Raw genomic sequence first — 57,671 nt, 5'->3', positions numbered from 1 at the left:
CATCAGCAATGGACGCAGATTCGTTTTTAACTGATAATACAAATATTGAAGGAAGTGTTCGAATTTGGATGCATGGAACTTTGCCAGCCGCAAGTCCAAGCCCATTTTATCAAAATTTCACTTACAATTATACGGAAGATGATTATATTGTGTACAATGGAACGGCAACTTCAATACCAGCTACTTTTAACGGCAAAATTGCTTCTGGACAAGGTTTCTTTGTCAGAATGTTAGAAGATGGAGAAACAGACATTACACCACCAACTAATACTACAACTGCTGCTACTTCAAGTGTTTTGTTTAAGAATGCTTATAGAAGAGCTTCTGATGGAAGTGTATATGATAATTCAGAATTCTTTAAGAATAGCTCATCAACAAATGAAAAAAGTAGAATTTGGTTGGATTTAATTTCGCCAAATAATGCGGTTACTAGAACAGTTGTGGGTTATGTGCCTGGAGCAACTTTAGCGAAAGACAGAATTTATGATGCATTAATTGATGTTGACGCTTTTAAACTTTATACGTTAATTAATACTCAAAAACAAGCTATTCAAGGAAGACCAGTGCCTTTTGATGCTAACGACTTAGTGCCAATGGGAATGTTTATTGAAACGGCTGGAAATTATACTGTAGCCATTGCTGCTGTTGATGGTTTGTTTTTAGATGCTTCACAAAATATATATTTGGAAGATAAATTGTTGAATATCATTCACAATTTAAAACTAGCTCCTTATACTTTTTCAACTATTGCAGGTGAATTTAACGATCGATTTGTTTTGAGATATACCAATGCAGTTTTAAGTAATCAGCATTTTGAAATAACGAATGGTTTAGTAATTGCTTCTAATCATAAGGTTTCGCTTTTAGCCTATGAAAACATACAATCAGTTGTAATTTTTGATGTTTTAGGAAGAAAGATTTATGACAAAAACAATATCAATTCAACTGAAGTTGTATTAGATCATTTGACACCAACTAAAGAAGCATTAATTGTTAAAACTATTTTTGAAGACGGAAAAGTTGTTACAAAGAAAATTATATACTAATTGAAATTTAGTTTAAATAAAAAAAGGATTGCGTTTAGCAATCCTTTTTTATTGTAGGGCTTTTTTGTTTTTGTAATCAATCCAACTTTGACCTTTTAAATTACGCATCATAACATCGAAATATCGCATTATAAAAACATTGTAAAAAGCTTTGGCTAGATTTTTTGGTTTGCTTGGAAATGCTCTCAAACTCATTGAAAAACCTGGAGTAATATATTTCATATAATGCCAATAACCTTCTGGCATGTATAAAGTTTCACCGTGTTTTAAATCACAAACAAAACCTTTAGCGTTGTTTAATTTTGGAAATACCTCATAATTGGGATTATCAAAATCAATGTCTTCTCTTGCAATTAATGCATAAGGAACTTTATACAAATGTTCAGTTTGATCTGGTGCAAACAACATACATCTTTTTTTTCCATGAAAATGAATGTGTAAAATATTGGAGTAATCAATATCATAATGCATAAAAACTTTAGCGTTTTCACCACCAAAAAAAAGCATAGGTAATTGTTTAACTAATCGAAGACCAATTTTAGGCCATTTAAAATCTCCATGTAAAACAGGAACTTCTTTCATTAAATTGTATAAAAAGATACGGTAATTTGTCGGTTTAGATTCAAGTAAATCAATATAATCACTCATTTTCATGGTGGCATGAGCTTCATTAAAACCTTCTTTGTGAGAAACAGGTCTGTCATCATACAAAGGCACAACTTTTTCTCCGGCAATATCCTTTATATAAGACAAATTCCATTTTGAATAAGCAGGCCAATCATCGATTAAATGTTCAATGACAACAGGTGTTTGAGTTTTGAAATACTTATTGTAAAAATCAGTTTTAGCTATGGTTTTTACACGTTCAATTTCTTGTAGTTGAATCGACATAAATAGTTTTGTTATTTACATATAACAAATTTATTAAAGTGTTTTCAAGTTTATGAAAAATTAAGAAAAATTTATTTATTCATTTTAGGTTTTAGCACAACATCTTTCCAATATTGCATTAAGGTAAAAGAGCCTATTAAACTTGAAGCAATTCCTTCAAAGAAAAGAATACTACAATATTTAATGATGTTATTGTCTTCGCCAAAGAAAAAAGTGTCAGAAAGCTTATCTAGATATGTTTCACCACCTTTTATGTAAATAAAAATGATAAGACCTACAATTCCTAAAAAAACTCCAATTACACCTGTTTTAAAACCAGAAACTAAATTATATAAATATTCCGATTTGTCTGTTCTGATGTTGTATTTTATTGTTTCGTTTATTCCAAAAAGAACAATAAAAGCATTTAAAATTCTCAAATAATTTTTGTCAGCAAGGCCTAAAAAATCCATTAAAAGGAAAAATATTCCGATGCCAAGAAAAATTACAATACCGTTTTTTAATTCAATATTATTTTTCATAATCTTCTATTTTTATGTTAAAGTTATGAAAAATAATTATAAAAAACTGAGTTACATTGTTTAAAGTTTAGTTAAATTAATCGATTAGTACCCAATCGTTATGAGAAAAATAATTCCATTTAGCTTTGGCAAAGTCTAGTTTAGGATCTATTAAAGTTCGATAAGGCTTTCGATTTATACTATTTTTACAATCAATAAAAATGGAAATGTTTTTACCTTCATATTCTTTTTTTATTCGCTGACAATATTGCCAGATAAAATCGGGTTTAGTTGCCAAAGCATTGACTTGTTTATAACTTAAATTTTTATTGTAATAGTATGAGGTTGTTTTTTTAGTGTCGATATCTAAAATCTTAAATTGAATATAGCCACTTTTTTGTCTTAGCATCATTCGCCAACTTAGACGGTGACCTTCTTCAGTTATGAGCACATCTCCTTTTATAAAATGATGTCTTAATGGCAATAGTAACTGTATGATTAAAAAGGGTATTAAAATGTATTGAACTATACTTTTATGGCTTTTGTCAAATGATTCAATAAAAACTGGTTTCTTCTTTTTAAAAAATAACCTTCGAATTGCTTCGGGTTCATAAAAAAACAAAATAAAACCAAGAGCAAAAAACGGGAAAATACCAATTTGTAATACAATGGCATTAAAAATGTGAAATATAAAAGAAGCAATAAATGCAATAGTTCTAGTTCTCTTAAATAATAAAAAAGGAACGATTAGCAAGTCAAATAAAATTCCAGAATAAGCGATAAATAAATAAAACCACTTTTTGGAGAATATGTTTTTTATAAACTCTATATCAGTTGAGCCCAATAACAAATTTTTAGTAAAAGTTCCATCTAGCCAATCTGGATAAAATTTTGCAATAGCGGCAAAAAAATAGACAATACTGATTTGTATGATGAATAGAAGTGAAACCCAATATGGCATTACCTCTGATTTAATTTTTGGATTCCATTTAGCATCAAAAGATTTGTATTTATTAGCGGGCAAAAAACACATATAAAAACTAATTACAAGTAATAAATAATAGTGATTATTATAAGCTGTTTTTTGAGCTAAATAAACACCAGCCCAAAGAAATGTAAATGAAATTATTGCAAATCTATATTTGGCTCCAAGCATAATTAAGATGCCACATAAACCCATGATTATAAAATACAAATACATGATATCTCCATGTAAAATTTCTAACCATTCAAAACCAATAAATGTAAAGGTGAAATGTGTTTCTATAAAAACTCTTTTTACCCAACCGGTAAGAATTGCACCAAAACTTTCAGCTGCAACTAAAAAACCAAATAATATTCGAAACAATATTAATGGTGAGTTTTCTATGTTTTTATAAATATTGGAAATTATCATTTTTGGAAATATAATTTTTAGAATAAATTTCGTCTAAATGTAATTGTTTTTTTAATTTATCCAATGATTCAAATTTTTGTTCATCTCTGATTCTTGAAAGTAAGTTGATACAAATTTCTTTACTATAAATCTCACCGTTAAAATCAAAAAAATGTATTTCTATGCTATTAGACTCACCATTTACAGTTGGGTTTTTACCAATATTCATCATTCCGAAAACGGTTTTCTCATCAATAATGCTAGAAACAATATAAACACCATTTTTAGGAATTAGCTTGTAATCTTCTTTAATTTTGAGATTAGCAGTTGGATAACCTATAGTTCTTCCAATTTTTTTTCCTTCAATAACTTTACCACACAAGCTGTAATTATTTCCTAAATACGTATTTGCTAGTTCAATATTTCCTTCTAACAATGCATTTCTAATCTTGGTTGAACTGATTGAGATATCATCTATTTCTTTTGCCGAAATTTGTTCAACCTCAAAGTCATATTTTTTACCTAAACTAATTAAATCATTAATGTCGGCAGATCTGTTTTTTCCAAATTTATGATCATAGCCAATTATAATTTTGGCTAAATTTAATTGATCAACTAGAATTTTCTTTACAAAGTCTTCAGCAGAAAGTTCAGAAAAAGTGGTGTCAAATGGATGAATGATTAAATTATCAACTCCAATTTCCTGTATCAATTTTGTTTTTTCAGTGATAGTATTTAGCAGTTGAATTTTAGAATCTTGCTTTAAAACCATTCTTGGATGAGGAAAAAAAGTAAGTAATACACTCTCGTAATCATCGCTTATTGCTTCTTTTACAAGTTTTTTTAGGATTTTTTGATGTCCAATATGAACACCATCAAAGGTTCCTAAGGTTAAGACACTTTTCTTTTTTCTGTTGTAATTAAAAAGGGAATTGAATGTTTTCAAAATTGATAAATAAATACAAAAGTATTGATAATAGGGCTTATATTCCTAATATTATAAAATAAAAAAAATAAATTTAACAATGGTTTTGATTATAAATCATTAAATTTGTAGACTAACTATTATCTGAAATTATTATGAAAAAATTTTCACTTTTCACTTTGTTTTGGTTAATTTCTTTTTCAATGTTTGCCCAAAATGGGAAGATGTGGAAAGAAGTTTCTAAAGATGAAGTAATCCGAACAAATAAAAATGTGGAAAGATTATCCTTTCCCGAAGAATTTAAATTATTCAAAATTGACGTATCATCTATAAAACAAGCACTTGTAGCTTCACCAGATAGATTTTCAAAAAGTAAATCGAATACAATTATTTCTTTGCCAAATATTAATGGTGTAATGGAAAAATTTGAGGTTTATGAAGCATCTAATTTTGAAGCAGATTTACAAGCTCAATATCCAGAAATTAGATCTTATGTTGGAGTTGGTATTGATGATAAATTTGCACAAATACGTTTTAGTGTTGATCCAAAAGGAATTCAAACTATGGTTTTCAGAGCTGGAAAACAAAATGAATTTATGGAGCCATACTCTGCAGACGGTTCGGTTTATGCAGTATATAATTCTTCAAGAACGAAAGGAAAATTACCATTTACTTGTTCTACAGAAGACCACGCTATTGTAGAAAATATTAATCCAGAGCTTTTGAAGGCAAACAATAATGTTTTAAAAACATTTAGATTAGCTATGTCTTGTAATGGAGAGTATACAATTTATCACGGAGGAACTGTTGCTGGAGCATTAGCTGCCATAAATGCTACAATTACTAGAGTAAACGGTGTTTTTGAAAAAGATTTAGCTGTTCGTATGAATATAATTGCAAATACAACTACAGTAATTTATACAGATCCAAATACAGATCCATACACAGGAATAAACAATTGGAATGCACAATTGCAGTCAACCTTAACTACGAATATTGGTGAAGCAAATTATGACATTGGACACATGTTCGGTTCTACTGGTGGTGGTGGAAGTGCTGGATGTATTGGATGTGTTTGTGTAAACGGACAAAAAGGAAGTGCTAAAACATCTCCTTCTGATGGTGTTCCAATGGGAGACACATTTGATATTGATTATGTAGCTCATGAAATGGGTCATCAATTTGGAGCAAATCATACTTTTTCTCATGCGTTAGAAGGATCAGGTGTAAATGTTGAGCCAGGTTCTGGTTCGTCAATTATGGGTTATGCTGGTATTACAAGTTATAATGTACAATCGCATTCTGACGATTACTTTACTTATAGAAGTATACTTCAAATTCAGAACAACCTTCTTTTTAAGACTTGTCCTGTTAACACTGCAATTACTCATGGTGCACCAATAATAAATGCTGGTCCTGATTGGACAATACCAAGAAGTACACCATTTATATTAACAGGAACTGGAACAGATCCTAACAACGATCCTTTAACCTATTCGTGGGAACAAAATAATACAGCAACAGCTGCATTTACGGGAGTTTCTCCAACTAACACAACAAGTCCTAACTGGAGATCAAGAGTACCTGAAACGGTTCCTGTTAGATACATGCCTAAATTAAGTAGTGTTTTAGCTAATACTTTAACTGCAGATTATGAATCAGTTTCTTCTGTTGCTAGAACATTAAACTTTACTTTAACTGGAAGAGATAATGTTATTGGTGGAGGACAAACAGGTTCAGATGAAATGATTGTAAATGTTTCGGGAACGGCTGGACCTTTTGACGTTACATCTCAAAATACAGATCAACTAGTTTGGGCTCAAGGATCTTCTCAAACGATTACTTGGACTGTAAATAATACTACTTCATTAGTTGGTTCTACTAATGTAGATATATTATTGTCAACCGATGGAGGACAAACTTTTAATATTACACTTGCTTCAAACACACCTAATGATGGAAGTGAAGTTATTACTGCTCCAAGTATAAATTTCCCTAATTGTAGAGTAATGGTAAAACCTACAGGAAACATTTACTATGATATAAATACTAAGTCATTTGCAGTAGGAAATTATGTTTATCAAACACAAAATGTTTGTACAGATTATACTTTTCAATTAAACCAAGCTATTAATTATGATGCTACTAATGTGTATACGGTAGGACCTTTACAAATAAATGACAGCTTTACATTAACAGATGCAAATGTTCGTATACAAGCAACTCATCCTAATATAGGAGATTTAGTGATAGCTATATTGGCTCCTTTCCAAACAACTTTAAATACTGCATTAGTATTGAATAATTGTAATGGTTCTGCAAACATGGATTTAATTTTTGATTCTCAAGGATTTGCCTTAAATTGTACTAATACTACTAATATGGCAGCAACAATTCCTTATTCTTCAACTGCATTTTCTTCTTATGTTGGAAACAATTCTGCAGGTGCTTGGAGAATTTATATTGCTGATAATGTTAATGATAATAATAATACATCAGCTGTATTAAGTAGCGTTACGTTTAATTTATGTCGTTCTGCATTGGTTCCTGTTTTAGAAACAGAAACATTTGGTTTGACCGATTTTTCTTTATATCCAAATCCAAATAACGGTAATTTTACAGTTCAGTTTTCATCTGAAACTAGTAACGATGTAAATATTATGGTTCATGATTTAAGAGGAAGACAAGTTTATACTAAATCTTTCCAAAACAACGGATTGTTCAGTCAAGAATTACAATTAAACAATACAGCTTCAGGAATTTATCTTGTAACAGTTCAAGATGGAAATAGAAAAGAAGTTAAGAAAATTGTTGTTGAATAAATTTCAGTAATTTATTTAAAACACAAAAAAGGGATGCTAATTAGCATCCCTTTTTTATTTTCCGTTATATTGATTCATGGTTTCATTTAAACCAGCTAAAGCAAAGGAATTTATTATTTCTGCAGAAATATTTAATCGTTCTTCAAGTTTTGCTTTTTCTTCTTCAGACCATTCTCCTAACACATAATTAACTTGTTGTCCTTTTTTAAATTCATCACTTATTCCGAATCTAAATCTTGGATATTCTGAAGAATTTAATAGAAGTTGAGTGTTTTTTAGGCCATTGTGTCCACCATCTGTTCCTTTTCCTTTTATTCTTATAGTTCCAAAGGAAAGGTTTAAATCATCTGTAATGACTAATAAATTCTCTTTAGGGATGTTTTCTTTTTCTAACCAATACTTAATAGCTTTTCCGCTAAGATTCATGTAAGTATTTGGTTTTAGCAGAAAAAGAGTTCTTCCTTTTATTTTATGTTGTGCTATTTCTCCAAGTTTTGCAGTTTGAAAATCTATATTTTCTTTTTTGGCATAATGATTTAATATTTTGAAACCTATGTTGTGTCTGGTATTTACATATTCTGAACCTATGTTTCCTAGTCCAACAATTAAAAATTTTTTCATTGGGTCAATTGTTTCTATTTGTTTTTGTTTGAAAATATTGAATATCCATTTCATTTTGTAAAAATACTATTTTTTAAATTTTATAGATAGAAAAAGCAATTCAAAAAAAAAGCACCAGAATAAACTGATGCTTTTTGCTATAATTTTGAAAAAAATTATTTTTTCTTTCCAGCTGTTTTTTCTGCTTTTGCAGCTTCTTGAGCAGCTTTCATAGCAGCACGAGAAATTCTTACTTGACAAACAACAGTGTTGTCAGGGTGCATGAATTTAAAATCAGCAGTTGGTAATTTTGTAATATAAAGTTTGTTACCCATTTCTAATGGAGTAATGTCTGCTTCAATAAAATCAGGTAAATTTTTTGGTAAAGCTTTTACTTTTAATCTTCTTTGAGCTAAACGTAAAACCCCACCAGCCATAACACCTGGAGATTTTCCTGTTACTTTTACAGGAACTTCCATGATAACTTCTCTATCATCTTGTAATTGGAAGAAATCGATGTGTAAAATTTTGTCAGTAACTGGGTGAAATTGGATATCTTGTAAGATAGCATCAATTTTTTTACCACTTTCTAATTCAACAACAACAGTATGTGCATTTGGAGTGTAAACCAATCCTTTGAATGCTCTTTCGTCTGCTGCAAAATGCACTGGTTGGTCTCCACCGTATATAACACACGGAACCATTCCAGCATCACGTACGGCTTTAGTTGCCTTTTTACCTACGTTTTCTCTTTCTTGTCCTTTAATTGTAATTGACTTCATTTTAAATATATATAATTAATTAATATTTTACATTAAAAATTTTCCACTGATGGAATTGTTGTTTTGTACCATATGCATTACTTCTGCAAAAAGAGGTGCACAACTTACTACTCTTATTTTCTTAGATTCTTTTTTCAAAGGAATAGAATCGGTAACTATTAATTCTAATAATTTAGAATTTTCTATTTTTTCATATGCATCTCCTGAAAGAATTGCATGTGTACAAATTGCTCTTACGCTAATTGCTCCTTTTTCTATCATTAAATCTGCAGCTTTGGCTAAAGTTCCACCTGTATCAATCATATCATCTACAAGTACAACATTTTTTCCTTGAACATCACCAATAAGTTCCATTGTGTCTATTACATTGGCAACTTTTCTCTGCTTATAACAAATAACCACATCCGATTCTAAAAATTTAGAATAAGCATATGCTCTTTTTGAACCACCCATATCAGGAGATGCAATTGTAAGGTTTTCTAGATTCAAACTTTTCAAGTAAGGTAAAAAGATTGTAGAAGCAAACAAATGATCTACTGGTTTCTCAAAAAAACCTTGAATTTGATCAGCATGCAAATCCATCGTCATAATACGAGTTGCTCCCGCAGTTTCTAACAATTTTGCTACTAACTTTGCTCCAATTGGTACTCTTGGCTTATCTTTTCTATCTTGTCTTGCCCAACCAAAATATGGTATTACTGCAGTAATATGTCGTGCTGAAGCTCTTTTAGCTGCATCAATCATTAGTAATAATTCCATTAAATTGTCTGAACTTGGAAAAGTAGAACAAACAAGAAAAACCCTCAATCCTCTTATTGATTCCTCAAAAGAAGGTTGGAATTCACCATCACTATATTTAGAGAACGTTACTTTTCCTAGCGTTGTGCCGTAATTCTCGGCAATTTTTTCCGCTAAGTACACGCTCTGAGAACAGGCAAATACTTTTGCTTCTGGTTCTTGATGTGGCATGTTAATTTGTTGTTTAGTAGTTAGTTAGTTGTGTGTCGCATTAGCGAGGTGCAAATTTAGAAATAAATTTTAACTCTGAAAGGATATTTTGAAGTATTTTTCTTTTTTAATTAAAAAAATTATTACATTTGCAATCCTAATTTACAGCAGCCTTGGTGGCGGAATTGGTAGACGCGCACGACTCAAACTCGTGTTCTTCGGAGTGTGGGTTCGATTCCCACCCAAGGTACAAAAAGCCTCAAGTTAATTCTTGAGGCTTTTTTCTTTATATTTTCAGTATTGTTTTATTAAAACTGAATTTTTCTAACTTCTGTAATTCCGTTTGCTAACAGAATTTTTACTATTAAAGTTTGTTTGGTTGGAAGGATATGAGAAATTACAAAATCATTATTTTCAATTTTTGAATTTGAACTTAAATTTCTGCCTAAAATATCAAAAACTGTTATTTCTTGTATGAATTGATTAGTCGAACGAACATTAATATTATTGTTCTCAGTTGAAACTAAAACTTGATTATTAGTGTCAAGATTTACCGCATCTAAAATAGAATTTTGATAAACGATTTCAAATCTAGAATCAAACTCTCCAATTACACTTGTAAATGTATACGGACTATTTTTAATATTATGTGTTATATTCAATAAATTATCTTTTAAATATATTTCTTGATTTCCTTCAAACAATCCATCAAAATTATTAATGGAAATAGTAAAATTACCTGCAGTTTGTGTTTTGAACTTTAGTGGAACAATATCTTGAACATCAAAAGGTAATGGTCTTCCTTGAATTGTATATTCTTCATTATTAATCAAAGAACTTAAAAATGTTGGGCTATCATTTATCGATTTTCCATCAATTAAATTATCAAAACCTAAAGTTGCATTTGAAATATAACCTATCATCATTTGACTGAAAAATCCATTATCATTGGTTAAATTTAGCCAAATTCTATTTTTTTCTAACGTTAATGTTTGAAAAACTGACTTTCCAAAATTCATTCTAAAAAACTGATTGTTATTATTGTCTACTCTCAAATCATTGCTAAAAGTAACTTTTGGAGTTGTTACATTTTTAGCTCCAACAATAAACCCTTGTCCTACTTGTATAGTTCCATTTGGAATTGGACTGGTAGCAGTAGTTGTAGTTGCTCCTCCTAATGTGTATGTTGCATATCCACTTCCGGCAGCATTATTTTCTTCTCTAAATAAATAAATTACACCCTCAATATCTGAGCTATTATTTATTAAAAATGTTTCAGCATTAATTGTTGATGGATAAGGGTTTCCAATTAAATTATAGTTGAATCCAGACCCAAAATAGGCTAAATTGACATCAAAATTTCCGTTATTTGGCACACCACTTGTAAATTGCCCTGTCCAAATTGTCGGAGTAGTAGGATGATTATTAGGCATTCTAATTAAATATCCATTAGCGGGTTGAAATGTTGTTGACACTGGATTAGCAATTACATTGTAAGCATTAGCTTGTGTGTTATAATAGTAAAATCTATTGTTTAACGTTTCAGGTGAAAAGTTTTTTAATGTCTGAGAACTTGCTAAAGGATTTGACCAAAGCACATAATCTAATCGTTTCAAAGGATTTGTTTCTCTAAAAACAGTTGCATTTCCAATATTTGAAGCATTTTCAATTTGAATTAGATTTGAATTATTTTGTAGTGTTAGGTTTGCAGTGTTCTCTATATTAACTTCATTTTCAATAATAAAATTATAACCAGATGAAAGAATTACATTTGAGTTTCCAATTATATTTAATGAACAAGCTTCTAAATCTCGTGTTGAAGTGAAATTGCCATTAATAGTTGCAGCAACATTACTTACAGGATAACCATTTGACCACGAAGTTCCATTCCACGTTGTTGTAATTTGCCCACAGGTTAAAGGAGTATTCGGTGTTGAACAAATGTTTAAACTCCAACTATTTATTGTTCCACCATCTTGGTTTACACTATCAAAAACACGTAATGTCCATGTCCCTTGTGAGTCTGTTCCAATTAAAGAATTAAAAGAACCTGTTGGAGCTAAATTTCCAGTAATTGCAGGATTTGTTCCACAACTTAATACAGAACCATTAGTAGAAAAAGTAGCAATTGCATTATCATTACTTGTACATTGACCAGAAAATAATTGAACTTGAGTGCCAGATGGACTTATTAAAGTTACTGTTAGATCACTAATCCAAGTATGTGTAATGTTTAAAGTTACACTTATATCAGAAATGGTAACATTATTTATGGCAGGAATTGTTAAAGTTGAATTTACTGTTGGTGTTCCACTTGCAGAAATTGTCAAAGGAACATTTGTAGAGTTTACATTAGAACAAGAATTTTGCCCAGTTGTAAATCTTGATATAGGACTAATTACTCCTTGACAACCTTCATTTTTAGCAAGGACTCTCCAAAAATAATTTGTGTTTTCCGACAGTCCAGTTAATTGGTAACTTGTAGAAGTTGTATTTGTTGTTAAGAAAATAGAATTAAAATCAATATCTGTAGCAACTTCAACATAATAATTTGTAGCAGCTGCATCTGCATTCCATTGTAAATCAAAAGCTGTTGGTAGTGCAAAAGCTCCATCAGCTGGACTGACTAAAGTCATTTGAGAAAAAGCAGAATTTCTAATTTGTAAATAAAGATTTACGGTTTTAGTAGTTGCTCCTGAAGTACCAGAAACGGTCATTGAATAAATACCAGGACTTACTGAACTTGTATTTGATAAAGTCATTGTAATTATTTCATCTGAACTTACTGTAGATGGAGAAAATACAACTATTGTTCCAGCTGGATTTCCTGAAACACTAAAAGTTGTATTGGCTGAAAAGCCACCTATTGTTTCATATTTAATATCATAAGAAGCATCATCTCCTTGGCAAACAACTTTGTTTTGACCATCAATGGTTCCATCATAAGAAAGAGAAAATGTGCTTGATGATGTTGTAACCGTAAAATTTGTATTAGAAACATCATAGAAAATATGACTATTTCCTTTAACCATAATTCTTCTATTAGTACCTGTTGCACTTGGCATTGTTACAACTTCGGAACCATCATTCGGAACTTTACTAGCTAATAGAGTAGGGAAAGAAGCTCCACCATTTGAAGACAGATAAATATCTACAAATTCACAATCAACTCCGTTTGAAGTGGTTCCTGCAACATCCCAAGTAATTGTTTGATTGCTCCCTCTTTGCCATGATACATTTGTATTTGGGGAATTTACTAAAAACGGTCCAGCTGTTCCAGATACTGTAACATCCATTAAATCGGATGAAGTTTGACCAGCTCCTGCAACATTATCTCTTACTAGAACCGAAAAAGACATGTTTCTAGCAACTGAAGGGACTACTTCCCAAGTATTTGATGTAGCTCCAGTTAAAACAGTTGCTAAATCAGGCATATATCTTGAAGGTGATGTTGTTCCTGTTAAAGAACGAAACATTGGTCCTGAAGTTCTTGTAGAAGTAGGAGCAGCGTTCGAATTAGGGTTTTCAGGGTCATTTTGTTCCCAAGTGTACGTTAAAGGATCTCCATCAGGGTCAGAACCTGTTGCTGTTAGTATAAAAGCTGTACTTTTGGGAATAGTATAATCTGATCCTGCACTTACTATTGGAGGTTGGTTTGAAAAAGGCACATTAACAGAACAACTACCAGCAGTAGTTTTTACATAATCAGATATATCTCTAATATTTACATATCCAAAATAAGCATCACTATTGTTTTGTACATTTGCAGCACAAATTCCAGCGTAAGCCATAATTGTTGATCCACTTCCTGGTTCAACTTCGGTTGCTCCACTTCCTGAACGACAATTACTATTACTTTGTGTATGATAACCTCCAAATTGATGTCCCATTTCGTGAGCTACATAATCAATATCAAAAGCATCACCTGTTGGGTTTGATCTTCCAGTGTATCCTCTGCCTTTGTGTGTATTATTTTGTGAAGTAGATTTACAAACACAAGCCAAACAACCTGCATTTCCTCCACCTGTTGTGTTAAAATTATGACCAATATCATAATTGTTTACACCAATAACACTATCAATTGTTTGCGCTGTCTTTGTATTCCATTCATTTGACCATGGATCACTTGTAGTGCTTCCTAAATATATTATCAAATCATTATTAGCAACAAAAACCATTGTTATACCTAAGTCTATTTCATAAACACCATTTACACGTGTCATTGTAATTGCCATTTGTGCTTGGATGTTTGCTTTTTGTTGTGCAGTTGTTCCTGTTCCAGCAAAAATATTTCCATATTCAGCTGTACAAGATTGGGCTAATCTATAAGTTCTTAAAGTACTATCGTCTGTATTTAAAGTATTGATTGGATGAGCATTTCTATCAGTTTCTAATGAAGGTAAATGAACATCTTCTTCAGTTAAACATTCAAAATCTGGACTTCCTCTTTCTAAATCTGATCTTTTATAAACGATATAGTTTTGTGCATTTTCTGTATAAGGATCAATAAAAACCGTACTTTTCCCTGATGAAAATGTCATACTATGTAAACCAAATTGCGTTACCGAAAAACGTGCTATTGCTGTTGGATCATCAACACCTTGGGCAGCATAAGATTTTATCATTGGAAATTTATCAGCCAATTCTTGCTCCATAATTGGAGTTTCCATTACATGATAACGTTCTATTTTTCCGTCAGCGTTTGGTAAAAGAATTTCGTGTGTTGATCTTCCTAAAAAGCTTCCTCTTACTGGAGCATTTAAAAGTTGGTTTTTAAAATTTTCGAGATTTAAGCTCAAAATTTTATAGTTTTTAGGAGTATTAGCTCTTCTTACCTTTGATAAAGTTGTAAGTTCTCTTTCGTTTTTTATTTGCCAATTATTTGTTTGGGCAAATAATGAAAAACTAAAAAAAAGTATTAATAATAGTAGTTTTTTTTTCAACATTTTATGGTCTTTTAATGTGAGGTTACTCAAAAATAACTTTTAAATGTATTAAAACCCAATTATTTGTTAATTTTTGAGACAAAAACATATGTTTTTATCAATAAAAAAACATTTTTCTTACATTTTCTTTATTACATAGGTAACAATTCCCCAGATAATTAACTCGTTTTCTTCGGCAATTTGTATGGGTTTGTAATTTTTATTTTCAGGCATTAGGAAAACATTATCACCTTCTATTTTTATTCTTTTTACGGTGAATTCACCATCAATAAAGCAAATAGCAATTTTGTTGTTTTGAGGTTCTAAACTTCTATCAATTACTAAAATATCTCCATCATCTATTCCTGCTCCAGTCATTGAATTTCCACTTGCTTTTGCGTAAAAAGTAGCTTCTTTATTTTTGACTAAAACATTGTCTAGACTAATTTTACTTTCATCAAAATCGGCTGCAGGTGAAGGAAAACCAGCTTTAATTCCACTTGAAATGTAGGGTAGCTCTATCTGATTTTCTAAATCGGGAAGAAAGAATTGTATTTTTTGGTTCATTGGTTTTGTTTTTGGAACACGGATTTTTTCGTCTTAATACTCAATACTTTTGTCTTAATACTAGCATTTGACTTCTAAAATATCCTTAAAATCTGTTGTGTATTTTGGAGACAAGTGCTTTTGCCTCATTTTCCATGTTTTTTGTAAATCTTGATTTCCTAATCGAATTTTGCGTTCGCCAATTTTTTTATGAAAATTATCCATTACCTTCATTAAGGCTTGATGTTTCGGGTTTTCTTCTTCAAACAAATGAAATTGCTTTTGATTTTCGGGAATGATATCAGAGACTATAATTCCGGCTTTTTTATAAATTTCACCTTCTTGAAAAAGTTCTTTTAATAATTTTACAGCGACATTACTTATTGTGATGTTAGAATTACTGGCAAAAGGAATTGTTTCTAATTTGTAAAAATTATAGCGACTTCGTTCCACTTTATGTTTATCAATTCGTAAATAGAGAATAATACTATGACAGCACGAGTTTTGTTTGCGTAATTTTTCGGCACAAATGGTTGCAAAAGTTGAAACACGTTCTTTCATTTCGTCAAACGTTGAAATTGTTCCTTCAAAACTTCGGGTAATAGCAATACTTTTTTTTGCAGAAGGAGCTTCTTCTAATGGCAAAACTGATTTTCCTTCTAATTCGTATTTTAAACGTAAACCCACAACACCCATTTCTTTTTTGATGAAAGTTTCGTTGTGAGATAAAGTTAAATCGTAAGCTGTTAAGATGTTTTTGGCTTGCATTTTTTTGGTTAGGCGAAAACCAATTCCCCAAACATCTTCAATTTTAGTCCATTTCAGCGCTTTGATTCTCTTCTCATCAGTATCAATTACATAAATTCCTTGTGTACGCTCTTGGTATTTTTTGGCTATTTTATTAGCAACTTTAGATAAAGCTTTAGTAGAAGCAAAGCCAATGCAAACTGGAATACTCAACCATTTATTGATTCTAGTTTTTATTTGAAGTCCGTAATTGTGATAATCATCGATGTTCATTCCATCAAAATTTAAGAAAGATTCATCGATGCTATAGATTTCTACATTTGGTGTAAAGCCTTCTAAAATTTTCATAACTCGATTGCTTAAATCACCATACAAAGCATAATTAGAAGAAAATACTTTGACGTTTTTTTCTTTTAATTCATTTCTAATTTTGAACTCAGGAGCACCCATTGGAATACCTAAATCTTTTGCTTCATAACTTCTAGAAATGATGCAACCGTCGTTATTTGAAAGAATCACAACAGGTTTGCCAACGTATTGCGGTTGAAAAACACGTTCGCAAGAAGCATAAAAATTATTACAATCGACTAAAGCATACATTTTACAAATTTAAAACATATCCTATCCAAATTTATAAAACGAGCGTTAAAATTATGCATAAAAAAAAGCCTTGCAATTGCAAGGCTTTCTGTACTTGGGTAATCAAAAAATAATATATATTAGTCTTCGATAACTACAACTTGTGCAGCTACTTTACCTTTTCTTCCTTCTTCTTCTTCGTAACTAACGCTTTCGCCTTCAGTTAATGATTCAACTCTCATTCCACTTGCGTGTACGAAAATGTCTTTTCCTGTTTCATCATCTGTGATAAAACCGTAACCTTTTGATTCATTGAAGAACTTAACTTTTCCTGTTCTCATGTTGTAATGTAAAATATTATTAATAATGCCCAAAGATAATTTTTTAATTGAAATAAAAAAGAATTTTTTAAATAAATTTATTGATTTTCAGTATCTTCCTCATCTTTGAAGTTGAAATTCAACTCATAATCCTTCAATTTTTTATTTCTATATCTGTGATAAATGAACACGGGCATCAAAATAAAAGCAAGAATTAAAACACCAATTCCAACCCATTTGTCACCTTCTGTGTTGCCGTTGTTTTTATGGAAGTAACCAAAAGAGATAAATCCCATTACAATTACGAGCAATATTCTGACAATGTATTTCATTTATTTTAAATCTAATTTTATAGATAATTCTTTCAATTGTGTATCATTAATTTTTGCAGGAGCATCAATCATTACATCTCTTCCTGAATTGTTTTTTGGGAAGGCAATAAAATCACGAATCGTTTCTTGTCCTCCTAAAATAGAAACTAATCTGTCTAATCCGAAAGCTAATCCTCCGTGAGGCGGTGCTCCATATTCGAAAGCGTTCATTAAAAACCCGAATTGTGCTTCAGCTTCTTCTGTGCTAAATCCTAATAAATTAAACATTCTTGATTGCAATTCTCTGTCGTGAATACGAATAGAACCCCCTCCAATTTCGTTACCGTTTAAAACCATATCGTAAGCGTTTGCTCTTACCTTTCCTGGTTCTGTATCAATTAACTTAATATCTTCTGGTTTTGGAGAAGTAAATGGATGGTGCATAGCGTGATAACGAGCGCTTTCTTCGTCCCATTCTAATAAAGGAAAATCTACAACCCAAAGAGGAGCGAACTCGTCTGATTTACGCAAACCTAATCTTGTAGCCACTTCCATACGAAGGGCTGATAATTGAGAACGCGTTTTGTCTGCAGGTCCAGAAAGGATTAAAATTAAATCTCCAGCTTTTGCATTTGTTGCTTCTGCCCATTTTTTCAAATCTTCTTGGTCATAGAATTTATCTACTGATGATTTGAAAGTTCCGTCAGCTTCACATTTAACGTAAACCATTCCTGATGCACCAATTTGTGGACGTTTAACCCAATCAATTAAAGCATCAATTTCTTTTCTTGTGTAACTTGCACAGCCTGGAGCAGCAATTCCAACTACTAATTCGGCTGAATTAAAAACTCCGAAGTCTTTATGTTTTGCTACTTCATTTAACTCTCCAAATTTCATTTCAAAACGAATATCTGGTTTGTCATTCCCGTAGGTTTTCATAGCATAATCGTAGGTGATTCTTGGGAATTTTTCTACTTCAACACCTTTAATTTCTTTAAGTAAATGACGTGTTAAACCTTCGAACATATTTAAGATGTCTTCTTGTTCTACAAATGCCATTTCACAGTCAATTTGTGTAAATTCAGGTTGTCTGTCTGCACGCAAATCTTCATCACGGAAACATTTTACAATCTGAAAATACTTGTCCATTCCACCAACCATCAGCAATTGCTTGAAGGTTTGAGGGGATTGTGGTAAAGCATAAAATTGCCCTTCATTCATTCTACTTGGCACCACAAAATCACGTGCACCTTCTGGAGTTGACTTGATTAAGTAAGGAGTTTCTACATCACAAAAACCTTGGTCAGAAAGATATTTTCTAACTTCCATAGATACTTTATGACGAAATAATAAATTGTTTTTTACAGGATTTCTTCTAATGTCAAGGTAACGATACTTCATACGAATATCTTCACCACCATCGGTTTCATCTTCAATAGTAAAAGGAGGTAATTGAGCTTCGTTTAGAATGGTTAATTCAGTCACTAAAATTTCAATGTCACCAGTAGACATATTAGGATTTTTAGAAACACGTTCAATAACAGTTCCTTTTATTTGAATCACAAATTCTCTCCCTAATGATTTTGCTTTTTCAATAACCGATTTATCAGTTCTTTGTTCATCAAAGATTAATTGAGTAATTCCATAGCGGTCTCTTAAATCAACCCATATCATAAACCCTTTATCTCTAGATTTTTGCACCCAACCAGCAAGTGTAACTTCTTTATTGATGTGTGAAGAATTTAACTCTCCACAATTGTGACTTCTATACATTGAAAATTTATTTTTATTTCTTATAAATGAGACCTATTAGTCTCGTTTGCAAAAGTAATATAAAATTCAATTTTTGAAGTATTAAAACATTTTAAAAAGCTGTGTTTTAACTTTTTTTTGATTTTTTTTAAAATAAAAAATTTAACTTTACGTAAATTATTAAATCAACATGAGAAAATTAACGTATTTATTGTTGCTTTCGGTTTTTGTATCGTTTGCACAAACCGAGAAAAAGAGTGCTGTAAAGTTTTCAGCAAAAATTGAAAATAGAAATAGTGATACCTTAACTATTTATGGTCCTAATAGATTTAAGCAAGTAATTCCCGTAAATAGCAAAGGTGTTTTTGAAGCTGCTTTTGAAACAGCAGATGGAATTCATCAATTCACAGATGGAGTTGAATCATCTTTAATGTATTTAAAAAATGGTGATAACTTATCGATGACTATGAACACTAAGGAGTTTGACGAAACAATTGTTTATAAAGGACAAGGAGCAGAAGAAAATAATTTTATGGTTCAAAAAGCTTTAAAAGATGAGCAATTTGAGTTAACCGCTTTTGACAAAGAAAGTGAAGAATTTAACAAAATGCTTGAAGCTAAAAAGAAAGCGGATTTTGAATCTTTAGAAAAAGGCAAACTTGATGAAACTTTTAAAGCAACTGTTAAGAAAATGATGACTCAGCAATTTTCTGGAATTCAAAGAATGTATGCTGAAAATTTGCAAATAAAGAAACTTAATGGAAACCCTTCTCCATCTTTTGCTTATGAAAACCATAAAGGTGGTGTTACTAAATTGGAAGATTTAAAAGGTAAATATGTTTATGTTGATGTTTGGGCAACTTGGTGTGCACCTTGTAGAGCAGAAATTCCATTCTTAAAAAAGATAGAAGAAAAATATCATGGAAAAAACATCGAGTTTGTAAGTATTTCAATTGACAAGCTTAAAGACAAAGACAAATGGAGAGCCATGGTTGATGATAAAGAGTTAGGTGGTATTCAGTTGTTTGCTGATAATGATTGGAATTCTCAATTTGTAAAAGATTATGGTATCAATGGAATTCCAAGATTTATCTTAATTGGACCTGATGGAAATGTTGTGAATGCAAATGCTGATAGACCTTCTTCGGCTGATTTAGATAGAGTTTTAAGCGAATTAGTAAAATAGTTTTTCCAAAATATGTAAAAAAAACCAGCAGATCTCTGTTGGTTTTTTTATACTCACATTTCCAATGTTATCAAATTGTTAACTAAATGTTTTTTTATTGTAAATTAATTTTGTATATTTGATTTATAATATTAACCTATTAATTAGAAAGAAGATGAAAAAAGTAGTAATTATGGTAGCATTATTGATTTCTAGTGTATTTTATGCGCAAGAAATTGAGCCAAAATTTGAAGTAGTAGGAAACGAAGTTAAAGCAACATATTTTCATGATAACGGTCAAGTTAAGCAAGAAGGAAACTATTTAAATGGTAAATTGCAGGGTAAATGGGTTTCTTACAATGAAAATGGAAATAAAGTAGCTATTGGAGAATATAATAATGGAGTTAAAGTTGGAAAATGGTTCTTTTGGACTGAAGATACTTTAAATGAAGTTGATTATTCTGACAATAGAGTTGCTGATGTTCGCAAATGGTCTAAAGAAGTTTTAGTAAAAAATTAATTCTATTTTAAACTATAAAAAAAGTCCCAATTTTTTTAATCGGGACTTTTTTGTTTTTATAAAGTATGTTTCGGGTTAAAACCGTCTTCACTTAATTCTGTGTGAACATAATCGGCAACCATTTCTGCTTCATAATCTGTTTTTTCTCCTTTAGAGAATTTAGCGATTATTTTTTCCATGATTTCATAGATTACAGGAACCACAATTAAAGTTAAGAATAAAGATGAAATTAATCCACCAATAATTACCCAAGCCAAACCGTTTTTCCATTCTGCTCCAGCACCAGAAGCTAATGCAATTGGGAACATACCAAATACCATTGCAATCGTAGTCATTAAAATTGGACGTAACCTTGCGTGATTCGCTTGAATTAGTGCAGTTCTGATACTTTCTCCAGCTTTACGTCTTTGATTAGTATAATCAACCAACATAATTGCATTTTTACACACCAGACCAATTAGCATGATGATACCTAATATGGTGAAAATATTCAACGTATTATTTGTTAAAGCTAAAGCTAACATTGCTCCAATAAACGAAAGCGGAATCGCAAACAATACTACAAATGGATGCACAAAACTGTCGTATAACGAAACCATTACAAGGTAAACCAAGATAATAGCCGCTAATAATGCAATTCCAAGTGTTCCAAAACCTTCCGATTGGTTTTCCATATCACCACCCCAAATGTAATCTACACCGGTTGGTTTTTCTAATTTATCAATTTTCTCTTGCCATTGTGATACAATAGTTCCCGAAGCAACTCCCACATTTTGACCTTTTACAGTTACCGATGCTGATTTGTCTCTTCTTTCTAATTCACTTGGACCAGAACTTTCAGAAACGGTTGCAAATTGGATTAATTTAATTTGTTCGCCTCTATCATTGATGAAGATTAAGTTACTTACATCGGCAATACTATTTCTGTCGAATGCATTATATTTAATGTTGATGTCGTATTCGTATTCACCGGCTCTAAATTTACCATCAGTATTTCCACTAAATGCAGTTTGCATGGTCATACCTACAGTTTGTAAACTCAATCCTAAAGCAGCCATTTTATCTCTGTCAACCTGAACGTTTACTTCTGGATTTCCGTCTTCTACAGATAATTCAATTTCTGTAGCTCCAGGAATCGTGCGTAATTCTTTTTCAGCAGCTTTTGCAAATGCCATAGCTGTTTCTACATTCGGACCTGTAACGATTAAACCTAAAGTTGCATCTTCAGCAGTTCCTAAAATACCTACTGGAACCGTTTTAACTTTTGCTCCAACTAAGATTTTCTCTAATTTACGTTTTGTTTTCGCTGCATAAACGTTTGCTGGTTCATCACGTTTGTCTAAACCAACCATTTTTACGTTAATCTCCGATTTATAAGCAGTTGCTTGAGATGCTCCAAGTCCTTCACTAGTTTGACCAATAGTTGTAATTTGACTGTGAACATATTCTTCTTTTTTCAAGAAAGCTTCTGCTTTTTGTGTCATAAAGTTGGTTTGTTCTAACGAAGCGTCTTTTGGCATTTCAATTTGAACTAAAAACTCACCACTATCAGATGCTGCGAAGAATTCTCCTCCAATAAATCCACCACCCATTAATCCGATGGTTGAACCAAAGAACAATACTAAAACAACCGCGATAGTTTTAATATAATGGTCTAAACACCAAGTTAACAATCCTGAAACCCAGTCAGTAAAACGAGTTAAATAGCTTTCAAATCCAAGGATAATTCTTCCAAAAAAGGTTTTACCCGTAATGTGTTCTAATTTTCCATATCTTGATGATAACCAAGGAATAATAGTAAACGAAGCCACTAACGACAATAAAGTCGAAATAATAACCGTTACACAGAATTGCGTAATAATGTTTGAAACTAAGCCTGTACTCATTGCAATTGGTAAAAATACTACCACAATTACTAAGGTAATCGATACAACGGTTCCTCCAATTTCGGCAGTTCCATCATAAGCAGCACGAACTTTGTTTTTACCCATTTCCATGTGGCGGTAAATGTTTTCCAATACCACAATCGCGTCATCCACCAAGATACCAACAACTAAAGATAATCCTAATAAACTCATTAAGTTTAAGGTATATCCCATTAAGTAGATTCCAATGAAAGTTGCAATTAACGAAGCAGGAATCGAAACCATTACAATTAACGAGTTTCTAACACTGTGTAAGAAAAACAACATTACTAAAGCTACTAATATAACGGCAATAAGTAAATCGTGAACCACCGCATCTGCTGCTTCTAGTGTGAAAATAGTACTGTCTTTTGCAATTTCTAATTGTAAACCTTTCGATTTATAATCGTTTTCTAATTTGTTGATGGTTTTTACCAATTCTTCACTTACCGCAACAGCATTTGCATCGGATTGTTTTACAATTTGCAAAAGAATAGCGCTTTTTTGATCTACGCGAGCAACTTTTTCAGCAATTTTTTGCGTGTCTTGAACATCGGCAATATCACCTAAGCGAACTTGAATTCCGTTTTTAGAGGATACGATTAAGTTTCTTAATTCTTCAACATTTTTATATTTTCCAGCTAAACGAATTAATATTTTTTGCTCACGCGTTTGAATGTTTCCTGTAGGGAAATCCAAATTTGATGATAAAATATTTTGTTGCACTTGCGGAATCGAAAGTCCGTAACCTTGCATTTTTACAGCATCAAGATTTACTTGAATTTCTCTCTCTTGTCCACCAATAATGTTTACTTGTGCAACACCTTGAACACGAGATAAAATTGGAGCTAATTTTTTGTCAATTAAGTCGTAAAAAGCAACTTCGTCCATTTTTCCGTTGGCACCAATAGTCATAATTGGTAAATCACTCAATGAAAATTTGGTTAACGAAGGTGTTTCGGCATCATCTGGTAAATCACTAATGATGGCGTTAATTTTACGTTGCGCATCGTTCATCGAAATGTTTACATCTGCATTTGAAGTTAATGTGATGGATACGGTTGATAAACTTTCGTACGATTTTGCATCAATTTTTTTGATGTTTTCTAATGAAGCTACGGCATCTTCAATTTTCTTGGTTACCGTATTTTCAATTTCACTTGGCGATGCACCAGGATAAATTGTAGCAATTGTGATTACGTTAGTTTCAAATTTAGGAATCAATTCGTAGCCTAAATTGCTATAACTGAACAGTCCACCAAGTGTTAGAATTGTAAACAATACAATTACTAACGATGGACGTTTTATCGATATTTCTGCTAATTTCATATATTTATTTGTTTTATGCTTTAAGCTATATGCTATAAGCTGTTGTATTCAATATTTTAGTATTACAATAAGCTTATTGCTTTTAGCTTACAGCTTATTGCTACTTAATAACTTCAACAGCGTTTCCGTCTTGTAAGTTGATTTGTCCAGTTACAATTACAATTTCTCCGTTAGATAATCCGTCTAAGATTTCTACTTTGTCACCTAAAATTCTACCTGCTGTTACTTTTTTAAGTTTCGCAGTTCCGTTTTCAATTACAAAAATTTCGTTGCTGCTAACACTTCCAACAAATGCATTTCTTGGTACAATTTTCAAAGTTTGTTTTTGTTGGTTCGAAGCAAATTTTGCTGTTCCATACATACCCGCTTTTAAGTCGTTTGAAGTGTTGTTTGTGATTTCAATTTCAACTGGAAAGTTTAAACTTGCATCTGCTTTTGGAGCAATGAAAGTAATTTTTCCAGTAAATTCTTTATCTGGATACACATTTGAACCTACTTTAATTACGCTTCCTACTTTTAAGCTTGCTACTTGACTTTCGTTAACCGTAACTTTTAATTTTAATTTAGATACGTTTACAATTTCGAACAATTCTGTAGGAGGCATTCCAGATAAAATAGATCCTGGTTCAATGAATTTTTTATTGATAAAACCACTAATTGGAGCTTTAATTCTAGTATCACCTACATTGATGTTAGCTTGCGTTAAATTTGCTTTTGCATTTACCATTGCTAATCTTGCTTGGTCTAATTGTTGTTTCGTTACACCACCTGTTTTAAAAGCATTTTCAAATCTTGTGTAATCTGCAACAGCGTTTTGATATACCGCATTTGCGTTTTGTGCATTTACGTTAATAACATCGCTTCTTACAATAGCAAGTGTTTGTCCAGCTTTTACATAGTCACCTTCTTTAACTAAAACTTGAGTTACTTTTCCAGATTTTTCAGCAGAAAATTTTAACTCTTGAATTGGTTCAAAATTTCCGTTTGATACGAAATCTAATGAAACTTCTTCTGTTTTTACCGTATCAACTTTTACAGAAACCGATGCGTTTTTTTCAGCTACGATTGCTGTTTTAGCTTCGTTTTCTGCTTTGTTTTTAGTTAATATAAATCCGATTACACCTAATGAGGCTAAAATGATTACTATAGTTATAATTGTCTTTTTCATTTTAATTATTTATTGGTTAGTGTTTTAAGTTCGCCTTTTGATTTTATGAATTGAATTTCTGCTAATTTGTATTCTAAAATAGCACTGGTATAATTGTTTTGTGCTTCAACCAATGCGTTTTCAGCGTCTAATAAATCGGTTAATGCAGCTAATCCTTGTGTGTAATTGTTATTGGTATTATCAAAAACTTCTTGAGCAAGTTGCGCGTTCTCTTTTTGATTGTTGATGGTTATCAAACTGTTTTCAAGTTGTTTTTTTGCATTATCAAATGCTAAATCCAACGCTAATTTTGTGTCATCAAGATCTACTTTTATCGAACTTAATGCGTTGTTTGCTTGTCTTACTTTTGCTCTTGTTCCAAATCCTGTAAATAATGGAACTCTTAAACTCAAACCTATAGAAGCAAAGTCTGACCAATAAACGCCATCAGCTGGTTTTGCAAATAATGGCATTTCTGGACCTTGACCAATATAGTTATAACTTCCGCTTAATGAAAGTGTTGGATAATAAGCCGCTTGAGCTGCCTTTTTTTGGTACGTTAATAATTGTTCTTGTTTTTTAAGTAACAAATATTCGGTTCTTCCAGTAACATCAGCTGTTGATGATAAGTCTTGTGGTGTAACTTCAAAAGCAGTATTAGGAATGATAATTTTGTTTTCCATTGGCATTCCCATATAAAATTTCAATGCATTCTCTTGAAGCGAAATCGCATTTAAAATTTGCTGACGAAGTGAATTGATATTGTTCACACGAACCGTAATTCTATCGTAATCAATTTTTTTAGCCAAACCATTATCAAATTGACCTTTGATGATGTCTTTTACTTTGTTTGTGTTTTTCAAGTTATTATCAACCACAATAAGTTTTTGTTGTTGCACATATACTTGATAATACGCATTTGCAACACGTTCGATAACTTGTTCTTCAGTTAATTGAGCGTTTATTTGGTAAAATTCTCTGGTAGATTTAGCCGCTTTTAAACCTGTAAAAACCGATTGGTCAAACAAAGCTTGATTTAAAGAAACTCCTGCTATCGAGTTCCATTCTTGTCCAAGTGGAGCTAAAATTGTAGTTCCTGGTGCTCCAAAAAAATCGCCAGGTAAAGCATTTAATTGAAGAATAGGATTGTATGTCATGCTTCCATTAGCCGAAATTTGAGGTAAAGCTCTCGAACGAACTTCTTGAATTTTATACTCGCTATTTTCTACTTCTAATTTAGCTTTCTTAGCTTCTGCTTTGTTTTCAAGCGCAAAAGTGATGGCATCTTTTAATGTTAGTGGAGCTACTTCTTGCGCACTTATCGACAGTGTAAAAGTTAATAATGTTATAAGAATTGTTTTCTTCATTGTTTATATAATTGGATTTTTAAGGTGTTTTTCTAATTCAATGATTCCAGTTAATGTTGCCATAGCTCTAGTGTGATATTCTAAAGCTTTTACTTCTAATTCATGGACATCTTTTTCTAACATTGTATTTTCATTTATATTAAAAATTAGACTGTAATAAAATTTCACATAATTGTCTACGTCCAAATTTTCTCTGTACAAACCTTCGTTAATACCTTTAATAATGTTTTGTTTAAAACAAGTTTCGCAAACATCAATTTGAGTGCTCAATGCTTTTTCATAAACTTTTGGATAGTGTTTTTTTAGTTGATAAATAGGCGAAGATTCTGCTGAACGAAACATTTCTCTAAACATTCTTTTAATTTCAAAGTTTTCCTCAATTGCGTTAAAATTTTCAGATATAATTTTGTCTATCGTTTCACGAATTTCTTTGTGAACCAATTCAACACTTTTTACAATTAAAACATCTTTATTGCTGAAATACTTGTAAATCGTTTTTTTTGAAATACCCATTTCCGAAGCAATATCGTCCATTGTTACACTCTTAAAACCAAGTTTAAGGAACATTTCTGTTGCTTTATTTAAAATTTGGTCTTTCATCATTTATTAATTATAGAATTCAAAATTTCCTTCAATATTTATTTGTTTTCCAATGGCTTTCCCGTTGATTCTTACTTTTTCATTTAACCCTAAGCTAAAATCACTTTTGTTTATTTCACCAATTAATTCAAAAACGACTTTAGATTTTTCATTCTTCTCTTTTATTATTTTAGTGTAAGCTTCAAGCTCAATAACCTTTGTGATGTTATTGATAGTTAGATGTCCTTTAATGAAATTAATATTTGGATTGATTTTTTGAAAAGAAAGCGATTTAAAACTTATTATGTTTTCGTTGGAAATAGCAATGTTGTTTATAATAATACCATTCTTTTTAATTTCATTTTCTTTAGAAATTTCAAGTTCAAATTCTAATGAAACATTTTCAATAGTATTATTTTTTACAATAACATAACCACTAGATTTTTTTACTCTATTCTTAAGATAAGAAGTGATTTTTTTTCTCACTTTAATAAGAAAATCCGATTCGGTATGATTTAATTGCAAACTTAAAGCATTCATGGTATTGAAATTTTATGGCGCAAATCTACAACGGAAACTTTGAATACAAAAAAAGTTTCCAAAGTTTTTAACAAAATTTAACATTTTGGAAACATTCAGATTATTGATTCATTTGTTAAGCGGTTATTAGCTATAAATATTTTACTTTTGTGAAGTTTTATAATTCTAATCCCAAAAGATGCATTCCATTTCAGAATATCAAGAAGTTATTTCTAATCATTTTAATTCATTAGTTGTAGCAAAAAAGCCAAAAAATCTATACGAACCAATTCAGTACATTTTGAGTTTAGGTGGAAAACGAATGCGTCCAGTTTTGACATTAATGACTGCTGAGATTTTTGATTGTGATTATAAAAAAGCGTTGCAAGCAGCTACAGCTGTTGAGGTTTTTCATAATTTTTCTTTGATTCATGATGATATCATGGATGATGCTCCACTACGAAGAGGAAAAGTTACAGTTCACGAAAAATGGAATATAAATACCGGAATTCTTTCTGGTGATGCAATGCTAATTCTAGCATATCAGTATTTCGAAGACTATGAACCGAATATTTTTAGAGATTTAGCCAAATTATTTAGCAAAACCGCTTTAGAAGTTTGTGAAGGACAACAATACGACGTAGATTTTGAAACGCGTGATGATGTTACGATTCCAGAATATCTAAAAATGATAGAGTATAAAACAGCAGTTTTAGTTGGAGCCGCAATGAAGATGGGTGCAATTGTAGCAGAAGCTTCAAAAGAAAACGCAGATTTAATTTATGATTTTGGATTGAATTTAGGAATTGCTTTTCAGTTACAAGATGATTATTTAGACGCTTTTGGAAATCCAGAAACTTTTGGTAAACAAATTGGAGGTGATATTATTGAAAATAAAAAGACATATCTATATCTAAAAGCATTGGAGTATGGAAATAAAGAGGATAAAGATCAATTGATGCATTTGTTTTCAATTCAGCCCAAGGATAATACAGATAAAATTGAAACTGTAAAATCGATTTTCAACGAATCAGGAGCAAGCAAAACCACACAAGAAGCTATAAAAGAATATACTCAAAAAGCCTTCGAAACTCTGCAAAAAATGGAAATTTCTGAAGAAAAAAAACAACTTTTATATGCTTTTGGAGAAAAACTAATGAATCGAAACGTTTAAAATAAATACCAGTTTTAAAACTCCAAATTCCAATAATTCTGAATTTGGAATTTGGAATTATTTTTTTGGAATTTTATGTACACACAACCTGTTAATATCGAATCTCTAATTTCTCTAGCAGAAGAAGAACATTTGTATTTTAAATTGATTGAGCAAACCAATAAAGATTTTGCTTTAGCTAATGAAGCCATTGCTATTCCTTTGGATATTTTTCCATTTCAATTTAAAGATTTAGTACATGAAAAAGTATTGAAATTAATTCAATTTAAGTTCGCAGAATACCTAAATCTACTATATATAATTGATGTTTCTGAAACCGAAATTAAAAAATTAGACGGTTCAGATTTAGTAGAATTAGCCGAGCAAGTTTCTTTTTTAATCTTAAAAAGAGAATGGCAAAAAGTTTGGTTTAGGAATAAATACTAAAAATAAACCCTTACAAAAGGCATAAAAGCTGTGGTATAAATGTTATTGTTGTCATTATGCAAAACATTATAACGAACTCCAATTGTCGCATTATTTGTTTTATAACCAGCTCCTAAAAACAAAGCTGTATTCCAAAAGTTATCTGAAGTCAAGCTAGAGTTATCGAAATCAGTATTGACTCTCAATTCTTCTAATTCAGCAGATAATTGTATTTCTTGAATAGGGTTAACTAATCCAATTATACTTCCTCCATATAAATGAGAAGTATAAAAATCTTTTTGTCTGATATAACTGTATTGAATCCCAACACCTAAAGCTACTTTTTCATTGAAATTATAAATGGCACTTGGTGCAACAGAAATATTAGTTGAATTATTTCCAAAGCCTAATCCAAGTCCACCACCAAATTGTACTTTGTTCCAAAAATTATTTTTTGGGTTTGAATCCTGACTAAAAGCAAACTGAAAAATTACCAAAGCTATTAAAGCAATATGTTTTTTTAAAGAATTAATTTTCATTTCTTTAATTTTTAGAGGTTAATTTTTATAAAAATGTAAAATATTTAGAAATTTCGGGAATCTATGAGAAATTTTCAAAATAATTCATAAATGTATCCAAAAATAAGTAAAATATATTTGCAATTATTGTACTTTTGTGCAATTATTTAACCAAAATGTCTTTTTAGACCACAATATGGATAGGTTTTCCTTTTTAAACGCTGCACATACTGCATTTTTCGCAGATTTATACGAACAATATTTAGAAAATCCAGATGGTGTTGAACCAAGTTGGAGAAGTTTTTTTCAAGGATTTGACTTTGGTCAATCTAATTTTGGATCACAAGATGTGGCTCAACAAATTACAGATGGTAACTTTTCATGTGACCATGTAGCTGAAAAAACACAAAAAGAATTCAACGTACTTCGCTTAATTGATGGCTACAGAACTCGCGGTCATTTATTTACAAAAACAAACCCAGTAAGAGATAGAAGAACATACACACCAACTTTAGCATTAGAAAATTTTGATTTGTCAGAAGCAGATTTAAACACTGTTTTTGATGCAGCAAAGATTGTTAATATGCCACCAAGTACGTTGACTGATATATTAAAACACTTAGAAAAAGTGTATTGTCAATCAATTGGTGTTGAATACATGTATATTCGTGATCCAAAAAAATTAAGTTGGGTTAAAAATAGATTAGATATAAATGATAACCAACCTAATTTCAATCCAGAACAAAAGAAAAATATACTTGGAAAACTAAATGAAGCAGTTTCATTTGAAACTTTTTTACATGCAAAATATGTTGGACAAAAACGTTTTTCATTAGAAGGTTGTGAATCTGCAATTCCAGCTTTAGATGCTTTGATTGAAGCTGCTGCTGAAAAAGGAGTAGAGCAATTTGTAATGGGAATGGCACATAGAGGTCGTTTAAATGTTTTAGCAAATATTTTTGGAAAAAACACTCAAAACATCTTCTCAGAATTTGACGGAAAAGATTATGATGATGATTTAACTTTTGATGGTGATGTTAAATATCACTTAGGATTAACTTCAGATAGAAGCACAAATTCAGGTAAAAAAATAAATCTAAACTTAGCACCTAACCCTTCTCACCTTGAAACAGTAGGAGCAGTTATAGAAGGAATAGCAAGAGCTAAACAAGATAGATTATATCCAAATGATGTTTCAAAAGTATTGCCAATCGCTGTTCATGGTGATGCTGCAATTGCTGGACAAGGAATTGTATATGAAATCATTCAAATGGCTAACTTAGATGGTTTTAAAACAGGTGGAACAATTCATTTAGTAATTAATAATCAAGTTGGATTTACAACTAACTATTTAGATGCTCGTTCATCAACATATTGTACAGATATTGCAAAAGTAACATTATCTCCAGTACTTCACGTAAATGCTGATGATGCAGAAGCTGTAGTTCATGCCATGTTGTTTGCATTAGATTATAGAATGGAATTTGGTGCAGATGTGTTTATCGATTTATTAGGATATAGAAAATACGGTCACAATGAAGGTGATGAGCCTAAATTTACGCAACCTATTTTATATAAAGCAATTGCGAAACATAAAAATTCTCGTGACATTTATGCCGAAAAATTAAGACAAGAAGGTATTATTGATGCTGGATATGTGAAAGAATTAGAAGCAAAATATAAAGCAAAATTAGATGAAAACTTAGAAGAATCTCGTAAAAAAGATTTAACAGTTATCACTCCATTTATGCAAAATGAATGGACTGGTTTTGAACAAGTTTCAGATGATGAAATGCTTAAAAAATATGACACATCTTTTGATAAAGCTAAATTAACAGAGATTGCTAAAACAATTTCAGAATTACCAGAAGACAAAAAATTCATTAGTAAAATCAAGAAAATTATCAACGATAGAAAGAATATGTATTTCGAATCGGATAATTTGGATTGGGCAATGGGAGAGCTATTAGCCTATGGTTCTTTAATAACTGAAGGTTATGATGTTCGTATTACTGGACAAGATGTAGAAAGAGGAACTTTTTCTCACCGACATGCAGTTGTAAAAGTAGAAGAATCAGAAGAAGAAGTTGTTTTACTTGACAAAGTCAAAGACAAAAAAGGAAATTTTTATATTTATAATTCACATCTTTCAGAATATGGTGTTGTTGGTTATGAGTATGGTTATGCATTGGCTTCACCAAAAACATTAACAATTTGGGAAGCACAATTTGGAGATTTCTCTAACGGTGCACAAATCATGATTGATCAATACATTTCTGCTGGTGAAGACAAATGGAACAATCAAAATGGATTAGTAATGTTATTGCCTCATGGATATGAAAATCAAGGAGCAGAACATTCATCTGCTCGTATGGAACGTTATTTACAAATGTGTGCTAAACATAATATGTATATTGCAGATTGTACAACTCCAGCCAATTTCTTCCACTTGTTAAGAAGACAAATGCTAACAAATTTCCGTAAACCCTTAATTGTGTTTACACCAAAAAGTTTGTTGCGTCATCCATTAGCAGTTTCAAAAGCTGATGAAATGGCAAATGGTCAATTCCAAGAAATATTGGATGATCCAAATGTAAAAGATAAAAAAGTAATTAAATCATTGGTATTCTGTACAGGAAAAGTATATTATGATATCATTGAAAAAAGAGAAGAATTAGAAAGAAATGACGTTGCTGTAGTTCGCTTAGAACAGTTATTTCCATTAGCAATTGATCAGATTAAAGAAATTATTGCAAGTTATCCAAATGTAGATGACTATGTTTGGGCTCAAGAAGAACCTAAAAACATGGGAGCTTATAGTTTTATGTTAATGAATTTTGACTTAGTTAAACTTCGTTTAGCATCACCAAAAGCATATAGCGCACCAGCAGCAGGAAGTTATGAGCGTTCTAAAAAGCGTCAAAAGAATGCCATTGCCATGATTTTTGACAAAACATTATTTCAATAAAAACAACACAAATACAACCCTAAGCTTGTCTAAGGGAAAACTTTTAAACTAAAAGAATATGATTTTAGAAATGAAAGTCCCATCTCCGGGAGAATCGATTACAGAAGTAGAAATTGCAACTTGGTTAGTACAAGATGGCGATTACGTAGAAAAAGATCAAGCTATTGCTGAGGTTGACTCAGACAAAGCAACATTAGAATTGCCTGCAGAAGAAAGTGGAATTATTACACTAAAAGCTGAAGAAGGTGATGCAGTCGCTGTTGGAGCAGTAGTATGTTTAATTGATACAAGTGCAGCAAAACCAGCAGGTGATGCACCAGCTAAAACTGAAGCAAAAGTTGAAGAAAAAAAACCAGAAGCACCAAAAGCAGCTCCAGCAGCTGAGAAAACATATGCATCTCAAACTCCTTCTCCAGCAGCAAGAAAAATTTTAGAAGAAAAAAATATTCAACCTTCAGATATTGTTGGAACAGGAAAAGATGGAAGAATCACTAAAGACGATGCTGTAAATGCTGTACCTTCAATGGGAACTCCAACAGGTGGTTCTCGTAGTTCTGAAAGAACAAAATTATCAATGTTGCGTAGAAAAGTGGCTGAACGTTTAGTAGCTGCTAAAAACGAAACAGCGATGTTAACGACTTTTAACGAAGTTAACATGACACCAATTAATACTATTAGAAATCAATATAAAGACGAATTCAAAGCTAAGCACAATGGTGTTGGTTTAGGATATATGTCATTCTTTACTAAAGCAGTTACAAGAGCATTACAATTATATCCAGATGTGAACTCAATGATGGATGGTGATTATAAAGTAGCTTATGATTTTGCTGACATTTCTATCGCAGTTTCTGGACCAAAAGGTTTAATGGTTCCTGTTGTTCGTAATGCAGAATTATTAACTTTCCGTGGAGTTGAAGCAGAAATCAAAAGATTAGCTTTAAGAGCACGTGATGGACAAATTACAGTTGATGATATGACTGGAGGAACATTTACGATTACAAATGGTGGTGTTTTTGGAAGTATGTTATCTACACCGATTATCAATCCACCACAATCTGGAATTTTAGGAATGCACAACATTATTGAGCGTCCAATTGCAGTGGATGGAAAAGTTGAAATTCACCCAATGATGTACGTAGCTTTGTCTTACGATCACAGAATTATTGATGGTCGTGAGTCAGTTGGTTTCTTAGTAGCTATTAAAGAAGCTTTAGAAAATCCAGTAGAATTATTAATGGATAACAACCCTAAGAAAGCTTTAGAATTATAGAAAAACAAACCTGATAGGATTTCAAAACTTGTCAGGTTTAATATAAAGTTAAATTCCAAATTCTTAATTGAGTTTGGGATTTTGTTTTTTAGTACTTATTGCAATAACGATAGGAATGGCAGCTTTTGCAAAACTTTGATAAATGGTTTTGCAAAACTATAATGGATAGCGTGGTGCTTTAGCAATTGCCCAAAAATTATTTCAAATACAAATAATGATTGGCATAATCAATAATAGCTTTTCCTTCTAATAAAACATCAGCGCCAATAATTCCGTTTACAGGTTTGGTTTTATAACTTATCAAGGCTTCATTAACGTGACTCATATCAAAAACCACTAAATTCAAGGTTTCAGATTTCCATCTTCCCATTTGTAATTTGTTCTTTTTTGATAATTGTGTTAGCATTCCAGTTGCACCAGCACCAGCAGCTTTGGTTTCAGAGTTTTCGGCAAATAATTCAAACTTAATAATTTCATCAAAACCCACACAACTATTGCTTGCACCAGTATCTAAAATGAATGTTCCTTTAATGTCATTTATTTTGGCAGTAACCAATAAATGTTGGGTTTTTAAAACCTTAAATTTTATCTTTTTGTATTTTTTGCCTTTTAAAAAATCTTGAATTTCTTCCATAGCTCAAAAATAGTAGAATTATATAAAAACAACTAACTTTGTAATCATAAACTTTACAATCTGAAACTATAAATTTTGAAACTAATTTTAACTGATACACACACCCATTTATATTCTTCACAATTTAATGAAGACCGAAAAGAAGTTATTCAAAAAGCAATTGATGCTGGAGTTTCACGATTTTTTATTCCTTCAATTGATTCGAGTTACACTCAAAAAATGTATGATTTAGAAACTCAATTTCCTGAAAATATCTTTTTGATGATGGGTTTGCATCCTTGTTATGTAAAAGAAAATTATTTAGAAGAATTAGCTCATGTTGAAACAGAATTAGAAAAAAGAAAGTTCTATGCGATTGGAGAAATCGGAATTGATTTATTTTGGGACAAAACCACTTTGGATATTCAAAAACACGCTTTTAAATATCAAATTCAATTAGCAAAAAAATACAATTTAGGTATCAATATTCATTGTCGAGATGCTTTTGATGAGGTTTTTGAAGTTTTAGAGTCTGAAAAAGACGATAATTTATACGGAATTTTTCATTGCTTTACAGGAAACTTGGAACAAGCCCAGTTAGCCATTTCATTAGGAATGAAACTTGGAATTGGAGGAGTTGCTACTTTCAAAAACGGAAAGATTGACCAATTTCTGAATCAAATAGATTTAAAGCATATTGTTTTAGAAACCGATTCACCTTATTTAGCACCAGTACCTTACCGTGGTAAACGCAATGAAAGTAGTTATGCCTTATTAGTTGCTCAAAAATTAGCTGAAATATATAACGTTTCTGTTGAAGAAATTGCCAACATAACAACCGAAAATTCAAAAGCTATTTTTGGGATTTAACTTAAAATTACCTTTAAATTCATTATTTTTTTGTTCTTTTGTTTTCTTAAAAATAAAATTAATACATGTCAAAGTTTGATGCCATTCGATTTTTTTATGATGCTGAAGTAAATGCTGCTTTAAAATCTTCATTAAATCATCCCATGATGAAGGCATTGATGAATTTTACTTTTCCAGATGTTGATGATGAGGTTTGGAAAGCAAAATTAACTGAAACACATTCAATCAGAGATTTTCAATGTAATTTTATCTATAAGTCAGTTCAAAAAGTTTTAGAAAAAAGTTCTGATGGATTAACAACTTCGGGTTTTGAGAAATTAGAACCAAACACTTCGTATCTTTTTATTTCCAACCATAGAGATATAATTTTAGATACTTCATTGTTAAATGTTGCTTTATTTGATCACGGTTTAGTCATGACAGCTTCAGCCATTGGAGATAATTTAGTAAAAAAATCATTCTTACTAGCACTTTCTAAATTAAATAGAAATTTTGTGGTTCAAAGAGGACTTTCACCAAGAGAATTATTAGGAAGTTCTAAAAACATGTCAGAATTTATAGCTCAATTATTGTTGAAAGAAAATCGTTCGGTTTGGATTGCTCAACGTGAAGGAAGGACTAAAGATGGTAATGATGCTACTCATTCAGGAGTTTTAAAGATGCTATCAATGGGGGCAGAAGATAAAGATATCATGGAATATTTTAAGAAAATTAAAATTGTTCCTGTTTCGCTTTCTTATGAATATGATCCAACAGATGCTTTAAAAATGCCACAACTTTTAGCAGAAGCAAAAAAAGAAATATATATAAAGGAGAAAAACGAAGATTTTATCACCTTATTAAGCGGAATTATCGGACAAAAGAAAAGAATTCATATTCATGTTGGAGATGTTTTATCATCAGAAATTGATGAAATAGTATCTGTGGAGCAAAATCCTAATAAACAGATTCAATTACTAACTCAAAAAATTGATGACTCTATATTACAGTCTTATAAGTTATGGCCAACAAATTATATAGCTTATGATATGTTGAACAACACAAATCAATTTGAAAGTAAATATAGTATTGAAGAAAAACAATTGTTTCAAAGAAGATTAGAACTTCGTATTGATGAAAACTCAACTGTTTTAAGAGAAGGGTTTTTGGCTATGTATGCTAATCCTGTAGTAAATAAATTGAAATACAACAATGCCACAATCTAAACCAAAAATATTACTTATCTATACTGGTGGAACGATTGGTATGGTTAAAGATTATGATACAGGAGCTTTAAAAGCATTTGATTTTAAAAAATTGTTAAAGCGGATTCCAGAATTACACTTATTAGACTGCGAAATAGATACTGTTTCTTTTGCAAATCCAATTGATTCTTCTAATATTCAAATAGAAAATTGGCAAAATATTGCAACAACTATTGAAGAAAAATATGATGCTTTTGATGGTTTTGTTGTTTTACACGGTTCAGATACGATGTCATATAGTGCTTCTGCTCTAAGTTTTATGTTGGAAAATTTATCAAAACCTGTTGTTTTTACGGGTTCACAATTGCCAATTGGAGATTTAAGAACAGATGCCAAAGAAAATCTAATCACTGCAATTCAAATTGCTTCTCTACAAGAAAAAGGGAAGCCTGTTTTTAACGAAGTTTGCCTTTATTTTGAATATAAATTATATAGAGGCAATCGAACAACAAAAATAAGTGCCGAACATTTTAATGCATTTGCTTCACCAAACTTTCCTGAATTAGCAGAATCTGGTGTTCATCTTAAAGTGAATAGAGATTTATTGCTAAAAAATAAAGGGGCAAAAAAATTAAAAGTGAATACTTCATTTGATGATAATGTAGCCATTATAAAATTGTTTCCTGGTATTAATAAAAACGTTTTAGCATCAATTTTAAAGACACCAAATTTAAAAGGAATTATTTTGGAAACTTATGGTTCAGGAAATGCACCATCATCAGATTGGTTTATTTCTGAACTTACAAATGCAATAAAAAATAATATTTGCGTTATTAATGTTACGCAATGCAGTGGTGGAAGTGTAAATATGGGGCAATATGAAACTAGTACACAGTTGAAAAACATAGGAATAGTCTCAGGAAAAGACATAACTTCGGAGGCAGCAATTACAAAATTGATGTACTTATTAGGTCAAAAAGTCTCACCTAAAGTGTTCAAAACCATTTTTGAAACACCTTTAAGAGGTGAAATGATATAAAAATAACAAAGAAAATTTTTCCACGTGAGAATTTTTATGTTATTTAGCATCTTCAAATTCAGTTCTCCTCTGGAGAGGTGTCCGAGTGGTCGAAGGAGCATGCCTGGAAAGTATGTATACTCCAAAAGGGTATCGAGGGTTCGAATCCCTTCCTCTCCGCACAAACAATTTGTATTTTAATAAATATTTTATACTTTTAACCAAATTAACTAATTAAAATTAAGAACAAGAGCAATGAAAAGATTATTTTCTATTTTAGCAATCACAGGGATTATGGCTTTCGGAAGCGTACAAGCACAAGAAGCTACAGATTCTACAGCAGCAGCACAAACACAAGTTGAAGAAGTTGCAGCTCAAGCAGACGAAGCAAATGCAGTAGAGACTACAACTGCTGATGAAGATGCACCAGCTGCTGAAGCATCATTTACCCAAAAATTAAAGCAACGTTTCGTTGAAGGTGGGCCTGGATTTATGGGAATCGTATTATTATGTTTAATTTTAGGTTTAGCAATTGCTATTGAAAGAATTATATACTTAAATTTATCTACTACTAACACTAAAAAATTAGTTGCTGATGTAGAAGATGCATTAAAATCAGGTGGAGTTAACGCTGCTAAAGAAGTTTGTAGAAATACATCAGGACCAGTTGCTTCTATTTATTACCAAGGTTTAGACAGATATGAGCATGGAGTTGATTCTGCTGAAAAAGCTGTTGTAGCTTATGGTGGAGTTCAAATGGGACAATTAGAGAAAAACGTTTCTTGGATTTCTTTATTTATTGCATTAGCACCGATGTTAGGTTTCATGGGAACTGTAATTGGTATGATTGAAGCATTTGATAATATCGAGTCTGCTGGATCTATGGAGCCATCTTTAGTTGCTGGAGGTATTAAAGTTGCCTTATTAACAACTGTATTCGGTCTTATCGTAGCAATGATCTTACAAGTTTTCTATAACTACATCACTGCAAAAATTGATTCTATCGTTAACGACATGGAAGATGCTTCTATCATGTTAATCGATATGTTATCAGACTATAGAAAATAATAACTTAAAAAATATATAACTGTTATGAATTTACATAAAGTAACAAAAATAGCAGCTCTTATTATTGCAGTACTTAGTTTAGTGTTTTTAGCACTAGTTATGGCTAACGGAGATGGTAATAATGAAAGTTGGATTTCAGCCCTTATATATTTATCTTATGTAATCCTATTTGCATGTGTTGCAATAGTTTTAATTTATGTATTAAAGAATCTGTTTACGCACAAAGACACATTAAAAAGAACATTGATAACCCTTGGGATATTAGCAGGAGTGTTGGTTATTTCATATGTTATAGCTGATGGATCAGATGTTTATAATGTTAAAAAAGAATTATTGGTTTCAGGAAGTTCATCTAAATGGGTAAGTACAGGTCTAAACATGACTTACATTTTAGGAACAGTTGCTTTAGGATCTTTATTCTTCTTCATGTTTAAAAACGCAAAAAAATAATAATATGGCAAAGAAAAGAGGTGCACCACCAGAAGTAAATGCAGGCTCTATGGCAGATATTGCCTTCTTATTGCTTATCTTCTTCTTAGTTACAACAACTATCGGAGTGGATCAAGGAATTAATAGAAAATTGCCACCAATGCAAGAACAACCAGATCCACCAAATATCAATGAAAGAAATATATTAACAGTATTGGTTAATATGAATAATCAGTTGTTAGTTGAAGAACAATTAATGGATATTAAAGATCTTAGACAAGCTGCAATTGATTTTCTTGAAAATAACGGAAAAAATATTTGTAGCTACTGTGAAGGTTCAAAAGATCCTTTGTCATCAGATAGTCCATTAGATGCTGTGATTTCATTATCAAATGATTCTGAAACAACTTATGCAACTTATATAGCTGTTCAAAATGAACTTGTAGCCGCTTATAATATTTTAAGAAACAGAGAAAGTTTAAAAAAATATGGAGTTACATTTTCAGAATTAGAATACATATATAGTGATCCTGCATCAAAAGGAGAATATTCAGATGTAGAACTTGATAAGATTGGAGAGAAAGTGAAGTATATTCAAGAATTATTTCCACAGAGACTTTCGGAAGCAGAACCAAAACGTAACTAATAAATTTTAGAAAAATGTCTAAGTTTAACAAGAAAAAATCGGGCGATATGCCAGCAATTTCAACAGCATCTTTACCAGATATTGTATTTATGCTATTGTTTTTCTTTATGGTTGCTACTACTATGAAAGATAGTGATTTAATGATAGAGAATAAATTGCCTAAAGCTGATCAAACATCTAAATTGTTCAAAAAAGAATATGTAATGTATATTTATGCTGGTAAGCCAAGCGAAAGATATCAAAGTACTTATGGTAGTAATGCCAGAATTCAATTGAATGATAGATTATCTAATGCTAGTGAAATTCAAAGTTTTGTTACTTCAGAAAGAGCAGCAAGAAATTCAGATGCAGAACCTTATTTAACAGCTTCATTAAAAATTGATAAAGATGTTAAAATGGGATTGGTAACTGACATTAAACAAGAATTAAGAAAAGCGGAACAATTAAAAGTTAATTATACTACTACTCAAGGGAGCGTAACTACTAAATAATTAATTGCTTTAATAAAATGAAAAGGTGTCCATATGGATGCCTTTTTTTATTATTTTTATAAAAAAATTTAAAAGTGAAAAACTTACTATTGTCTTTTTTTATCTTTTCTACGGTTGTCGTTTTTTCTCAAGAAGAGCAAAAGACAACTATAGATTCTTTGTATAGAGAAGACCAAATGTATGCAACCTTGTCATTAAACCTTGTGCAGAATAGACCTGACGGTTTTAGTCAACATTCCTTATCTTCTGGAATTTCTGTTGGTTTTCTTCGCGATATGCCTTTTAACAAGAAAAGAACTTGGGCAATTGCTGCTGGTTTAGGTTATTCATATAATAATTTAAAGAATAATATAAAAGTAGATAATTCTTCATCAATTACAACTTATACAATTGATGATACATTTGATAAAAATAAATTGGTTTTACATCATTTAGATTTACCGATTGAGATTCGTTGGAGAAATTCAACATTTGAGAGTCATAAATTTTGGAGAATTTATGGAGGATTTAAAGTATCTTACTTATTCGCGGATAAATCTGTTTTTAAATCAGATACACAAGATATTACATTTAAAGGAAATAGTGATTTATCAAAAATTAAATATGCAACATATTTATCTGTTGGAAATAATACAGGAAATATTTACGTACAATATTCATTGACACCAATTTTTGAAGACGTTAAATTAAATAATAAGAAGTTAGAATTAAGCTCTTTTAATATTGGTTTTGTATTCTATATTTTATAAGTAAAATTGCCATAAAATTACTTGCGATAGAAATCCAATAAAAGAACCAGCAATAAGTTCGATAGTATTATGAGATTTCATAAAAAGTCTGGAAGAAGCAACATTCCCCAAAATAACAATCATCAAAGCAATTAACGGTAGTATTGAAGTGTTTAAGTATAGGCTTAGGCTTATTACAAACATTAGTAACGAACAAACTCCAATCATGTGCAAACTAACCTTAAAGTTTGCAAAAGTTAGAATAAAAGCCGTTAAAGAAGCAATTAGACCACCCAACATAAAAAAATAAAGTGCTGGTAATTCCTCAAGAAAGCCACTAAATTTTAGCAACAAAAATAAAAAAACAGCTTGTAATAATATAGGAAACTTTCTTTCATTTATGGTGGCTTCTGTAAATGATTTTATATGCCCTGTTGCTTTTAATAAGTAATAAATAGATAAAGGTAATAATATTGTCAAAATTATCACTTGAATTAATAATACGAGTGATAATGAATTAAAACCCAAATTAGAAAGCCAAATATAAAGTAGAACTCCATAAAAAGTAATAAATATGGGATGAAATATATATGAAAATAAGGGTAATGTTTTTTTTAAATCCATAACTGGAATTATATCTTCTTACGCAAACGTGCTACAGGAATATCTAATAGTTCTCTATATTTTGCAATAGTTCTACGAGCAATTGGATATCCTTTTTCTAATAAAATTTCAGCTAATTTATCATCAGGATAAGGTTTCTTTTTGTCTTCGTTTTCAATTACTTGTTGCAAGATGTTTTTAATTTCAATAGTAGATACTTCTTCACCTTGATCATTAGTCATCGATTCACTAAAGTAATCTTTTATTAATTTTGTTCCATAAGGTGTATCAACATATTTACTATTGGCAACACGAGAAACCGTTGAAATATCTAAACCAACCATATCTGCAATGTCTTTTAAAATCATTGGACGAAGTTTGGTTTCATCTCCATCTAAAAAGAATTCTTGTTGGTAATGCATAATGGCATTCATGGTAACATATAAAGTTTCGCTACGTTGTTTTATAGCATCAATAAACCATTTAGCTGAATCCAATTTTTGTTTGATAAACTGAACAGCATCTTTTTGAGAATTTGATTTTTCGCTGGTGTCTTTATAGGTTTTCAACATGTCTTGATAGTCTTTAGACACGTGAAGTTCAGGTGCATTTCTTCCGTTTAAGGTTAAATCTAGTTCACCATCAATAATTTTAATGGTAAAATCGGGAACAACATGTTCGGTCATTTTTAGATTTCCACCATAAGAGCCACCTGGTTTAGGGTTTAATCTTTCAATTTCATCAATAGCTTTTCGCAATTGGTCTTTAGAAACATCAAATTTTTGAAGTAATTTGTCATAATGTTTTTTCGAAAAAGCATCAAATTGATCTTCTATAATTTTAGTCGCTAAGTCAATAGATTCATTCGGAGTTTTATGTTTTAATTGAAGTAATAAACATTCTTGTAAATCACGAGCACCAACACCAGAAGGCTCTAATTCTTGAACCACTTGTAAAATACGTTCAACCGTTTTTTCATCTGTATAAATTCCTTGCGTAAAAGCCATGTCATCCACCATATCTTGAATACTTCTTCTGATGTAACCCATATCATCGATACTTCCCACTAGAAATTCAGCAATACTTCGTTCATCATCATTTAGGATAAACGTATTCAATTGGTTGATTAAATCTTGATGAAAACTTATTCCAGCAGCAATTGGTGTGCTTTTATCTTCGTCATCATCACTATAATTATTGGCCTGATATTTATAATCAGGAGTTTCATCATTGCTTAAATATTCATCAATATTGATATCTGTTTCAATTCTTTCGTTATCATCGTCATAATCATCAGATGCATCATTGAAATCATCATAATCTTCCACTTCATCTTTTCCACTTTCTAACGCTGGATTTTCCACTAATTCTTCTTCCAAACGCTGTTCAAAAGCTTGCGTAGGCAATTGAATTAACTTCATCAACTGTATTTGTTGTGGAGATAATTTTTGAGATAATTTGAATTGTAAACTGTGTTTAAGCATTTTTCTTCTTTTGGTTAAAAGGTTATGAGTTTAAAAGTTTAAAAGGGTTTGTACATATATAGCACATATATTTAAATCTATAAACTCATAACATTTTAATATTTCTTAATTAATTAAATTTTGAATGTTAATACTACATCAAACTTTTAACCTTATAACTTTTTAAACTCTTAACCTAATTTTTAAAACTCTGCGTTCTGTGGTGTTCTTGGGAAAGGAATTACGTCTCTAATATTAGTCATACCCGTAACGAAAAGAACCAAACGTTCAAATCCTAATCCGAAACCTGAGTGAACGGCACTTCCAAATCTTCTAGTATCTAAATACCACCATAATTCTTCTTCTTCAATTCCTAAAGCATGCATTTTTTTGACTAATACATCATAACGCTCTTCTCTTTGAGAACCACCAACAATTTCACCAATTCCTGGGAATAAAATATCCATAGCACGAACCGTTTCTTTTCCTGGTTCAGTGTTATCGTTCAATCTCATGTAGAATGCTTTGATATTTGCAGGATAATCAAACAAAATTACTGGACATTTGAAGTGTTTTTCCACTAAATATCGTTCGTGTTCACTTTGTAAATCTGCTCCCCATTCTTTAATGATATAATTGAATTTACCTTTTTTATTTGGAGAAGAATTTCTTAATATATCAATAGCTTCTGTGTAAGAAACACGTTTGAAATTGTTTTCTAAAACGAAATTTAGTTTTTGTAACAAACTCATTTCGCTCCTTTCTGCTTGAGGTTTTGATTTTTCTTCGTCCAATAAACGTTGTTCCAAGAAAGCTAAATCATCACCACATTTTTCTAAAACATATTTGATTACATACTGAATAAAATCTTCAGCTAAATCCATATTTGCATCTAAGTCATTGAAAGCCACTTCTGGTTCAATCATCCAAAATTCTGCTAAATGTCGTGATGTATTTGAATTTTCAGCTCTAAAAGTTGGTCCAAAAGTATATACTTGACCTAAAGCCATTGCATAAGTTTCAGCTTCTAATTGACCAGAAACTGTTAAGTTAGTTTCTTTACCAAAGAAATCTTCTTTATAATTTACTGTTCCTTCTTCAGTTCTTGGAGTTTTATCGAAAGGTAAAGCGGTTACTTTAAACATTTCACCAGCACCTTCAGCATCACTTCCTGTAATGATTGGAGTGTTTACATAAACAAATCCTTTTCCTTGAAAATAGTTATGTACTGCAAAAGACAACACAGAACGAACTCTCATAATAGCCCCAAAAGCATTAGTTCTTACACGTAAATGTGCATTTTCTCTTAAAAATTCAAGAGAGTGTTTTTTTGGCTGAATTGGATATTCTTCCGGATTAGAATCTCCTAGAATACTGATTTTAGAAACTTGAATTTCTACACTTTGTCCTTTTCCTTGACTTTCTTGCAAAATTCCAACTACTTTAACTGCTGCTCCTGTAGTAATTCTTTTTAAAGTTTCTTCGGGTGTATTTTCAAAATCTACAACACACTGAATATTATTAATCGTAGAACCATCGTTCAACGCTATAAACTGATTGTTTCTAAATGTTCTAACCCAACCTTTTGCGGTTACTTCATGTAACGTTTTTGTGCTATTTAAAAGGTCGATGACTTTAGTATGTTTCATTCTTTTATTAATTTAAATACAAATATAAAATTATTCTTCGTTTGATATTTCGTCTTCTTCGTGATTTTCTGATAAAATATCAATTGTTGGTTCAATAAATTCTTCTTTATTGGCAATTGTTCTTTCTAAAGATAGTAATAATGCTGGTAATAATACAAGATTAGAAATCATAGCAAATAGTAAAGTCAGTGCAACCAAACTTCCTAAAGCAATTGTTCCACCAAAACTCGATAACGTAAACACTGAAAAACCAAAAAATAAAACTACTGAAGTATAAAACATACTTACACCAGCTTCTTTGATTGAGTTGTAAACTGATTTTTTAATTCTCCAATTATTTTGTTTCAATTCTTGACGGTATTTTGCCAAAAAGTGAATCGTATCATCTACAGAAATACCAAAAGCAATACTAAATACCAAGATCGTTGAAGGTTTTATAGGAATTCCTAAAAAGCCCATTAAACCAGCTGTCATGATTAATGGCAATATGTTTGGCAACAACGAAACAATTATCATTTTAAAGGAACGGAACAAATAAGCCATTAAAAGTGATATTAAAATAATGGCAAACAATAAGGATAAAACCAGATTGTGAACCAAATAATGAGTTCCTTTTTCAAACACAAATGCTTTTCCAGTAACGGTTACGTTATATCTTTCTTTAGGAAAAAGTTTGTCTATTTTTTCTTGAAGACGTTCTTCAATTTTAGCCATTTTGTCGGTTCCAATGTCTTTCATGAACGTTGTAACACGAGCATATTGACCTGTACTATCTACATAACTTTTTAAAAGATTTTGGCTGTTTTCTTGGGTTGAATTTTTAACGTATGTCAAGACAAAACCTTCTTCTAATTTGCTTGAAGGTAATTCATAATAATCTGGGTTTCCATTATAATAAGATTGTTTGGCATATTTAACCAAATTAACAACAGAAACAGGTTTTGATAATTCAGGAATTTCTTCAATTTCTTCTTGAAGTTCGTTAATTCTTTTCAAAGTAACTGACTTCATTGCACCTTTTGGTTTTTTAGTATCAATCATGATTTCCAAAGGCATCACACCATCAAATTCGTTTTCAAAAAACAAAATATCTTTGAAGAAAGGAGCTTTTTTAGGCATGTCTTCAATGATACTTCCTGAGACTTTTATTTGATTAATTCCAATTATTCCTAAAACTAAAACAGTTATCGCTGTAGCAAAAACGGCAATTCTATAATTTTTAATAGTGTTCTCAATCCATTTGATAAATGAATTCATATAGTTTTTTCCTAAATGCTCTAAATGTTTGTCTTTTGGCAAAGGCATATAGCTGTAGATAATAGGAATAATTATCAAACATAAAATAAATAAGAAAACTATATTTAAAGAAGCAACTATACCAAATTCAGTTAATAATTTACTATCTGTAAACATGAAAGTGGCAAAACCAGCTGCAGTGGTTAAGTTGGTCATTAATGTTGCATTTCCTACTTTTGAAATAACACGTTGTAATGATTTTGCTTTATTACCATGAAGTTTAATTTCTTGCTGGTATTTATTAATCAAGAAAATGCAATTTGGAATTCCAATTACAATAATAAGCGGTGGAATAATTGCTGTTAAAACGGTAATTTCATAATGTAATAAACCTAATGTTCCAAAAGACCACATCACACCAATAATTACAACGCACATTGAAATTAAGGTTGCTCTAAAACTTCTAAAAAAGAAGAAAAATAATAGTGATGTAATTAATAAAGCTGCTCCAACGAACAAACCTATTTCGTCAATTATACTTTGAGCATTTAGCGTTCTGATATAAGGCATTCCAGAAACATGCATATCTAAACCAGTTGCTTTTTCAAAAGCATCAATTTTTTCTTGACTAAAATGTTTGAAAACAAAATCTTTTCGAGCAGCAGTATTTACAATTTTTTTATCAATGTAAATCGCAAATCGAATCGCTCCAGATTCTTTATTAAACAACATGCCTTCGTAAAAAGGCAAATCATTAAAAAGTTCTTTTTCCTTTTGTTTTACGTAAGCATCTGTTATTGATTTTCTGTTTACGAATGGAACAAGATTGAATTTTTGAGCCGTTGTATCTTTAGAAAGTACTTGTAAATCCTCAATAGAAAGTGTTAAATCAACAGCTTTGTCTTTCTTAATATCATCTACAAAAGCATCCCAAATTTTAAGATTTTTTGCCGTAAAAAAAGTAGAGTCTTTAAAACCAACAACAATTAAATTTCCTTCTTCCCCAAATTTGTCTAAAAATGATTGATATTGAACATTTACTTCATGATGATCTGGTAATAAATTAGCTTCTGTAAAGGTAAAACGCATGTTCTGCCATTGGAAACCCATGGAAACAGTAAAAAGTCCAACTAAAATTAGTAGTCCAACTCTATTTCGTAAAATTCGTCCTGCAATATAATTCCAAAAACGACTATTTAGCCATTTAAACATCTTCTAAAATTTAGTCAGCAAAGGTAAGTATTATTGATTAAATAGTTTGTTTTCAGAACAAAGAATTACAATAATTTAAAGGCCTAAATCAAGATTATAAGAAATCTTTAAGGCAATGTTATCATCAAAATTAGCTAATTGATAATTTCCGTAACGATAAAAGGCAACTAGACCAAATCCTTTGAATAGCTTGTTGCATTCTACACCACTTTCAAAAAATCCTTTTTCCAAAGAATTAAAAGGTAAGCCAACATGATTTTCTGGATTGTCAATTGTACCAAAAGCCATTCGAGTTACGACAGTAAATTCAGGATTTAATTTGTACCCAATGTTGATTTTATTAAAAGTATGTTTTAACTGAAGTGAAATATATTTGTCTGAGAAAAATTCGTTGTAATACATGGTTTCAAAACTGTTTTTACCAGCGAATGTAATTCTTCTTAAAATAGCATCTTTGTTTAGGTTATTTGGTGCAATTGCGTATAATTGAGTTAATGGAATATCACCAGAAGCTACACCAGCTTGAAATAAAAGCGAACTTTTTTGACCAGATAAATACGGAATTTCATAAAAAGTTTTAAAATCTACTTTTGTAAAATCAAAGTCATTTCCAAGAATTTCTGGAATGGTTTGCGTAATTTGTAAAGAAAATTTTGGATGTCTTTTTTCAATTTCAATTTTTCCTAATGGAGTTTGCATATAACTACTAAAAGGATTCCATTGAATAGCAAATTGCATAGAAGAAACATTATAATTTGTAAAACTTTGTCCGTTGTTGATAAAAGTATAGTCAAACAATGGAGTAATTTCATTACGAGATAATGAAAAATAAGTTGACGTTTTAGGTAAAACTTTACTTTCAATAAAAGCGGAAGCCATTCTACTGTTGTAAAAAGTAGAAATGTTAAAAGGCCTTGGATCATAAACCTTAAATCGTCTTGTGTCTGTTGCAAAAGTGGTTTGACCAATTTCGCTAATATCATCGCTATAAGAAGCGCTTACCCAAGTTTCATCTTCCTTATTAAGTAAGTACGAAGGTGTAATTCCATATTTAAAACCATTATCTTTTAAACCATAAGCTCCATAAAAAGCTACTTTGTAATTTTCAGAAACTTTATCGTTTGTTACAGCTCCAATTCCTAAACGGAAACCTTCAAAGTTGTTAAATTTTATGATACTTCTTAAATCTAAATCAACATAACTTATAGGTAAATAGCCATTTATGATTTTCTTTCCCAGAAATATTTTTCGTTCAATATTACTAGATTGCGATAAACTATCTAATGAAATATAAGTTTTCATTTTTCGAATATCAACCGTATCTTTTGCTATTGAACCCCAATATTTTTCTGATTTAGATAAACTATTTTCAGGAACATAAATTTTTATTCCGTCATTTTTAAGTTTTAGCGGTTCATTAATTTTTATATCAAAAGGTGTTGATTCAAGAATTAAAACAGTTCTGTCGGAAGCATTATTGTCCAAATCTTGTTCTAAACTTGATCGAAATTTCATGGTTCCACCTAAAATGGTTAAATCTTCAGAATTACTTCCTTTACTTAAAACAATTTTTCGTTTTTTAGGAAACCAAATATTTTCTTTTTTCAGATAATTGAAAGTATAGGTTGCATTTACATTTACAATTCCATAAATACGATAGTAAGCTTTTGCTACTGAAAAATTTTGAGCATCTACATACAAAATTCCTCTTAGTCTGTTAGCTCTCAATTTTTTTGGTTCAAAATAAATGCGATATACTTTTCTATTTTGAATTTCTGTAGAATCTAATAGATGATAAGTGTATAATTTTCTACCGTAATTAGAAATCGGATTTTGAAGCGGAATTTCTAATATTTCAAAAGGGTTTTCATAAACAGAATAGGAGATTAACTTTAAGCCTAAAAACTCATACAAGGGTTGTTTAAAACCAGCCATTCTAGAAGCTAAAACAGTTTCTTTATTAGTTCCGTTTTGATTTTGAATAAGATTTACTTTTTCTGTTTGATAAATATGACTTTTTTCAACAAGTTTTTTGAATTTATAATTCGTAGAATCTAGTTTAACAATTCGTTTTCCAAAAATATTTCTTTTGTATGTTTTATCAATTTCACCTGTAATACTATCTGGATTTGCTGTTACTTGTATGAATTCATAATTTTTGTATTCATAAGAGTTTAATGCTTTTTCAGGTTGGGTATTTTCTTTGTTTTCAATTACTTTTTTAATAATATGATTCACTTTGTTGAGCGAATAATATTCATTTTTAACTTTATTGATGTCTTGGGTTAACTTGATAATGAAAAGATTTCCATCATTGCTGGCATAAGCAGGTTTTTCATAATATCCTTTGTAGCGACCGTACATTGGTTTTTTGAAATCTGTAATTTCTATTGAAAATTTTCCTTCCCAATCTGCAAAAACAGTTGTTTTTTCATAAGTAATTTTTGCAAATGCTATTGGAATAGTGGTGTCAAAATCGATAACTTGTCCTTTAATTTTTGTTTGACCAAAAACAAAGTTTGTAAGTAAAAATAAAAATAACAGATAGGAATATCGCATTAAAAAAGTTTCGATTGATGGCAAAGATATTTAAAAATAAAAAGTCCTGATGTTAATCAGGACTTAAAATTTATACTTTCATAATTTCGGCTTCTTTTACAGCCAAATGGTCATCAATTTTCTTGATGTAAGCATCCGTTAATTTTTGAACATCATCTTCTGCTTTTTTAGCGATATCTTCTGCTAAACCGTTTTTCTCTTCTTTTTTAATATCGTTGTTAGCATCTTTACGAGCATTTCTGATTCCGATTTTAGCATCTTCAGCTTCAGCTTTTGCTTGTTTTACTAATTCTTTTCTTCTTTCTTCTGTTAAAGCTGGAATGTTGATGATGATGTTTTCACCATTGTTCATTGGGTTTAACCCTAAATTAGCAATTTGAATTGCTTTTTCAATAGGTTGCATCATGTTCTTTTCCCAAGGAGTAACCGTTAAAGTTCTTGCATCAGCAGCATTAATATTTGCCACTTGTGATAGAGGAGTTTGAGATCCATAATAATCCACAAAAACACCACCTAACATTTGAGGAGAAGCTTTTCCGGCTCTAATATTTAAAAATTCTTTTTCTAAATGAGCGATAGAACCATTCATAGATTCGGTTGCTGTTTCTATAATAAAGTTAATTTCGTCTGTCATTTTTTTAATTTTTATTATTCTAAATTCTTATTTCTGAATTCTAAATTAAATTGTTACTGTTGTTCCTACTGTTTGTCCTTCGCAAACTCTTAATAAATTTCCATCAATATTCATATCAAAAACAATGATAGGTAATTTATTTTCTTGACTCAAAGTAAAAGCCGTTGAATCCATAACGTTTAATCCTTTTGCAATTACATCTTCAAAAGTAATAGAATCATATTTAGTTGCAGTTGCATCTTTTTCTGGATCAGCTGTGTAAACCCCATCCACTCGAGTTCCTTTTAAAATTACATCAGCACCAACTTCTACACCTCTTAAAACAGCTGCTGTATCGGTTGTAAAATAAGGATTTCCTGTTCCAGCACCAAAAATTACAATTCTTCCTTTTTCTAAGTGACGTGTTGCTTTTCTTTTGATATATGGCTCAGCTATAGCTTCAATTTTTAAGGCAGTTTGTAATCTGGTTTGCATACCTGCTTCTTCAAGAGCACCTTGTAAAGCCATTCCATTTATCACAGTTGCAAGCATTCCCATATAATCACCTTGAACTCTATCCATTCCATTACTAGCACCAGCAACACCTCTGAAGATATTTCCTCCTCCAATAACTATTGCAATTTCTATGCCTTTTTCATGAATTTGTTTAATTTCAGCAGCATATTCAGCTAAACGTTTTGGATCAATTCCATAAGCTCTGTCACCCATTAAGGCTTCACCACTTAACTTAAGGAGAATTCTTTTGTACTTCATTGTGTTGATTTTAGTGATGCAAATATAGTTATTATCTAATTTAAAAAAAATGAAGTTTATAATTATAGGTTCAATTCTTCAAATGATGATTTTGCAGCTTGGTATCCTATTTCGAAAATTTTATCCATTTTTATTTTGTTGGTTTCAAAAGTGCTAAAGTTGGCCAATTCTTTAGGTTCGATTACCCAATCACAAAAGCTAAATTTTTGGTAATTACCTTGAGCTGATAATAAGTCAAAAGCTCTTGTTGTTACTGATTTTATGGATTTTAAATCTTTGGTTTCTATAGTTTGAATAGGACTTACATAGATTCCAATTATTGAATCACATCTTCCTTGTAATAAATCGGTTGGAAAATGGTTTAAAATTCCTCCATCACTGTAAAGTCTACCATTTAGTTCATAAGGAGAAAGCATTCCTGGAAACGATGATGAAGCTAAAATAGCATCTGTAATTTTTGTTTCTTCATTAAATACTTTTAATTTACCAGAAACTAAATTAGTAGCTGTTATAAAAGTAGGTATATTTAAGTCGCCAATAGTAGCATCTTGGAAAATTAAATTAAAATAACTTTTGAAAGACTCAGAATCAATAATTCCTGCTTTTTTGAAAGTAAAATGCCTCCAATGAAAAAAGTAAATTGATTTGAAGAATTCTAATATTTCCTCTGGTTTTTTGCCAAAAGCATAAAAAGCAGCAATTATTGCACCAGCACTCGTACCGGCTATATGAGAAGGTTTGATGTTCTGTTCGTCTAAAAATTTTAATGCTCCAGCTTGAGCAATTCCTTTTGAGCCACCACCTGACAGAACCAAACCTATTGATTTTGAGGAAAAATCCATTCTGATTTATTTTTTGTGTAACATAGCTTACATTCAGTTATCAAATTTAGTAGTAATTTTGTATAATAAAAACTAAAATACCATGAATACAAATATAAAAGAAGCTTTGACAAGAAGTTTCAGTTATCAAGAATATAGAAGTTTAGTTTCTGCCTTAATTTTAGAAGGAAAATCAACTGGAAACATTCAATCAGATGATTTATTACATTATTCAGAATTGAACGAAAGTAGAATGAATCGTTTAGAAAAAACAATAAAAATTACAGATGAAGTTCTAGCAAAAATTAACCAGTTAGAAACAAAAGTAACTTGGTTGGTGATTGCTGAAGGTTGGTGTGGTGATGCCGCTCAAATTTTACCAATCATTTATAAAATGGCTGAATTATCTGAAAATATAGATTTAAAAATTGTACTTCGAGATGAGAATGAAGCCTTAATGAATGATTTTTTGACCAATGGTGGGAAAGCAATTCCGAAATTAATCATTCTTGATGAAGAAAATAATGTTATTGGAGATTTTGGACCAAGACCTGAACCCGCTCGTAAATTAATTGCTGATTATAAAGCTGCAAATGGAGTAGTAGATGAACCCATAAAAATAGAATTACAGAAATGGTATTTGCATGATAAAGGAGTTTCTACTCAAAATGAAATTATGCAATTGATGAAAAGTAAGGAATTGGTTTAATCTACAATTCCAATGATTTTTAAGTTTTCATAATAGTCAATCCAAACTTGAAAATACTCATTTGAGTTAGGTTCCTTGAAAGTCATTGGTGTTAACTCAAAAAAAGGTTTTTCATAAGCTGCTAAAAAAGCATCATAAATTAATTCTGAACAATAATAACTTCCATTATCATATAAATAAGCTTGGTCATAAGGAACACCTAATTGAGAAAGTGAAAAATCGATAGCTTTTGGAATATATTTGCGATATTTTTTTTTCAATCTTCCAACATACATGGTAGCAGAAGTGTAAGTTTTGAAAACTTCTAAAGGGGTAAGTTTAACTTCTTTGCCAGCTGCTTCAATCACATAAATAGAATCATTTTGAATATGAATCATGCCTAAATGGCTGAAATCTTTTCCATCAAAACCTTCTGTAACTGCATTAATAGCTTTGCATAAATCACAATTCATCGATTGAAAAATGATGTCGCCTTCTTTTAACGCAACTTTTTTTTGAGCAAAAGTTGAAAAGCAAAAAGATAAAATTAAGTATTTAATTATTACTCTCATTAAAAATTTATTAGCGATATTCCAAGGGAAAGACTTGCAATTTGACTTTCATTACGTAAAGTGATTCCATAATTTATTGCTTCAATAAAAAATTGTATTTCATCGCTTTCAAAAACTACTTTTATGCGCTTAAAATCTCCAGTCAAATTTCCTCTGCCTAGGGCGAAAGTTTTTCCTAATCCTACATCTATTCCAACTCTATTTTCAATGCCAGCTTTTGGCATCAATCGGAAGTTTACAAATAATGGAGTCATGAATAACTCTTTTGATACCTTCATGCCAATTCCAGTATTTGCACTTAATCCAATCCATTTATTAAAATGAATTCCGTAACCAAAATTACCATTAATTCCATCAGGGACAAACCAGTCATCATTTGAACTGCTATCTGATAAGATTTCTTCATCATTTTGATTTACTCTCAAAGGAACAGAAATTTCAAACTGTGTAAAATCTCCAATTAATGATTTTTTTTCTTCTTCTTGTGAAAATAACTTAAAAGTTATAAAAAGGAATAATGTAAGAATAGAATATTTCATCCTATAAATTATTCACAAAATCATCAGGAGAAACAGCATTTTCAATTGAATAATCACCAATTTTAGTTCTACATAAAGCAGTTAAATGTCCTCCAGAATTTAAGGCTAAACCAAAATCATAAGCTAAAGAACGAATGTAAGTTCCTTTACTACATTGCACTCTAAAATCAATTTCAGGTAATTCAATTCTAGTGATTTCAAATTCGTATATTGTCGTTTTTCTAGCTTGAATTTCTACTTCTTCACCAGCTCTTGCATGTTCGTATAAACGTTTTCCATCTTTTTTTATAGCTGAAAAAACAGGTGGTTTTTGATCAATTTCACCTAAAAATTGTTTTACAGTTTCTTGAATTAAAGCTTCAGAAATATGTTCTGTCGGAAAAGTAGCGTCGACTTCAGTTTCTAAATCATAAGAAGGAGTTGTTGCTCCAACGGTAATTGTTCCCGTGTATTCTTTAGTTTGAGCTTGAATTTCTGAAATAGTTTTTGTGAATTTTCCTGTGCAAATAATCAACAAACCAGTTGCTAAAGGATCTAAAGTACCGGCATGACCAATTTTGAATTTTTTAGGTAAATCGAAATGTTTTTTCAGCGCATATTTCAGTTTATTCACAGCTTGAAAAGACGACCATTTTAAAGGCTTGTCAATCAATAAAACTTGTCCGTTTAAAATATCTTCTTTCGTCATTAAATTACAGTTAATTTCTGTACAAAAAAGTGAATTAATAAAACAGCAATTCCTGCAATGATTCTATAATAGCCAAACATTTTAAAACCATGCTTGCTCAAATAACCAATGAACGATTTTATAGCAATTAAAGCCACAATAAAACCAACAACATTTCCAATAATCAAAAGATTTATTTGATCACTAGTTAACACAAAACCAGCTTTGTAAAAGTCATAGGATTTTTTTACGGTTGCTCCTAACATAGTTGGAATAGCTAAGAAAAATGAAAATTCAGCTGCTGTTGTTCTTGATAATTTTTGAGTCATACCACCAACAATACTTGCACCACTTCTTGAAACTCCAGGAATCATAGCTAAACATTGAAAAAGGCCAATTTTAAAAGCCGTTGGATAACTAATTTCTTCTGGAACATCTTCTTTTGGAGTGTTTCCAAACCAATCATCTACTTTTAAAAGTAAAATTCCTCCTAAAACTAATGAAACAGCAACAGTAATTGGATTTTCTAATAGAGAATCAATAAAATCACTTAACAATAATCCTAAAACAACAGCAGGAATAAACGCTACAAATAATTTAAAGTAAAAATCAACCGATTGAAAAAAGCGTTTGAAATATAAAACTACTACAGAAAGTATAGTTCCTAATTGAATTACAATGGTAAAAAGCTTGGTAAAATCGTCTTGAGCAATCCCAAAAAAAGAAGATGCGATAATCATGTGTCCTGTAGAAGAAACAGGTAGAAATTCGGTTAAACCTTCAATGATAGCAAGAATTATGGCTTGTAGTGTATTCATGTTTTAGTGATTAGTAATTAGTGATTAGTGATTAGTAGAAAAACTGTCTACTAAATACTGAGCACTATTTTTAAAGTTTTTCTTTAATTTTTGATAATTCTTCTGAAGCTATAATTGTTTCTCCATTTTTATCTAAAAGTATATAATAAGGACTTCCAAATTCTTTCCAACCTACTTTATCTGCAAAGTCTTTTTGAATAAACATTGAATCTGTTCCGTTTGGATATAAATCATTAAAATCTACAATATAGCAATCTTTCATTTTTAGCTTTTTCATCACTTTAACTAAATTGTCTTGCATCTTACTATCGCTTTTGTCAGCACTAATATGAATGACATCTAGGTTGTTTTGTAATACTATTTTTTCTAATTCAGGAATATCTTCTATACAAGGTTCACAAAATGAAAACCAATAATGAACAATAGTTTTTTTGGAAAGGTTTTGAGTTAAATTATTATATTTTTCAACAGAAATTTTAGAAATAGCAGGCTCTTCAACACTTGACTTGCAATTAATAAAAGCAAATGGGATTAAAAATAAAAAATAAAACGATGCTTTTTTACTAAATATTCTCATTACTAATTACTAGTTACTTTTTAAAAGGATTTTTCATTATCGAATAAATAGTCACACCAAAACCAGCTAAAACTAAAGTTGGTGCTAATCTAATTCTTCTAAAACTAAATAACGCTTCTTCGTCAAAAGTGTTTGGATCATCCGTTCCACCACCTGCCATTAGGATAAAACCTAAAGCGATAATACCAACTCCAATAAATAAAATTTTATAGTTTACTTTTTCAAATAAAAAAGTAGGTTTGTTTTCTTCGTTTTTCATAGTCATTTTCCTTGATAACGGAAATCTTTTTTAATTAATATTTTTTTTAATCTGAAAATCCAAAATCTGAACATCTGTAATCTAATACAAATCGTCAGTTTTTAAATTCAAGAATCGTTGCGTTGCAAAATACGTGCTTATCCAAGTGATTACAATTCCAACTAAAAACACTGCTGTAATTACAATTCCTAAAGAAAAGTAATCTTTTGAAATTCCTAAATCAGGCAATTTGGTGTCAACATAATATACTAAAGCTAATAAACCAACAACAGCTAAAGCCGAACCAATTAATCCTAATTTTATACTTCTCCAAATAAATGGTTTTCTAATAAATGCTTTTGTTGCACCAACCATTTGCATCGTTTTAATGGTAAATCGGTGTGAATAAACAGAAAGCCTAAGCGAACTATTAATTAAAAGCATAGCTACTAAAGCTAAAACGGCACTTATGACTAAAATCCAAAGGCTTATTTTCTTGATATTATCGTTTACTAAATCAACTAATTGTTTATCATAAATGATTTCAGAAACCATTTCGTTTTTCTTGATATTAGTTTCTATTTTTTTGATGCTATCTGCTTGTACATAATCACCTTTTAGATTAATATCAAATGAATTTTGCAAAGGATTTACCCCTAAAAAAGCCATAAAATCTTCACCAACAATATCAACATTGTTTTTGGCAGCACTATCTTTATGGATATAAGCATATTCTTTAATAAACTTTGAGTTTTTTAATTCTACATCAAAAGCAGCCAAAGTACTGTCTTTTGCCTCATTTTTAAAAAACACCGTCATCGGAATGTTTTCTTTAAAATCATTCGTCAATTTTTTAGAATTAATCACAAATAATCCCAATGCTCCTAATAGAAAAAGCACTAAAAATATACTTAAAATTACTGAAAAATACGATGAAATTAGTCTTCTTTTATTATACTTTTCAAATGATGAAGCCATAATACATGTTAAATTAAGTGGTAAAAATAAAAAAGAAAATTGGTTTATACAGAATATAACAACAAAGTTTTAACTTTAGTATTATAAAATGTAAATTTGCACCTGAATTTTAAGGATTAATTTGTTAGTAATACAACTTCTAACCTCTTAACCCTTTAAACTTTTAAACTACACGATGAAATACAATCCAAACCGAATCGAAGCCAATTGGCAAAAATATTGGTCAGAAAACCAAACCTTTGCTGCAACAAATCATTCAGAAAAACCTAAATATTATGTATTGGACATGTTTCCTTATCCATCTGGAGCAGGATTACACGTTGGTCATCCACTAGGTTATATTGCTTCTGATATTGTGGCTCGATACAAACGTCACAAAGGATTTAATGTATTGCATCCACAAGGATATGATTCATTTGGTTTGCCAGCTGAGCAATATGCAATTCAAACAGGACAACATCCAGATAAAACGACCAAAGAAAATATTGCTCGTTACCGTGAACAATTAGATAAAATCGGATTTTCATTTGATTGGAGTAGAGAAGTTCGTACTTCAAACGCTGATTATTATAAACATACCCAATGGATTTTTATTCAATTATTTGAATCTTGGTACAATAATAATTCAAACAAAGCGGAAAGTATTTGCACGTTAATTCAAGAATTTGAAAAAAACGGAA

At 30.7% G+C, this 57,671-nt stretch carries 53 protein-coding genes and 2 tRNA genes (2 of these 55 cut by a window edge); 20 read left to right on the top strand and 35 right to left on the bottom strand.

The features are described 5' to 3' along the window. Window positions 1-1,046, top strand: partial view of a choice-of-anchor D domain-containing protein gene (locus tag AABJ49_RS02600; protein WP_338375878.1) — the 3' portion only. Its footprint begins 4,849 nt before the window's first position; the window shows 1,046 of its 5,895 coding nt (coding positions 4,850-5,895); its start codon lies beyond the left edge, outside the window; it ends in the stop codon at window positions 1,044-1,046. A 48-nt stretch (window positions 1,047-1,094) separates the two neighbouring features. Here AABJ49_RS02600 and AABJ49_RS02595 read toward each other — a convergent pair whose 3' ends face one another. The 4 genes from AABJ49_RS02595 to AABJ49_RS02580 all read right to left on the bottom strand — a co-directional run bounded on the left by AABJ49_RS02595 (window position 1,095) and on the right by AABJ49_RS02580 (window position 4,758). Then, window positions 1,095-1,937, bottom strand: a complete 843-nt coding sequence (locus AABJ49_RS02595) for a cupin-like domain-containing protein (RefSeq protein ID WP_338375876.1) — start codon at window positions 1,935-1,937, stop codon at window positions 1,095-1,097. A 71-nt stretch (window positions 1,938-2,008) separates the two neighbouring features. Continuing rightward, window positions 2,009-2,458, bottom strand: coding sequence for a hypothetical protein (locus tag AABJ49_RS02590; RefSeq protein WP_338375874.1), 450 nt, complete (start codon window positions 2,456-2,458; stop codon window positions 2,009-2,011). Between the two features lie 76 nt (window positions 2,459-2,534). Further along, complete coding sequence (locus tag AABJ49_RS02585) at window positions 2,535-3,833, bottom strand: HTTM domain-containing protein (protein WP_338375873.1); 1,299 nt, start codon at window positions 3,831-3,833, stop codon at window positions 2,535-2,537. After that, window positions 3,811-4,758: a bifunctional riboflavin kinase/FAD synthetase gene (locus AABJ49_RS02580; protein WP_338375871.1), complete on the bottom strand. Its 948-nt coding sequence runs from the start codon at window positions 4,756-4,758 to the stop codon at window positions 3,811-3,813. The genes AABJ49_RS02585 and AABJ49_RS02580 overlap by 23 nt, the downstream gene beginning before the upstream one ends. 134 nt (window positions 4,759-4,892) lie before the next feature. Between AABJ49_RS02580 and AABJ49_RS02575 the strand changes: the two genes are divergently transcribed. Then, window positions 4,893-7,559 (top strand): reprolysin-like metallopeptidase, encoded by a 2,667-nt coding sequence (locus AABJ49_RS02575; RefSeq protein ID WP_338375869.1) that lies wholly within the window; start codon window positions 4,893-4,895, stop codon window positions 7,557-7,559. Window positions 7,560-7,613: 54 nt separating this feature from the next. On the opposite strand, the gene pth is transcribed toward AABJ49_RS02575, so the two are convergent. The 3 genes from pth to AABJ49_RS02560 all read right to left on the bottom strand — a co-directional run bounded on the left by pth (window position 7,614) and on the right by AABJ49_RS02560 (window position 9,910). Beyond that, complete coding sequence (pth, locus tag AABJ49_RS02570; protein ID WP_338375867.1) at window positions 7,614-8,180, bottom strand: aminoacyl-tRNA hydrolase; 567 nt, start codon at window positions 8,178-8,180, stop codon at window positions 7,614-7,616. Window positions 8,181-8,335: 155 nt separating this feature from the next. Continuing rightward, entirely contained in the window at window positions 8,336-8,941 is a 606-nt protein-coding gene (locus AABJ49_RS02565) for a 50S ribosomal protein L25/general stress protein Ctc (RefSeq protein ID WP_338375865.1), read from the bottom strand. A gap of 27 nt (window positions 8,942-8,968) precedes the next feature. Beyond that, window positions 8,969-9,910: a ribose-phosphate pyrophosphokinase gene (locus AABJ49_RS02560; protein ID WP_338375863.1), complete on the bottom strand. Its 942-nt coding sequence runs from the start codon at window positions 9,908-9,910 to the stop codon at window positions 8,969-8,971. A 149-nt stretch (window positions 9,911-10,059) separates the two neighbouring features. On the opposite strand from AABJ49_RS02560, the gene AABJ49_RS02555 reads away from it, so the two are divergent. After that, window positions 10,060-10,139: transfer RNA gene (locus tag AABJ49_RS02555), tRNA-Leu, on the top strand. Window positions 10,140-10,197: 58 nt separating this feature from the next. Here AABJ49_RS02555 and AABJ49_RS02550 read toward each other — a convergent pair. The 6 genes from AABJ49_RS02550 to aspS all read right to left on the bottom strand — a co-directional run bounded on the left by AABJ49_RS02550 (window position 10,198) and on the right by aspS (window position 19,090). Next, window positions 10,198-14,835: a reprolysin-like metallopeptidase gene (locus AABJ49_RS02550; protein ID WP_338375861.1), complete on the bottom strand. Its 4,638-nt coding sequence runs from the start codon at window positions 14,833-14,835 to the stop codon at window positions 10,198-10,200. A 117-nt stretch (window positions 14,836-14,952) separates the two neighbouring features. Then, complete coding sequence (gene umuD / locus AABJ49_RS02545; RefSeq protein WP_338375859.1) at window positions 14,953-15,381, bottom strand: translesion error-prone DNA polymerase V autoproteolytic subunit; 429 nt, start codon at window positions 15,379-15,381, stop codon at window positions 14,953-14,955. A gap of 60 nt (window positions 15,382-15,441) precedes the next feature. After that, the gene (locus AABJ49_RS02540) at window positions 15,442-16,707 is read right to left on the bottom strand and encodes a Y-family DNA polymerase (protein WP_338375857.1); all 1,266 of its coding nucleotides are present in this window, start codon (window positions 16,705-16,707) and stop codon (window positions 15,442-15,444) included. A 119-nt stretch (window positions 16,708-16,826) separates the two neighbouring features. Then, entirely contained in the window at window positions 16,827-17,027 is a 201-nt protein-coding gene (locus AABJ49_RS02535) for a cold shock domain-containing protein (protein ID WP_026717616.1), read from the bottom strand. Between the two features lie 77 nt (window positions 17,028-17,104). Beyond that, window positions 17,105-17,338 (bottom strand): hypothetical protein, encoded by a 234-nt coding sequence (locus AABJ49_RS02530; RefSeq protein ID WP_338375853.1) that lies wholly within the window; start codon window positions 17,336-17,338, stop codon window positions 17,105-17,107. Beyond that, complete coding sequence (gene aspS, locus AABJ49_RS02525; RefSeq protein ID WP_338375851.1) at window positions 17,339-19,090, bottom strand: aspartate--tRNA ligase; 1,752 nt, start codon at window positions 19,088-19,090, stop codon at window positions 17,339-17,341. A gap of 169 nt (window positions 19,091-19,259) precedes the next feature. On the opposite strand from aspS, the gene AABJ49_RS02520 reads away from it, so the two are divergent. Both AABJ49_RS02520 and AABJ49_RS02515 read left to right on the top strand, forming a co-directional pair. Next, complete coding sequence (locus tag AABJ49_RS02520; protein ID WP_338375849.1) at window positions 19,260-20,255, top strand: TlpA disulfide reductase family protein; 996 nt, start codon at window positions 19,260-19,262, stop codon at window positions 20,253-20,255. Between the two features lie 154 nt (window positions 20,256-20,409). After that, the gene (locus AABJ49_RS02515; RefSeq protein WP_338375847.1) at window positions 20,410-20,754 is read left to right on the top strand and encodes a membrane-binding protein; all 345 of its coding nucleotides are present in this window, start codon (window positions 20,410-20,412) and stop codon (window positions 20,752-20,754) included. A gap of 56 nt (window positions 20,755-20,810) precedes the next feature. On the opposite strand, the gene AABJ49_RS02510 is transcribed toward AABJ49_RS02515, so the two are convergent. The 5 genes from AABJ49_RS02510 to AABJ49_RS02490 form a co-directional block, all read right to left on the bottom strand. Beyond that, window positions 20,811-23,987: an efflux RND transporter permease subunit gene (locus AABJ49_RS02510; RefSeq protein WP_338375845.1), complete on the bottom strand. Its 3,177-nt coding sequence runs from the start codon at window positions 23,985-23,987 to the stop codon at window positions 20,811-20,813. 100 nt (window positions 23,988-24,087) lie between these two features. Next, the gene (locus AABJ49_RS02505; RefSeq protein WP_338375843.1) at window positions 24,088-25,155 is read right to left on the bottom strand and encodes an efflux RND transporter periplasmic adaptor subunit; all 1,068 of its coding nucleotides are present in this window, start codon (window positions 25,153-25,155) and stop codon (window positions 24,088-24,090) included. A 5-nt stretch (window positions 25,156-25,160) separates the two neighbouring features. Then, on the bottom strand, window positions 25,161-26,501 hold the full coding sequence (locus AABJ49_RS02500) for a TolC family protein (protein WP_338375841.1): 1,341 nt from the start codon (window positions 26,499-26,501) through the stop codon (window positions 25,161-25,163). Window positions 26,502-26,504: 3 nt separating this feature from the next. After that, window positions 26,505-27,104 (bottom strand): TetR/AcrR family transcriptional regulator, encoded by a 600-nt coding sequence (locus AABJ49_RS02495; RefSeq protein WP_338375839.1) that lies wholly within the window; start codon window positions 27,102-27,104, stop codon window positions 26,505-26,507. Between the two features lie 3 nt (window positions 27,105-27,107). Continuing rightward, window positions 27,108-27,620 carry a YceI family protein gene (locus tag AABJ49_RS02490; protein WP_338375838.1) on the bottom strand — a complete coding sequence of 171 codons (513 nt, stop codon included), beginning with the start codon at window positions 27,618-27,620 and terminating at the stop codon, window positions 27,108-27,110. 178 nt (window positions 27,621-27,798) lie between these two features. Between AABJ49_RS02490 and AABJ49_RS02485 the strand changes: the two genes are divergently transcribed. Continuing rightward, the gene (locus AABJ49_RS02485; protein WP_338375836.1) at window positions 27,799-28,773 is read left to right on the top strand and encodes a polyprenyl synthetase family protein; all 975 of its coding nucleotides are present in this window, start codon (window positions 27,799-27,801) and stop codon (window positions 28,771-28,773) included. Window positions 28,774-28,848: 75 nt separating this feature from the next. Next, window positions 28,849-29,199 carry a hypothetical protein gene (locus AABJ49_RS02480; protein WP_338375834.1) on the top strand — a complete coding sequence of 117 codons (351 nt, stop codon included), beginning with the start codon at window positions 28,849-28,851 and terminating at the stop codon, window positions 29,197-29,199. Here AABJ49_RS02480 and AABJ49_RS02475 read toward each other — a convergent pair. Next, window positions 29,196-29,717: a hypothetical protein gene (locus AABJ49_RS02475; RefSeq protein ID WP_338375832.1), complete on the bottom strand. Its 522-nt coding sequence runs from the start codon at window positions 29,715-29,717 to the stop codon at window positions 29,196-29,198. The two genes, AABJ49_RS02480 and AABJ49_RS02475, sit on opposite strands and share 4 nt — an antisense overlap. Before the next feature lie 175 nt (window positions 29,718-29,892). Here AABJ49_RS02475 and AABJ49_RS02470 point away from each other — a divergent pair, with 175 nt between their 5' ends. Beyond that, window positions 29,893-32,664: a 2-oxoglutarate dehydrogenase E1 component gene (locus tag AABJ49_RS02470; RefSeq protein ID WP_338375830.1), complete on the top strand. Its 2,772-nt coding sequence runs from the start codon at window positions 29,893-29,895 to the stop codon at window positions 32,662-32,664. A 58-nt stretch (window positions 32,665-32,722) separates the two neighbouring features. After that, window positions 32,723-33,937, top strand: a complete 1,215-nt coding sequence (gene odhB, locus AABJ49_RS02465) for a 2-oxoglutarate dehydrogenase complex dihydrolipoyllysine-residue succinyltransferase (RefSeq protein ID WP_338375828.1) — start codon at window positions 32,723-32,725, stop codon at window positions 33,935-33,937. A 196-nt stretch (window positions 33,938-34,133) separates the two neighbouring features. Here the strand turns inward: odhB and AABJ49_RS02460 are convergent, their stop codons facing one another. Beyond that, window positions 34,134-34,571 (bottom strand): retropepsin-like aspartic protease, encoded by a 438-nt coding sequence (locus tag AABJ49_RS02460; RefSeq protein ID WP_338375826.1) that lies wholly within the window; start codon window positions 34,569-34,571, stop codon window positions 34,134-34,136. Between the two features lie 75 nt (window positions 34,572-34,646). On the opposite strand from AABJ49_RS02460, the gene AABJ49_RS02455 reads away from it, so the two are divergent. The 9 genes from AABJ49_RS02455 to AABJ49_RS02415 all read left to right on the top strand — a co-directional run bounded on the left by AABJ49_RS02455 (window position 34,647) and on the right by AABJ49_RS02415 (window position 41,005). Further along, window positions 34,647-35,420 (top strand): TatD family hydrolase, encoded by a 774-nt coding sequence (locus AABJ49_RS02455; protein ID WP_338375824.1) that lies wholly within the window; start codon window positions 34,647-34,649, stop codon window positions 35,418-35,420. A gap of 65 nt (window positions 35,421-35,485) precedes the next feature. Continuing rightward, window positions 35,486-36,625 carry a 1-acyl-sn-glycerol-3-phosphate acyltransferase gene (locus AABJ49_RS02450; protein ID WP_338375822.1) on the top strand — a complete coding sequence of 380 codons (1,140 nt, stop codon included), beginning with the start codon at window positions 35,486-35,488 and terminating at the stop codon, window positions 36,623-36,625. Continuing rightward, a complete protein-coding gene (locus tag AABJ49_RS02445; protein WP_338375820.1) occupies window positions 36,612-37,643 on the top strand; it encodes an asparaginase in 1,032 nt (343 codons plus the stop codon). The genes AABJ49_RS02450 and AABJ49_RS02445 overlap by 14 nt, the downstream gene beginning before the upstream one ends. 71 nt (window positions 37,644-37,714) lie before the next feature. Then, window positions 37,715-37,802: transfer RNA gene (locus tag AABJ49_RS02440), tRNA-Ser, on the top strand. Between the two features lie 75 nt (window positions 37,803-37,877). Beyond that, window positions 37,878-38,690, top strand: a complete 813-nt coding sequence (locus AABJ49_RS02435; protein WP_338375818.1) for a MotA/TolQ/ExbB proton channel family protein — start codon at window positions 37,878-37,880, stop codon at window positions 38,688-38,690. A gap of 24 nt (window positions 38,691-38,714) precedes the next feature. Further along, entirely contained in the window at window positions 38,715-39,140 is a 426-nt protein-coding gene (locus tag AABJ49_RS02430) for a hypothetical protein (protein ID WP_338375816.1), read from the top strand. A gap of 4 nt (window positions 39,141-39,144) precedes the next feature. Next, entirely contained in the window at window positions 39,145-39,765 is a 621-nt protein-coding gene (locus AABJ49_RS02425; RefSeq protein ID WP_338375814.1) for a biopolymer transporter ExbD, read from the top strand. Window positions 39,766-39,779: 14 nt separating this feature from the next. After that, window positions 39,780-40,256, top strand: a complete 477-nt coding sequence (locus tag AABJ49_RS02420) for a biopolymer transporter ExbD (RefSeq protein WP_338375812.1) — start codon at window positions 39,780-39,782, stop codon at window positions 40,254-40,256. 74 nt (window positions 40,257-40,330) lie between these two features. Further along, window positions 40,331-41,005, top strand: a complete 675-nt coding sequence (locus tag AABJ49_RS02415) for a porin family protein (RefSeq protein WP_338375811.1) — start codon at window positions 40,331-40,333, stop codon at window positions 41,003-41,005. Here the strand turns inward: AABJ49_RS02415 and AABJ49_RS02410 are convergent. From AABJ49_RS02410 to AABJ49_RS02375, 8 genes are all read right to left on the bottom strand, one after another. Further along, the gene (locus AABJ49_RS02410; protein WP_338375807.1) at window positions 41,000-41,608 is read right to left on the bottom strand and encodes a hypothetical protein; all 609 of its coding nucleotides are present in this window, start codon (window positions 41,606-41,608) and stop codon (window positions 41,000-41,002) included. The genes AABJ49_RS02415 and AABJ49_RS02410 overlap by 6 nt on opposite strands. 8 nt (window positions 41,609-41,616) lie before the next feature. Further along, window positions 41,617-43,071, bottom strand: a complete 1,455-nt coding sequence (gene rpoN, locus AABJ49_RS02405; protein ID WP_338375806.1) for an RNA polymerase factor sigma-54 — start codon at window positions 43,069-43,071, stop codon at window positions 41,617-41,619. 182 nt (window positions 43,072-43,253) lie between these two features. Beyond that, on the bottom strand, window positions 43,254-44,699 hold the full coding sequence (gene asnS / locus AABJ49_RS02400; RefSeq protein WP_338375804.1) for an asparagine--tRNA ligase: 1,446 nt from the start codon (window positions 44,697-44,699) through the stop codon (window positions 43,254-43,256). A gap of 30 nt (window positions 44,700-44,729) precedes the next feature. After that, window positions 44,730-47,147 carry an efflux RND transporter permease subunit gene (locus AABJ49_RS02395; protein WP_338375802.1) on the bottom strand — a complete coding sequence of 806 codons (2,418 nt, stop codon included), beginning with the start codon at window positions 47,145-47,147 and terminating at the stop codon, window positions 44,730-44,732. Between the two features lie 75 nt (window positions 47,148-47,222). After that, window positions 47,223-49,706: a DUF5686 family protein gene (locus AABJ49_RS02390; protein ID WP_338375800.1), complete on the bottom strand. Its 2,484-nt coding sequence runs from the start codon at window positions 49,704-49,706 to the stop codon at window positions 47,223-47,225. A gap of 70 nt (window positions 49,707-49,776) precedes the next feature. After that, entirely contained in the window at window positions 49,777-50,340 is a 564-nt protein-coding gene (gene frr, locus AABJ49_RS02385; protein WP_338375798.1) for a ribosome recycling factor, read from the bottom strand. Window positions 50,341-50,385: 45 nt separating this feature from the next. After that, window positions 50,386-51,093 (bottom strand): UMP kinase, encoded by a 708-nt coding sequence (gene pyrH / locus AABJ49_RS02380; RefSeq protein WP_338375796.1) that lies wholly within the window; start codon window positions 51,091-51,093, stop codon window positions 50,386-50,388. Window positions 51,094-51,155: 62 nt separating this feature from the next. Next, window positions 51,156-51,935, bottom strand: a complete 780-nt coding sequence (locus AABJ49_RS02375) for a patatin-like phospholipase family protein (RefSeq protein ID WP_338375795.1) — start codon at window positions 51,933-51,935, stop codon at window positions 51,156-51,158. A gap of 82 nt (window positions 51,936-52,017) precedes the next feature. On the opposite strand from AABJ49_RS02375, the gene AABJ49_RS02370 reads away from it, so the two are divergent. Further along, a complete protein-coding gene (locus tag AABJ49_RS02370; RefSeq protein ID WP_338375793.1) occupies window positions 52,018-52,623 on the top strand; it encodes a thioredoxin family protein in 606 nt (201 codons plus the stop codon). On the opposite strand, the gene AABJ49_RS02365 is transcribed toward AABJ49_RS02370, so the two are convergent. From AABJ49_RS02365 to AABJ49_RS02335, 7 genes are all read right to left on the bottom strand, one after another. Beyond that, window positions 52,620-53,174 carry a YiiX/YebB-like N1pC/P60 family cysteine hydrolase gene (locus tag AABJ49_RS02365; RefSeq protein WP_338375791.1) on the bottom strand — a complete coding sequence of 185 codons (555 nt, stop codon included), beginning with the start codon at window positions 53,172-53,174 and terminating at the stop codon, window positions 52,620-52,622. The genes AABJ49_RS02370 and AABJ49_RS02365 overlap by 4 nt on opposite strands. Next, entirely contained in the window at window positions 53,174-53,713 is a 540-nt protein-coding gene (locus AABJ49_RS02360; protein WP_338375790.1) for a hypothetical protein, read from the bottom strand. The genes AABJ49_RS02365 and AABJ49_RS02360 overlap by 1 nt, the downstream gene beginning before the upstream one ends. Before the next feature lies 1 nt (window position 53,714). After that, window positions 53,715-54,401 carry a tRNA pseudouridine(55) synthase TruB gene (truB, locus tag AABJ49_RS02355; protein WP_338375789.1) on the bottom strand — a complete coding sequence of 229 codons (687 nt, stop codon included), beginning with the start codon at window positions 54,399-54,401 and terminating at the stop codon, window positions 53,715-53,717. Then, window positions 54,401-55,198 (bottom strand): undecaprenyl-diphosphate phosphatase, encoded by a 798-nt coding sequence (locus tag AABJ49_RS02350; protein ID WP_338375788.1) that lies wholly within the window; start codon window positions 55,196-55,198, stop codon window positions 54,401-54,403. Before AABJ49_RS02350 ends, truB begins: the two co-directional genes overlap by 1 nt. 70 nt (window positions 55,199-55,268) lie before the next feature. Further along, complete coding sequence (locus AABJ49_RS02345) at window positions 55,269-55,775, bottom strand: redoxin family protein (protein ID WP_338375787.1); 507 nt, start codon at window positions 55,773-55,775, stop codon at window positions 55,269-55,271. Window positions 55,776-55,788: 13 nt separating this feature from the next. After that, on the bottom strand, window positions 55,789-56,034 hold the full coding sequence (locus AABJ49_RS02340; RefSeq protein WP_338375785.1) for a DUF3098 domain-containing protein: 246 nt from the start codon (window positions 56,032-56,034) through the stop codon (window positions 55,789-55,791). A gap of 81 nt (window positions 56,035-56,115) precedes the next feature. Next, window positions 56,116-56,991, bottom strand: coding sequence for a permease-like cell division protein FtsX (locus tag AABJ49_RS02335; protein ID WP_338375783.1), 876 nt, complete (start codon window positions 56,989-56,991; stop codon window positions 56,116-56,118). A gap of 175 nt (window positions 56,992-57,166) precedes the next feature. Between AABJ49_RS02335 and AABJ49_RS02330 the strand changes: the two genes are divergently transcribed. Further along, window positions 57,167-57,671 carry the beginning of a class I tRNA ligase family protein gene (locus AABJ49_RS02330; RefSeq protein ID WP_338375781.1) on the top strand. 2,486 nt of this gene lie beyond the right edge of the window, so 505 of the gene's 2,991 nt are visible here — the first part of the coding sequence; it begins with the start codon at window positions 57,167-57,169; the stop codon falls past the right edge of the window.

It is taken from the genome of uncultured Flavobacterium sp., assembly GCF_963922255.1.
Classification (GTDB): Bacteria; Bacteroidota; Bacteroidia; order Flavobacteriales; family Flavobacteriaceae; genus Flavobacterium.
The sequence above is the reverse complement of the archived record's forward strand: the minus strand, read 5'-3'. Positions and strand labels throughout refer to the sequence as shown.

Coding starts and splice junctions, on each gene's coding strand:
- AABJ49_RS02460 (WP_338375826.1), bottom strand. CDS start 34,571: ATGGAAGAAATTCAAGATTTTTTAAAAGGCAAAAAATACAAAAAGATA.
- asnS (WP_338375804.1), bottom strand. CDS start 44,699: ATGAAACATACTAAAGTCATCGACCTTTTAAATAGCACAAAAACGTTA.
- AABJ49_RS02370 (WP_338375793.1), top strand. CDS start 52,018: ATGAATACAAATATAAAAGAAGCTTTGACAAGAAGTTTCAGTTATCAA.
- AABJ49_RS02425 (WP_338375814.1), top strand. CDS start 39,145: ATGGCAAAGAAAAGAGGTGCACCACCAGAAGTAAATGCAGGCTCTATG.
- AABJ49_RS02595 (WP_338375876.1), bottom strand. CDS start 1,937: ATGTCGATTCAACTACAAGAAATTGAACGTGTAAAAACCATAGCTAAA.
- AABJ49_RS02345 (WP_338375787.1), bottom strand. CDS start 55,775: ATGAGAATATTTAGTAAAAAAGCATCGTTTTATTTTTTATTTTTAATC.
- AABJ49_RS02410 (WP_338375807.1), bottom strand. CDS start 41,608: ATGGATTTAAAAAAAACATTACCCTTATTTTCATATATATTTCATCCC.
- AABJ49_RS02500 (WP_338375841.1), bottom strand. CDS start 26,501: ATGAAGAAAACAATTCTTATAACATTATTAACTTTTACACTGTCGATA.
- AABJ49_RS02585 (WP_338375873.1), bottom strand. CDS start 3,833: ATGATAATTTCCAATATTTATAAAAACATAGAAAACTCACCATTAATA.
- AABJ49_RS02395 (WP_338375802.1), bottom strand. CDS start 47,147: ATGTTTAAATGGCTAAATAGTCGTTTTTGGAATTATATTGCAGGACGA.
- pth (WP_338375867.1), bottom strand. CDS start 8,180: ATGAAAAAATTTTTAATTGTTGGACTAGGAAACATAGGTTCAGAATAT.
- AABJ49_RS02520 (WP_338375849.1), top strand. CDS start 19,260: ATGAGAAAATTAACGTATTTATTGTTGCTTTCGGTTTTTGTATCGTTT.
- odhB (WP_338375828.1), top strand. CDS start 32,723: ATGATTTTAGAAATGAAAGTCCCATCTCCGGGAGAATCGATTACAGAA.
- AABJ49_RS02515 (WP_338375847.1), top strand. CDS start 20,410: ATGAAAAAAGTAGTAATTATGGTAGCATTATTGATTTCTAGTGTATTT.
- AABJ49_RS02390 (WP_338375800.1), bottom strand. CDS start 49,706: ATGCGATATTCCTATCTGTTATTTTTATTTTTACTTACAAACTTTGTT.
- aspS (WP_338375851.1), bottom strand. CDS start 19,090: ATGTATAGAAGTCACAATTGTGGAGAGTTAAATTCTTCACACATCAAT.
- AABJ49_RS02550 (WP_338375861.1), bottom strand. CDS start 14,835: ATGTTGAAAAAAAAACTACTATTATTAATACTTTTTTTTAGTTTTTCA.
- AABJ49_RS02565 (WP_338375865.1), bottom strand. CDS start 8,941: ATGAAGTCAATTACAATTAAAGGACAAGAAAGAGAAAACGTAGGTAAA.
- AABJ49_RS02490 (WP_338375838.1), bottom strand. CDS start 27,620: ATGAATGCTTTAAGTTTGCAATTAAATCATACCGAATCGGATTTTCTT.
- AABJ49_RS02485 (WP_338375836.1), top strand. CDS start 27,799: ATGCATTCCATTTCAGAATATCAAGAAGTTATTTCTAATCATTTTAAT.
- rpoN (WP_338375806.1), bottom strand. CDS start 43,071: ATGCTTAAACACAGTTTACAATTCAAATTATCTCAAAAATTATCTCCA.
- AABJ49_RS02375 (WP_338375795.1), bottom strand. CDS start 51,935: ATGGATTTTTCCTCAAAATCAATAGGTTTGGTTCTGTCAGGTGGTGGC.
- AABJ49_RS02575 (WP_338375869.1), top strand. CDS start 4,893: ATGAAAAAATTTTCACTTTTCACTTTGTTTTGGTTAATTTCTTTTTCA.
- AABJ49_RS02450 (WP_338375822.1), top strand. CDS start 35,486: ATGTCAAAGTTTGATGCCATTCGATTTTTTTATGATGCTGAAGTAAAT.
- AABJ49_RS02505 (WP_338375843.1), bottom strand. CDS start 25,155: ATGAAAAAGACAATTATAACTATAGTAATCATTTTAGCCTCATTAGGT.
- AABJ49_RS02350 (WP_338375788.1), bottom strand. CDS start 55,198: ATGAATACACTACAAGCCATAATTCTTGCTATCATTGAAGGTTTAACC.
- AABJ49_RS02430 (WP_338375816.1), top strand. CDS start 38,715: ATGAATTTACATAAAGTAACAAAAATAGCAGCTCTTATTATTGCAGTA.
- AABJ49_RS02560 (WP_338375863.1), bottom strand. CDS start 9,910: ATGCCACATCAAGAACCAGAAGCAAAAGTATTTGCCTGTTCTCAGAGC.
- AABJ49_RS02540 (WP_338375857.1), bottom strand. CDS start 16,707: ATGTATGCTTTAGTCGATTGTAATAATTTTTATGCTTCTTGCGAACGT.
- AABJ49_RS02445 (WP_338375820.1), top strand. CDS start 36,612: ATGCCACAATCTAAACCAAAAATATTACTTATCTATACTGGTGGAACG.
- umuD (WP_338375859.1), bottom strand. CDS start 15,381: ATGAACCAAAAAATACAATTCTTTCTTCCCGATTTAGAAAATCAGATA.
- AABJ49_RS02470 (WP_338375830.1), top strand. CDS start 29,893: ATGGATAGGTTTTCCTTTTTAAACGCTGCACATACTGCATTTTTCGCA.
- AABJ49_RS02475 (WP_338375832.1), bottom strand. CDS start 29,717: ATGAAAATTAATTCTTTAAAAAAACATATTGCTTTAATAGCTTTGGTA.
- AABJ49_RS02535 (WP_026717616.1), bottom strand. CDS start 17,027: ATGAGAACAGGAAAAGTTAAGTTCTTCAATGAATCAAAAGGTTACGGT.
- AABJ49_RS02435 (WP_338375818.1), top strand. CDS start 37,878: ATGAAAAGATTATTTTCTATTTTAGCAATCACAGGGATTATGGCTTTC.
- AABJ49_RS02335 (WP_338375783.1), bottom strand. CDS start 56,991: ATGGCTTCATCATTTGAAAAGTATAATAAAAGAAGACTAATTTCATCG.
- AABJ49_RS02510 (WP_338375845.1), bottom strand. CDS start 23,987: ATGAAATTAGCAGAAATATCGATAAAACGTCCATCGTTAGTAATTGTA.
- AABJ49_RS02590 (WP_338375874.1), bottom strand. CDS start 2,458: ATGAAAAATAATATTGAATTAAAAAACGGTATTGTAATTTTTCTTGGC.
- AABJ49_RS02420 (WP_338375812.1), top strand. CDS start 39,780: ATGTCTAAGTTTAACAAGAAAAAATCGGGCGATATGCCAGCAATTTCA.
- truB (WP_338375789.1), bottom strand. CDS start 54,401: ATGACGAAAGAAGATATTTTAAACGGACAAGTTTTATTGATTGACAAG.
- pyrH (WP_338375796.1), bottom strand. CDS start 51,093: ATGAAGTACAAAAGAATTCTCCTTAAGTTAAGTGGTGAAGCCTTAATG.
- AABJ49_RS02365 (WP_338375791.1), bottom strand. CDS start 53,174: ATGAGAGTAATAATTAAATACTTAATTTTATCTTTTTGCTTTTCAACT.
- AABJ49_RS02480 (WP_338375834.1), top strand. CDS start 28,849: ATGTACACACAACCTGTTAATATCGAATCTCTAATTTCTCTAGCAGAA.
- AABJ49_RS02340 (WP_338375785.1), bottom strand. CDS start 56,034: ATGAAAAACGAAGAAAACAAACCTACTTTTTTATTTGAAAAAGTAAAC.
- AABJ49_RS02360 (WP_338375790.1), bottom strand. CDS start 53,713: ATGAAATATTCTATTCTTACATTATTCCTTTTTATAACTTTTAAGTTA.
- AABJ49_RS02495 (WP_338375839.1), bottom strand. CDS start 27,104: ATGATGAAAGACCAAATTTTAAATAAAGCAACAGAAATGTTCCTTAAA.
- frr (WP_338375798.1), bottom strand. CDS start 50,340: ATGACAGACGAAATTAACTTTATTATAGAAACAGCAACCGAATCTATG.
- AABJ49_RS02530 (WP_338375853.1), bottom strand. CDS start 17,338: ATGAAATACATTGTCAGAATATTGCTCGTAATTGTAATGGGATTTATC.